Annotated in this window: 72 protein-coding genes and 1 tRNA gene (2 of these 73 running past the window's edge); 43 read left to right on the forward strand and 30 right to left on the reverse strand. The window is 65.5% G+C overall.

The window, feature by feature from the left end; translation table 11 throughout:
* Positions 1–234 carry the start of a M1 family metallopeptidase gene (locus tag ACQR50_RS10150; RefSeq protein WP_428968216.1) on the reverse strand. It extends 2352 nt beyond the left edge of the window, so 234 of the gene's 2586 nt are visible here — the first part of the coding sequence; it begins with the start codon at positions 232–234; its stop codon lies beyond the left edge, outside the window.
* Between the two features lie 135 nt (positions 235–369).
* On the opposite strand from ACQR50_RS10150, the gene ACQR50_RS10155 reads away from it, so the two are divergent.
* The gene (locus tag ACQR50_RS10155) at positions 370–1362 is read left to right on the forward strand and encodes an NAD(P)H-dependent flavin oxidoreductase (protein ID WP_428968217.1); all 993 of its coding nucleotides are present in this window, start codon (positions 370–372) and stop codon (positions 1360–1362) included.
* A gap of 108 nt (positions 1363–1470) precedes the next feature.
* On the opposite strand, the gene ACQR50_RS10160 is transcribed toward ACQR50_RS10155, so the two are convergent.
* Together ACQR50_RS10160 and ACQR50_RS10165 are read right to left on the reverse strand one after the other, a co-directional pair.
* Positions 1471–1932: a DUF1465 family protein gene (locus tag ACQR50_RS10160; protein WP_428968218.1), complete on the reverse strand. Its 462-nt coding sequence runs from the start codon at positions 1930–1932 to the stop codon at positions 1471–1473.
* A 90-nt stretch (positions 1933–2022) separates the two neighbouring features.
* Positions 2023–2220 (reverse strand): YdcH family protein, encoded by a 198-nt coding sequence (locus tag ACQR50_RS10165; RefSeq protein WP_056437698.1) that lies wholly within the window; start codon positions 2218–2220, stop codon positions 2023–2025.
* A gap of 205 nt (positions 2221–2425) precedes the next feature.
* Between ACQR50_RS10165 and ACQR50_RS10170 the strand changes: the two genes are divergently transcribed.
* The gene (locus ACQR50_RS10170; protein WP_076716590.1) at positions 2426–2581 is read left to right on the forward strand and encodes a YdcH family protein; all 156 of its coding nucleotides are present in this window, start codon (positions 2426–2428) and stop codon (positions 2579–2581) included.
* A gap of 91 nt (positions 2582–2672) precedes the next feature.
* Here ACQR50_RS10170 and ACQR50_RS10175 read toward each other — a convergent pair whose 3' ends face one another.
* From ACQR50_RS10175 to ACQR50_RS10195, 5 genes are all read right to left on the reverse strand, one after another.
* Positions 2673–3038: a PilZ domain-containing protein gene (locus ACQR50_RS10175; RefSeq protein WP_428968219.1), complete on the reverse strand. Its 366-nt coding sequence runs from the start codon at positions 3036–3038 to the stop codon at positions 2673–2675.
* Positions 3039–3274: 236 nt separating this feature from the next.
* A complete protein-coding gene (gene dksA, locus ACQR50_RS10180) occupies positions 3275–3736 on the reverse strand; it encodes an RNA polymerase-binding protein DksA (RefSeq protein ID WP_058744014.1) in 462 nt (153 codons plus the stop codon).
* Positions 3737–4490: 754 nt separating this feature from the next.
* The gene (locus tag ACQR50_RS10185; RefSeq protein WP_428968220.1) at positions 4491–5009 is read right to left on the reverse strand and encodes a hypothetical protein; all 519 of its coding nucleotides are present in this window, start codon (positions 5007–5009) and stop codon (positions 4491–4493) included.
* Positions 5010–5057: 48 nt separating this feature from the next.
* Complete coding sequence (locus tag ACQR50_RS10190; RefSeq protein ID WP_428968221.1) at positions 5058–5267, reverse strand: hypothetical protein; 210 nt, start codon at positions 5265–5267, stop codon at positions 5058–5060.
* Between the two features lie 37 nt (positions 5268–5304).
* On the reverse strand, positions 5305–5820 hold the full coding sequence (locus ACQR50_RS10195) for a host attachment family protein (protein ID WP_428968222.1): 516 nt from the start codon (positions 5818–5820) through the stop codon (positions 5305–5307).
* 89 nt (positions 5821–5909) lie between these two features.
* Between ACQR50_RS10195 and serS the strand changes: the two genes are divergently transcribed.
* The 5 genes from serS to tyrS all read left to right on the forward strand — a co-directional run bounded on the left by serS (position 5910) and on the right by tyrS (position 11007).
* Complete coding sequence (gene serS / locus ACQR50_RS10200; RefSeq protein ID WP_428968223.1) at positions 5910–7187, forward strand: serine--tRNA ligase; 1278 nt, start codon at positions 5910–5912, stop codon at positions 7185–7187.
* Entirely contained in the window at positions 7187–7951 is a 765-nt protein-coding gene (gene surE, locus ACQR50_RS10205) for a 5'/3'-nucleotidase SurE (protein WP_428968224.1), read from the forward strand. The genes serS and surE overlap by 1 nt, the downstream gene beginning before the upstream one ends.
* A gap of 121 nt (positions 7952–8072) precedes the next feature.
* On the forward strand, positions 8073–9215 hold the full coding sequence (locus tag ACQR50_RS10210; protein WP_428968225.1) for a peptidoglycan DD-metalloendopeptidase family protein: 1143 nt from the start codon (positions 8073–8075) through the stop codon (positions 9213–9215).
* Between the two features lie 110 nt (positions 9216–9325).
* On the forward strand, positions 9326–9724 hold the full coding sequence (locus ACQR50_RS10215; RefSeq protein WP_076716597.1) for a hypothetical protein: 399 nt from the start codon (positions 9326–9328) through the stop codon (positions 9722–9724).
* Positions 9725–9780: 56 nt separating this feature from the next.
* A complete protein-coding gene (gene tyrS / locus ACQR50_RS10220; protein WP_428968226.1) occupies positions 9781–11007 on the forward strand; it encodes a tyrosine--tRNA ligase in 1227 nt (408 codons plus the stop codon).
* 202 nt (positions 11008–11209) lie between these two features.
* Here tyrS and ACQR50_RS10225 read toward each other — a convergent pair whose 3' ends face one another.
* Positions 11210–11650, reverse strand: a complete 441-nt coding sequence (locus ACQR50_RS10225; protein ID WP_428968227.1) for a DMT family transporter — start codon at positions 11648–11650, stop codon at positions 11210–11212.
* Positions 11651–11680: 30 nt separating this feature from the next.
* Positions 11681–13735, reverse strand: coding sequence for an ATP-dependent DNA helicase RecG (gene recG / locus ACQR50_RS10230; protein WP_428968228.1), 2055 nt, complete (start codon positions 13733–13735; stop codon positions 11681–11683).
* 80 nt (positions 13736–13815) lie between these two features.
* Between recG and ACQR50_RS10235 the strand changes: the two genes are divergently transcribed.
* The gene (locus ACQR50_RS10235) at positions 13816–14082 is read left to right on the forward strand and encodes a succinate dehydrogenase assembly factor 2 (RefSeq protein ID WP_007404480.1); all 267 of its coding nucleotides are present in this window, start codon (positions 13816–13818) and stop codon (positions 14080–14082) included.
* A gap of 211 nt (positions 14083–14293) precedes the next feature.
* Complete coding sequence (gene mfd / locus ACQR50_RS10240) at positions 14294–17761, forward strand: transcription-repair coupling factor (RefSeq protein ID WP_428968229.1); 3468 nt, start codon at positions 14294–14296, stop codon at positions 17759–17761.
* A gap of 165 nt (positions 17762–17926) precedes the next feature.
* On the opposite strand, the gene ACQR50_RS10245 is transcribed toward mfd, so the two are convergent.
* A complete protein-coding gene (locus ACQR50_RS10245; protein ID WP_428968230.1) occupies positions 17927–18358 on the reverse strand; it encodes a YybH family protein in 432 nt (143 codons plus the stop codon).
* On the reverse strand, positions 18346–20055 hold the full coding sequence (locus ACQR50_RS10250; protein ID WP_428968231.1) for a putative bifunctional diguanylate cyclase/phosphodiesterase: 1710 nt from the start codon (positions 20053–20055) through the stop codon (positions 18346–18348). The genes ACQR50_RS10245 and ACQR50_RS10250 overlap by 13 nt, the downstream gene beginning before the upstream one ends.
* 83 nt (positions 20056–20138) lie before the next feature.
* Here ACQR50_RS10250 and moaA point away from each other — a divergent pair, with 83 nt between their 5' ends.
* The 5 genes from moaA (at position 20139) to ACQR50_RS10275 (ending at position 23416) form a co-directional block, all read left to right on the forward strand.
* Positions 20139–21194: a GTP 3',8-cyclase MoaA gene (moaA, locus tag ACQR50_RS10255; RefSeq protein WP_428970684.1), complete on the forward strand. Its 1056-nt coding sequence runs from the start codon at positions 20139–20141 to the stop codon at positions 21192–21194.
* Entirely contained in the window at positions 21191–21970 is a 780-nt protein-coding gene (locus ACQR50_RS10260; protein WP_058746045.1) for an NAD kinase, read from the forward strand. Before moaA ends, ACQR50_RS10260 begins: the two co-directional genes overlap by 4 nt.
* A gap of 274 nt (positions 21971–22244) precedes the next feature.
* A tRNA-Asn gene (locus ACQR50_RS10265) sits at positions 22245–22319 on the forward strand.
* Positions 22320–22470: 151 nt separating this feature from the next.
* On the forward strand, positions 22471–22989 hold the full coding sequence (locus ACQR50_RS10270; RefSeq protein WP_428968232.1) for a Panacea domain-containing protein: 519 nt from the start codon (positions 22471–22473) through the stop codon (positions 22987–22989).
* Positions 22967–23416: a hypothetical protein gene (locus tag ACQR50_RS10275; protein WP_428968233.1), complete on the forward strand. Its 450-nt coding sequence runs from the start codon at positions 22967–22969 to the stop codon at positions 23414–23416. The genes ACQR50_RS10270 and ACQR50_RS10275 overlap by 23 nt, the downstream gene beginning before the upstream one ends.
* On the opposite strand, the gene ACQR50_RS10280 is transcribed toward ACQR50_RS10275, so the two are convergent.
* The 17 genes from ACQR50_RS10280 to ACQR50_RS10360 form a co-directional block, all read right to left on the reverse strand.
* Positions 23417–24475: a hypothetical protein gene (locus tag ACQR50_RS10280; RefSeq protein ID WP_428968234.1), complete on the reverse strand. Its 1059-nt coding sequence runs from the start codon at positions 24473–24475 to the stop codon at positions 23417–23419.
* A gap of 145 nt (positions 24476–24620) precedes the next feature.
* On the reverse strand, positions 24621–24842 hold the full coding sequence (locus tag ACQR50_RS10285; RefSeq protein ID WP_428968235.1) for a hypothetical protein: 222 nt from the start codon (positions 24840–24842) through the stop codon (positions 24621–24623).
* A gap of 11 nt (positions 24843–24853) precedes the next feature.
* Positions 24854–25309: a hypothetical protein gene (locus tag ACQR50_RS10290; RefSeq protein WP_428968236.1), complete on the reverse strand. Its 456-nt coding sequence runs from the start codon at positions 25307–25309 to the stop codon at positions 24854–24856.
* A complete protein-coding gene (locus ACQR50_RS10295; RefSeq protein WP_428968237.1) occupies positions 25296–25700 on the reverse strand; it encodes a hypothetical protein in 405 nt (134 codons plus the stop codon). The genes ACQR50_RS10290 and ACQR50_RS10295 overlap by 14 nt, the downstream gene beginning before the upstream one ends.
* Entirely contained in the window at positions 25697–26200 is a 504-nt protein-coding gene (locus tag ACQR50_RS10300) for a DNA N-6-adenine-methyltransferase (RefSeq protein WP_428968238.1), read from the reverse strand. Before ACQR50_RS10300 ends, ACQR50_RS10295 begins: the two co-directional genes overlap by 4 nt.
* Positions 26197–27327 carry a hypothetical protein gene (locus tag ACQR50_RS10305; protein WP_428968239.1) on the reverse strand — a complete coding sequence of 377 codons (1131 nt, stop codon included), beginning with the start codon at positions 27325–27327 and terminating at the stop codon, positions 26197–26199. Before ACQR50_RS10305 ends, ACQR50_RS10300 begins: the two co-directional genes overlap by 4 nt.
* Positions 27324–28094, reverse strand: a complete 771-nt coding sequence (locus tag ACQR50_RS10310; RefSeq protein ID WP_428968240.1) for a hypothetical protein — start codon at positions 28092–28094, stop codon at positions 27324–27326. Before ACQR50_RS10310 ends, ACQR50_RS10305 begins: the two co-directional genes overlap by 4 nt.
* Positions 28091–28939 (reverse strand): hypothetical protein, encoded by an 849-nt coding sequence (locus tag ACQR50_RS10315; protein WP_428968241.1) that lies wholly within the window; start codon positions 28937–28939, stop codon positions 28091–28093. The genes ACQR50_RS10310 and ACQR50_RS10315 overlap by 4 nt, the downstream gene beginning before the upstream one ends.
* 176 nt (positions 28940–29115) lie before the next feature.
* Positions 29116–29379, reverse strand: coding sequence for a hypothetical protein (locus ACQR50_RS10320; protein WP_428968242.1), 264 nt, complete (start codon positions 29377–29379; stop codon positions 29116–29118).
* Positions 29376–29540 (reverse strand): hypothetical protein, encoded by a 165-nt coding sequence (locus ACQR50_RS10325; RefSeq protein WP_428968243.1) that lies wholly within the window; start codon positions 29538–29540, stop codon positions 29376–29378. Before ACQR50_RS10325 ends, ACQR50_RS10320 begins: the two co-directional genes overlap by 4 nt.
* Positions 29540–29779, reverse strand: a complete 240-nt coding sequence (locus tag ACQR50_RS10330; protein ID WP_428968244.1) for a hypothetical protein — start codon at positions 29777–29779, stop codon at positions 29540–29542. The genes ACQR50_RS10325 and ACQR50_RS10330 overlap by 1 nt, the downstream gene beginning before the upstream one ends.
* Entirely contained in the window at positions 29776–30261 is a 486-nt protein-coding gene (locus ACQR50_RS10335; protein ID WP_428968245.1) for a hypothetical protein, read from the reverse strand. Before ACQR50_RS10335 ends, ACQR50_RS10330 begins: the two co-directional genes overlap by 4 nt.
* Positions 30254–30706 (reverse strand): hypothetical protein, encoded by a 453-nt coding sequence (locus ACQR50_RS10340; RefSeq protein ID WP_428968246.1) that lies wholly within the window; start codon positions 30704–30706, stop codon positions 30254–30256. Before ACQR50_RS10340 ends, ACQR50_RS10335 begins: the two co-directional genes overlap by 8 nt.
* Complete coding sequence (locus ACQR50_RS10345; RefSeq protein WP_428968247.1) at positions 30703–31107, reverse strand: hypothetical protein; 405 nt, start codon at positions 31105–31107, stop codon at positions 30703–30705. Before ACQR50_RS10345 ends, ACQR50_RS10340 begins: the two co-directional genes overlap by 4 nt.
* Positions 31107–31280 carry a hypothetical protein gene (locus ACQR50_RS10350; protein ID WP_428968248.1) on the reverse strand — a complete coding sequence of 58 codons (174 nt, stop codon included), beginning with the start codon at positions 31278–31280 and terminating at the stop codon, positions 31107–31109. Before ACQR50_RS10350 ends, ACQR50_RS10345 begins: the two co-directional genes overlap by 1 nt.
* 251 nt (positions 31281–31531) lie before the next feature.
* Positions 31532–32338 carry a hypothetical protein gene (locus tag ACQR50_RS10355; protein ID WP_428968249.1) on the reverse strand — a complete coding sequence of 269 codons (807 nt, stop codon included), beginning with the start codon at positions 32336–32338 and terminating at the stop codon, positions 31532–31534.
* 63 nt (positions 32339–32401) lie between these two features.
* Positions 32402–33280, reverse strand: coding sequence for a S24 family peptidase (locus ACQR50_RS10360; protein ID WP_428968250.1), 879 nt, complete (start codon positions 33278–33280; stop codon positions 32402–32404).
* Between ACQR50_RS10360 and ACQR50_RS10365 the strand changes: the two genes are divergently transcribed.
* Positions 33260–33439 (forward strand): hypothetical protein, encoded by a 180-nt coding sequence (locus ACQR50_RS10365; RefSeq protein ID WP_428968251.1) that lies wholly within the window; start codon positions 33260–33262, stop codon positions 33437–33439. The genes ACQR50_RS10360 and ACQR50_RS10365 overlap by 21 nt on opposite strands.
* On the forward strand, positions 33439–33594 hold the full coding sequence (locus ACQR50_RS10370) for a hypothetical protein (protein ID WP_428968252.1): 156 nt from the start codon (positions 33439–33441) through the stop codon (positions 33592–33594). The genes ACQR50_RS10365 and ACQR50_RS10370 overlap by 1 nt, the downstream gene beginning before the upstream one ends.
* Here ACQR50_RS10370 and ACQR50_RS10375 read toward each other — a convergent pair.
* Entirely contained in the window at positions 33575–33802 is a 228-nt protein-coding gene (locus tag ACQR50_RS10375) for a hypothetical protein (protein ID WP_428968253.1), read from the reverse strand. The two genes, ACQR50_RS10370 and ACQR50_RS10375, sit on opposite strands and share 20 nt — an antisense overlap.
* Positions 33803–34117: 315 nt before the next feature.
* Here ACQR50_RS10375 and ACQR50_RS10380 point away from each other — a divergent pair, with 315 nt between their 5' ends.
* From ACQR50_RS10380 to ACQR50_RS10510, 27 genes are all read left to right on the forward strand, one after another.
* Positions 34118–34522, forward strand: coding sequence for a hypothetical protein (locus ACQR50_RS10380; protein WP_428968254.1), 405 nt, complete (start codon positions 34118–34120; stop codon positions 34520–34522).
* A gap of 172 nt (positions 34523–34694) precedes the next feature.
* The gene (locus tag ACQR50_RS10385; RefSeq protein WP_428968255.1) at positions 34695–34895 is read left to right on the forward strand and encodes a conjugal transfer protein TraR; all 201 of its coding nucleotides are present in this window, start codon (positions 34695–34697) and stop codon (positions 34893–34895) included.
* 35 nt (positions 34896–34930) lie between these two features.
* The gene (locus tag ACQR50_RS10390) at positions 34931–35248 is read left to right on the forward strand and encodes a hypothetical protein (protein WP_428968256.1); all 318 of its coding nucleotides are present in this window, start codon (positions 34931–34933) and stop codon (positions 35246–35248) included.
* Between the two features lie 13 nt (positions 35249–35261).
* A complete protein-coding gene (locus tag ACQR50_RS10395) occupies positions 35262–35519 on the forward strand; it encodes a DUF2312 domain-containing protein (RefSeq protein WP_428968257.1) in 258 nt (85 codons plus the stop codon).
* A complete protein-coding gene (locus ACQR50_RS10400; RefSeq protein WP_428968258.1) occupies positions 35519–35731 on the forward strand; it encodes a hypothetical protein in 213 nt (70 codons plus the stop codon). Before ACQR50_RS10395 ends, ACQR50_RS10400 begins: the two co-directional genes overlap by 1 nt.
* Positions 35728–36609 (forward strand): hypothetical protein, encoded by an 882-nt coding sequence (locus ACQR50_RS10405; protein ID WP_428968259.1) that lies wholly within the window; start codon positions 35728–35730, stop codon positions 36607–36609. The genes ACQR50_RS10400 and ACQR50_RS10405 overlap by 4 nt, the downstream gene beginning before the upstream one ends.
* A 22-nt stretch (positions 36610–36631) precedes the next feature.
* Positions 36632–37060 (forward strand): hypothetical protein, encoded by a 429-nt coding sequence (locus ACQR50_RS10410; RefSeq protein WP_428968260.1) that lies wholly within the window; start codon positions 36632–36634, stop codon positions 37058–37060.
* Positions 37057–38121, forward strand: a complete 1065-nt coding sequence (locus ACQR50_RS10415) for a DNA-methyltransferase (protein WP_428968261.1) — start codon at positions 37057–37059, stop codon at positions 38119–38121. The genes ACQR50_RS10410 and ACQR50_RS10415 overlap by 4 nt, the downstream gene beginning before the upstream one ends.
* A complete protein-coding gene (locus ACQR50_RS10420; protein WP_428968262.1) occupies positions 38081–38299 on the forward strand; it encodes a hypothetical protein in 219 nt (72 codons plus the stop codon). Before ACQR50_RS10415 ends, ACQR50_RS10420 begins: the two co-directional genes overlap by 41 nt.
* A gap of 64 nt (positions 38300–38363) precedes the next feature.
* The gene (gene nusG / locus ACQR50_RS10425; protein ID WP_428968263.1) at positions 38364–38927 is read left to right on the forward strand and encodes a transcription termination/antitermination protein NusG; all 564 of its coding nucleotides are present in this window, start codon (positions 38364–38366) and stop codon (positions 38925–38927) included.
* A gap of 167 nt (positions 38928–39094) precedes the next feature.
* Positions 39095–39385 carry a hypothetical protein gene (locus ACQR50_RS10430; RefSeq protein WP_428968264.1) on the forward strand — a complete coding sequence of 97 codons (291 nt, stop codon included), beginning with the start codon at positions 39095–39097 and terminating at the stop codon, positions 39383–39385.
* A gap of 188 nt (positions 39386–39573) precedes the next feature.
* The gene (locus ACQR50_RS10435) at positions 39574–40065 is read left to right on the forward strand and encodes a terminase (RefSeq protein WP_428968265.1); all 492 of its coding nucleotides are present in this window, start codon (positions 39574–39576) and stop codon (positions 40063–40065) included.
* Positions 40031–42046 (forward strand): phage terminase large subunit family protein, encoded by a 2016-nt coding sequence (locus ACQR50_RS10440; protein WP_428968266.1) that lies wholly within the window; start codon positions 40031–40033, stop codon positions 42044–42046. The genes ACQR50_RS10435 and ACQR50_RS10440 overlap by 35 nt, the downstream gene beginning before the upstream one ends.
* Positions 42046–42240 (forward strand): hypothetical protein, encoded by a 195-nt coding sequence (locus ACQR50_RS10445; RefSeq protein ID WP_428968267.1) that lies wholly within the window; start codon positions 42046–42048, stop codon positions 42238–42240. Before ACQR50_RS10440 ends, ACQR50_RS10445 begins: the two co-directional genes overlap by 1 nt.
* Positions 42240–42458 (forward strand): phage head-tail joining protein, encoded by a 219-nt coding sequence (locus ACQR50_RS10450; RefSeq protein WP_428968268.1) that lies wholly within the window; start codon positions 42240–42242, stop codon positions 42456–42458. The genes ACQR50_RS10445 and ACQR50_RS10450 overlap by 1 nt, the downstream gene beginning before the upstream one ends.
* Positions 42455–43951 (forward strand): phage portal protein, encoded by a 1497-nt coding sequence (locus ACQR50_RS10455; RefSeq protein ID WP_428968269.1) that lies wholly within the window; start codon positions 42455–42457, stop codon positions 43949–43951. Before ACQR50_RS10450 ends, ACQR50_RS10455 begins: the two co-directional genes overlap by 4 nt.
* Positions 43952–43963: 12 nt before the next feature.
* Positions 43964–46153, forward strand: a complete 2190-nt coding sequence (locus ACQR50_RS10460; RefSeq protein ID WP_428968270.1) for a prohead protease/major capsid protein fusion protein — start codon at positions 43964–43966, stop codon at positions 46151–46153.
* An 80-nt stretch (positions 46154–46233) separates the two neighbouring features.
* Positions 46234–46533 (forward strand): hypothetical protein, encoded by a 300-nt coding sequence (locus ACQR50_RS10465; RefSeq protein WP_428968271.1) that lies wholly within the window; start codon positions 46234–46236, stop codon positions 46531–46533.
* Positions 46534–46548: 15 nt separating this feature from the next.
* Complete coding sequence (locus ACQR50_RS10470; protein ID WP_428968272.1) at positions 46549–46875, forward strand: DUF2190 family protein; 327 nt, start codon at positions 46549–46551, stop codon at positions 46873–46875.
* Between the two features lie 108 nt (positions 46876–46983).
* The gene (locus ACQR50_RS10475; protein WP_428968273.1) at positions 46984–47280 is read left to right on the forward strand and encodes a head-tail joining protein; all 297 of its coding nucleotides are present in this window, start codon (positions 46984–46986) and stop codon (positions 47278–47280) included.
* 2 nt (positions 47281–47282) lie between these two features.
* Positions 47283–47705: an HK97-gp10 family putative phage morphogenesis protein gene (locus tag ACQR50_RS10480; protein WP_428968274.1), complete on the forward strand. Its 423-nt coding sequence runs from the start codon at positions 47283–47285 to the stop codon at positions 47703–47705.
* Entirely contained in the window at positions 47702–48109 is a 408-nt protein-coding gene (locus ACQR50_RS10485) for a hypothetical protein (RefSeq protein WP_428968275.1), read from the forward strand. Before ACQR50_RS10480 ends, ACQR50_RS10485 begins: the two co-directional genes overlap by 4 nt.
* Positions 48110–48120: 11 nt before the next feature.
* Positions 48121–48600, forward strand: coding sequence for a phage tail tube protein (locus ACQR50_RS10490; protein WP_428968276.1), 480 nt, complete (start codon positions 48121–48123; stop codon positions 48598–48600).
* Positions 48600–49058: a hypothetical protein gene (locus ACQR50_RS10495; RefSeq protein ID WP_428968277.1), complete on the forward strand. Its 459-nt coding sequence runs from the start codon at positions 48600–48602 to the stop codon at positions 49056–49058. Before ACQR50_RS10490 ends, ACQR50_RS10495 begins: the two co-directional genes overlap by 1 nt.
* An 83-nt stretch (positions 49059–49141) precedes the next feature.
* Positions 49142–49399, forward strand: a complete 258-nt coding sequence (locus tag ACQR50_RS10500) for a hypothetical protein (RefSeq protein ID WP_428968278.1) — start codon at positions 49142–49144, stop codon at positions 49397–49399.
* 25 nt (positions 49400–49424) lie between these two features.
* Positions 49425–52667 (forward strand): phage tail tape measure protein, encoded by a 3243-nt coding sequence (locus ACQR50_RS10505; protein WP_428968279.1) that lies wholly within the window; start codon positions 49425–49427, stop codon positions 52665–52667.
* Positions 52667–53115, forward strand: the 5' portion of a protein-coding gene (locus ACQR50_RS10510; RefSeq protein WP_428968280.1) for a hypothetical protein. 148 nt of this gene lie beyond the right edge of the window; the window shows 449 of its 597 coding nt (coding positions 1–449); the start codon lies at positions 52667–52669; its stop codon lies off the right edge, out of view. Before ACQR50_RS10505 ends, ACQR50_RS10510 begins: the two co-directional genes overlap by 1 nt.

A 53115-nucleotide genomic window follows, 5' to 3' on the forward strand; every position in this document is an offset into this window, starting at 1 on the left:
GCCGTCGAAAGTCGCGCGCGTCACGGTCAGCTCGGCGGCGTTCAGCACGATGGTGGCGGTGGCCTGTTTCACATCGACATCGACGGTTTCCTCGCCGCTGAAGGTCAGCGCTTTCGCATCGGGACGGACGGTGATGTCGTACAGGACCGGCGCGACGGTCTGGGGCAGCTGGCCCGCCGCCAGCGCCGGGGTGGAAACGGTCAGGGCCAACAGGACCGATAGGGCGGACTTCATCGCAATCAGGGCCTTTCAATGGGAATGCGCAAATCTCTACGCCCTGTCCGCCCCAAAGCAAATGACGGTCATGTAATAATGTTGCACAGGCCTTGCCCGGCTGGACAGCCCTTACGCTTACGTTATCGTAAAGCCATGAACCTGCCCCCTGCCCTGAGTCGCCTGACCCTGCCCGTGATCGGGTCGCCGCTGTTCATCATCTCCAACCCGGACCTGGTCATCGCCCAGTGCAAGGCGGGGATCGTCGGCTCGTTCCCGGCACTGAATGCACGGCCCGCCAGCCTGCTCGACGAATGGCTGCACCGGATCACCGAGGAACTGGCGGCGCATGACCGGGCAAATCCCGATCGGCCCGCCGCGCCCTTCGCGGTCAACCAGATCGTGCACCGGTCCAACGATCGGCTGGAGGCCGACCTGACGGTCTGCGCCAAGTGGAAGGTGCCGATCGTCATCACCTCGCTGGGCGCCCGGGAGGAGGTAAATGCGGGCGTTCATAGCTGGGGCGGGATCACGCTCCATGACGTGATCGACGACCGCTTCGCACGCAAGGCGGTGGAGAAGGGCGCGGACGGGCTGATCGCCGTGGCGACGGGGGCTGGCGGCCATGCGGGGCGGCTGTCGCCCTTTGCGCTGGTGCAGGAAATTCGTAACTGGTTCGATGGCCCGCTGGCGCTCGCTGGATCGATCGCGACCGGCGACGCGATCCTGGCGGCGCAGGCCATGGGAGCGGACTTCGCCTATATCGGCTCGCCCTTCATCGCCACGGCCGAGGCCAATGCGGCGGAGGCCTATAAGCAGGCGGTGGTCGAAGGGCGCGCGAGCGACATCGTCTATTCCAGCCTGTTTACCGGCGTGCACGGCAATTACCTGCGCGCCTCGATCGTCGCGGCAGGCCTGGACCCGGACAATCTGCCCGAAGGCGATGTGTCGACGATGAACTTCGGCGGCGGCCAGGCGGCCAAGGCCTGGCGCGACATCTGGGGCGCGGGACAAGGCATCGGCGCGGTCGACCGTATCGTACCGGCGTCCGAGCGGGTCGCAGAGCTTCACCGTCAATATGAGGCGGCACGGCAGAGATTGTCGCTTAACCCCTATTCCTCCCCTGCAAGGGCAGGCGTCGGGGCATAGCCCCGACGGAGGGGCATCACTCGTGGCGAAGGCGGAGTGTCCTGCCAGCGGTGACACCCCTCCAGCATGCCGCACACTCTTCCCCCTGTGGGGAGGAAGTATCCGCGGCTAAAACGCCTTACCCAGCCGGGCGTGCAAGGCTTGTACGGGACTGGCGGCCGGGGCGTCTTCCCCGGCCATGGCATCGAGACGCTCGACCCGGCGATGCAGGTCCAGGCTTGCCTGGGTCAGCCGCCGTGCCGGTTCGGGCAAGGCGGCAAGCTGCGGTTCGTCGGTATCCGGCGAGGCTCCCAGGCGCCGAACCGGTTGCCGCGCCTCGGCCCAGTCCATTTCCCCCGCCTCGACCGCGCGCTGGGTCAGCACCCATGCGATGACGTGCATCAGCCGCGTCGTCACCTTCAGCGACTCGCAGGAAAAGGCGACCCGCACCACCGGATCCAGCCCATCGCGCTCGTCACGGCCGATCCCGTCGAAATAGCCGCGCGCCGCCTCGGCCAGGGCCATGGCCTCGACATACAGGCCGTCGATCAGCTTGGCATGGAGGGGGGATTGGGACGCGGTGGAAGCCATGGCCTCTGGCTCGCACGACATTCGCACCCTGGACAAGCCAGCCCTCCGCGCGGGCTGTCCCGATACGAAGCGGTCCGGCCGCCGGAATCGTCAGGCGATGATGTCGGGGATCAGCCGGTCTTCCAGCTCGGCCAGTTCATCGCGCAGCCGCAATTTGCGCTTCTTCAGCCGCGCGATCTGCAACTGGTCGGGGGTCGTGGATTGCAGCAGCGCCGCGATCGCGTCGTCCAGGTCGCGATGCTCGGTTCGCAACATGTCGATCCGCGCGCGTGCCAGCGTGACGTCCATCCTGCTCCCCCTTTGCGACCAGCACGGAAGGAAGCCCGACACCGGTCCCGCTCCTCTAGCAAGCCCGAAGGCGCGCGGCGAGAGGCCGCAACACGTCATCGCGCCAAATACCTCATCCGGTCGATTCTGACGAAAATGGATGAGGACAGACGATGATTTTGGTGTTTTACTCAGTCCCCCAAGCAATGACAGGAGGTTGAAGCCCATGCATACGGCGCATCAAACGGCCCTGGAGACCAAGCACGCCACGCTCGACCGGCGAATCAGCGCCGAATCACAGCGTCCCGTGCCAGACGCGCTGATCCTGGCGGATCTCAAGAAGCAGAAGCTAAGACTGAAAGAAGAGATCCAAGGCCTATAGCCTGGACGCGGCCGCGCGGGTCAACCGACCCGCCGCGGCCCATGTCGGGGGCATGCACCGCCCGACACCCAACCCCGATATTCTTGCCCGATCAGTGATGAAACGGCTTGGTCTTCAAGCCCGTCGCGGGCTTGGCATATTCCGGCGTCGATGCGCCGCCGCCGACCGGCTTGCGGACGAGCGTCGGATCGATCTGGTGGTCGAAGGCGACACCCACCCGCCCCTGGGTGCACCAGGCAATCCGCCCCGACACTAGACCGACACCCCGCAGGTCGAGCGATACGGCCGTGCCGATTTCGACCGAAATGGGCAGTTCCGCCATCAGGCCACCCTCGGAAATATTGCGGACGCGCACGTCGCGGGGCGCGGCTTCGTCGCCCAGCGTCATCTGCGCCATCAGCAACAGGCTGTCGCGCCGTCCGGCCCGGTCGCTGCGTTCCAGTTCGTCTTCCGCCATTTCAGACCCATTTGCGGGAACGCGATTCGTCATGTCCATGATGTTCGCCCCCGCTTAACCGTTACCACTCGCGCGACCATGCGATACGCGTCGTCACGTTGCCAACCCCTTAATGAAAGCGGTTCCAGACATCTGTCGACGAACGGGACACGTCTTTTGCGTTCGCACCCGCATTGCGCATGCCGAAGCCCGTACCGGCGCCCCGCCTACATCGACCGGAGCACCGAGCCGATTCGTCAATCGTCGCGCGAGACTTTCTCGTTCCGCTCGTGACGCTCCTGCGCCTCGACCGTCATCGTCGCGATCGGCCGCGCCTCCAGCCGACCCAGGCTGATCGGTTCGCCGGTGACTTCGCAATAGCCATATTCGCCCTCCTCGATCCGACGCAGCGCGGCGTCGATCTTGGAGATCAGCTTGCGCTGGCGGTCACGGGTGCGAAGCTCGATCGACCAGTCGGTTTCGCTCGACGCGCGATCGGTCAGATCGGGTTCGCGCAGCGAGTCGATCTGAAGCTGGGACAGCGTACCCTGCGCCTCGCGCTGGATCGCTTCCTTCCAGGCGATCAGCTTGCGGCGGAAATAGGCCTGCTGCTTCAGGTTCATGAAAGGCTCGTCCGCCGAGGGACGATAATTCTCGTCGATATCGTTGGCCGCATCCGGGCCGGTGGATTCCGTCACGCGATTAAACACCGTCGCCATACCACTCTCCCAAAGGGCCCGTCGGTGCGACGTTCGGCACCGTGTCCTCGGGGCCGCCCCCTGATGGTCGAGAGGGCCTATAATCGGTGCCACCGTCTGCCGCAAGCGACCGGCGTTTCATCGTGTTGCCAATTTCTATAATAAAGTTGCGGCGTTAACCTGGCATGGACGAATTGGTGCCATTATGGTCAGTTTACAGACCCGATCATCGAATCCTGGCTGTCGCCGAGCCGTCCATGTCCCTAAAATATGCGCCGTGCAGGCTGGCGAATCCCAAAGCTAGACGCGGACTGCCAATAATGGGTTTGACCTTAAGCCTTTGTTGGTCACTGTGATGACAGAAGCGCTGAAAAGGTTGCGGATGGGCGGTCGGGGGGCGATGCCGGAACCATCACCCGGTTTGAAGCCTTGGTCCGGTCCCGTGTCGTTGCGGGCCTGAACCGTTTGAGGATGAGACGATGTCTGTGCGAATGGCCTTGGCAAAACTGACGGCCTGTGCCGCTGGCGGCGCTGTGATCGGCGGCGGGGCCGTCCACATGGTCGATCGTCCCGAGCGTCCGGCGCTGGTCAAGCAGACCAAGGTCAAGAAGCGCATCGTTCACCATCGTCCGCTGCCCGCGCGGCGGCATGCCGTCACGCGGACGACCACGACCACCACGACGCCCCCTCCGACGATCGTGACCGTCACGACGCAGGAACCGCCGGTTCCCGTCCCCCTGCCCGCCGTCGCACCATCGGTCGCGCCGGGCGGCGGCTATGTCCCTGCGGTCATCGGCGGCTGGGGTGGCGGTTTCGGCGGGGGCTGGGGCGGTGGCCTTGGCGGCGGGTTCGGGTTCGGCGGCGGCTTCGGCGGCGGTGGCGGATCGAGCGGCAGCATCGTGATCTCCTCGACCAGCAGCGGCGGATCGACCTCGTCGGCATCGGGCGGGTCCGGTGGATCGAGTGGTTCGTCCACCTCGTCGGCCTCCGGAGGCTCGGGCGGATCGTCCACCTCGACCGGCGGCGTCAGCAGCACCTCGTCCAGCGGCAACGTGTCCAGCACATCGTCTTCGGGTAACGTGTCGAGCACCTCCTCGACCGGCGGCTCTTCCACCTCTTCGGGGAACGTATCGTCGACATCGTCGACCGGCGGCTCGTCGACCGGCGGCTCGTCGACCTCGTCGGGCAACGTGTCGTCCACCTCGTCGACCGGCGGTTCCTCCACCTCGTCGGGCAATGTTTCGTCGACCAGTTCGTCCTCGGGCGACGTCAGCTCTTCGAGTGCATCCAGCACCTCTTCGGCGTCGTCGGCATCGTCCGCCTCCTCGGCTTCGTCGAGCGGCTATGCGTCGAGCAGCAGCGGCTGGTCGTCCAACGGTTCGTCGGCCAGCTCGGCCTCCAGCGCGTCGTCGGCGTCGAGCGCCTCCTCGGCGAGCAGCGCCTCCTCCTCGGGCGGTGACACGCCGCCCCCGACGCCGGTGCCCGCCCCGCCGATGGTGCTGCTGTTCGGCAGCGCGGCGGCAGCGCTGGTCATCCGGCGACGACTGGCCAAGCCCAAAACGGCCTGACCGGTCGCCGCCGGGCGGCATTCACGCCTTTTGCAGCGCGGCCTCGATCTCGGGCACCGGATGCCCGGTCAGATCCTTGGCCAGTTCGCCGACCAGACGATCCTCGACCGACTTGTGATAGTGTTTGCGCAACTCGCCCAGCGTCTTGGGCGGGGCAACCACGATCAGCGACTCGAACTCGTTGGCGAGTGCACGACGCTTGAGCATCGCGGCGGTCTCGGCGGCGAAGCGATCCTCTTCCTGCTGATGGAAGTCGGTCTCGCCCATCGTGCCGCGCGACGCGGCGAACTGCGCACCCTGGCCGCCGCCACCCGCCTGGTTCGATCCGCCCTGCGCGATCGGCGGCGCACCCGCGCCGCTTTGGGTAGAGGACGCCGCCCCGGCACTGTCCGTTTTCTGGTTGCGATCCGCCGGATTGGGATGTTCGACCGCGTGTTCTACGATCAGATTGGGATAGTCGGCATCCCCCTCGTTCCGAAAGAACAGGCTCTTGCGGCCATCGACGACCAGCACGAAGCTGTTATGCGGCACCTGCATCGCGTTTCTCCTTCTATGAGCCCGGGGATAACGCGGACGCTTCGCCACGGGTTGCGTGACGGCGGAGCGAACGCCATAGCCTCGGCCCCATGCACGACATTCGCCTGATCCGGGACGACCCCGCCGCCTTCGACGCCGCCCTCGCCAAGCGGGGCGCGGAACCCCAGGCCGATACGCTGATCGCGATCGACGAGCGCCGCCGCGCCGTTATTGCCGAGGCGCAAGACGCGCAGACCCGCCGCAACGACCTGTCCAAACAGATCGGCCAGGCCAAGGCGGCCAAGGACGAGGCACGCGCCCAAGCCCTGATGGACGAGGTCGCCGCGCTGAAGGCCAAGCTCCCGGAGCTGGAGGAGCAGGAGCGTGGCGTCGAGGCCGAGCTGAACACCGCACTCGCCGCCATTCCCAACCTGCCCGCCGCCGATGTGCCGCAGGGCGCGGACGAGAATGACAATGCGCTGGTCCACCAGAAGGGGAGCCCCGCGACCTTCGCCTTCGAGGCGCGCGAGCATGACGCGATCGCGCCTGCGCTGGGCATGGATTTCGAGACCGGCGTGGCGCTGTCGGGCGCGCGCTTCACGCTGCTGCGCGGCCCCATGGCGCGGCTGTCGCGCGCGCTCGGCCAGTTCATGCTCGACCGGATGACCGAGGAAAACGGCTTCGAGCTGGTTCAGCCGCCGCTGCTGGTTCGCGACGAAGCCGCGTTCGGCACCGGCCAGTTGCCCAAATTCGCCGAGGACCTGTTCCGCACCACCGATGGCCGCTGGCTGATCCCCACCGCAGAGGTCTCGCTGACCAATATCGTGCGCGAGGCGATCCTGAGCGAGGCGGAACTGCCGCTGCGCTTCACCGCCCTAACCCCCTGTTTCCGTTCGGAAGCGGGTGCGGCAGGGCGCGACACGCGCGGCCTGATTCGCCAGCACCAGTTCGACAAGGTCGAGATGGTGTCGATCACCACCCCAGACCAGTCGGATGCCGAGCATGAGCGGATGACCGCCTGTGCCGAGGGCGTGCTGGAGGCGCTGGGCCTTCCCTATCGCCGGATGCTGCTGTGCACCGGCGACATGGGTTTCTCGGCGGCGCGCACCTATGACCTGGAGGTCTGGCTGCCCGGACAGGCACGCTATCGCGAGATTTCGTCCTGTTCGACCTGCACCGATTTCCAGGCGCGGCGGATGATGGCGCGCTATCGCCCCACCGAGGGCAAGGGCACGCGCTTCGTCCATACGCTCAACGGCTCGGGACTGGCGGTCGGCCGTACGCTGGTCGCCGTCATCGAGAATTACCAGCAGGCCGACGGCTCGGTCGTCGTGCCGGAAGTGCTGCGCCCCTATCTGGGTGGGCAAGCGGTGCTGGAGCCGCGCTGATGCGCATCCTGCTCACCAATGACGATGGCTATCACGCGCCGGGGCTTGCCGCCCTGGAGCGGATCGCGGCGACGCTTTCGGACGATGTCTGGATCGTGGCGCCCGCCGAGGACCAGTCGGGGACCAGCCGTTCGCTGACCCTGACCCGGCCGATGCGGCTGCGGCAATTTGGTGAGCGGCGCTTTGCGGTGACGGGCACGCCGACCGACTCGGTGCTGATGGCGCTGGGCGAGGTGATGGCGGACCACAAGCCCGACCTGATCCTGTCGGGCGTCAATCGCGGCGCCAATCTGGGCGAGGACGTCTTTTATTCCGGCACGGTATCGGCCGCGATGGAAGGGGCGATGGCGGGCATCCGCTCGATCGCGCTCAGCCAGCGTTATCCGACGCAAGGAGTCGGCGACCAGGTCTCCTTCGCCACGGCCGAAGCCTGGGGGGAGCGGGTGCTGCGCCCGCTGCTCGACCTGGACTTCGCGGCGCGAACGCTGATCAACGTCAACTTTCCGCCGGTCGCGCCGGATGCGGTGAAGGGCATCCGTATCGCGCGTCAGGGCCTGCGCGACTATGGCCGGGCACGGTTCGAGAAGCGGGCCGATCCGCGCGGCTATGACTATTACTGGCTGGCGCTGGGCCGCCTGCCGCATCGGCCGGGCGCGGACAGCGATCTCGACGCCATCGCCGCTGATCACATCGCGGTAACGCCTTTGCAACTCGACCTGACGCATGACCCCTCATTCGTTATGCTTAACGAAGCCTATCGTTAAGCGGATCGCGAAACGGCTTTCTGGGGGGGACGTGGGGTTGGATCGGAAATCGGTTGCCATCGGGCGGATCTTGGGGCTGGGGCTGCTCGTATCGGGCTGCATTCCCAATATGGAGCCTCCCATGCGCGCCGCCGAGCCGGTCGCACCTCCTGCTCCGGTCGTCACCGCGCCGCCACAGGCCAGCCCCGTAACGCGACCCGTCCCCGTCACCCCTGCCTCCCGGCCCGGTTCGACGCGCCCGGCCATCCGTCGCTCGGTCCCCGTCACCACGCCGCGCCCGCCGGTTGCGACCCCCATGGTCCAGCGACCGGCACCCGTTTCGATACCGACCGCGCCCGTATCCTCGCTGCCCGCCCCGCGCCCCTCCTGGGAAGTGCGCCCCGTCGCGCCCGACGCGCGCGAAATCGCGGAGAGCGTCTATGTCGTGAAGCCCGGCGACACGCTGCGTGCCGTGGCGGATCGCGCAGGGGCCGGTTCGGAAGTCATCGCGCGCGCCAACGGGCTGACCCCGCCCTTCATGATCCGTGCGGGCCAGCGCCTGACCATTCCCGGCGGCCGCTATCACCTGGTCCGCCCGGGCGAGAGCGGCATCGCCATCGCGCGGGCTTATGGCGTTTCATGGTCGCGGATCGTCGATGCCAATGCGCTCAGCGAACCCTATGTCCTGCGCGCCGGACAGCGGATCCTGATCCCCGGCACGGCTCCCGGCGCCACCCCGCTCAGCAGCGCCGCCGAGCGCGCCGCCGCCTTCAAGCTCGACGTGGACGACATCCTGACCGGCGGCGAGCCCGCGCTCGCCAGCAACCAGGAACCGGCCAAGCCCAGCGCGACGCCGCGCCGCGTCCTGCCGCCGACCGCCGTGGTCGCGGCCCCCGCGCGGCTGCGCTCGGGCTTTGCCTGGCCGGTCGACGGCCGCGTCGTGAAGCGGTTCGGCGCGGGCTCCAGCGGCGAGCGCAACGACGGCATCAAGATCGCCGCGCCGGTCGGCACGCCGATCAAGGCGACGGCGGACGGCGTGGTCGCCTATGTCGGTGACGGGATCGCCGCGCTGGGCGGGCTGGTGATCGTCAAGCACGGCGATGGCTGGACCAGCGTCTATGGCCATGCCTCCAAACTGATGGTCCAGCGCGGCCAGAGCGTGAAGCGCGGCCAGACGCTGGCGCTGTCCGGCCAGACCGGCTTTGCCGACCGCCCCGAGCTGCATTTCGAGCTGCGCCGGGGCCGCACCCCCGTCGACCCGCTCAGCCAGTTGCCCAGGCCATGACCCATGGCTGCTTCATGAACGCTGTCTAACGGGTGGTTCAGGATTCGGAACGCCACGACCTGTCATAGGTTGAAAACGAACACGGGGCCGTTGCCCCTGGGAGTTGGCGTATGAAGAAGATGTTCCATGTTCTCGCGGCGATCGGCCTGTCCGTGACGGGCGTCGCGGCCACGACGGTCCTGCCGGTGGCGAGTGCCGAGGCGCAATCCTGGCGCGGTGATGATGGGCCCCGCTATGATCGGGATCGGCGCGATCGTCGCGACTGGCGCGAGGATCGCCGCGATTGGCGGGGCGAACGGCGCGGCTGGCGTGACGATCGGGGCTGGCGTAGCAACGACTGGCGCGCGCGCCGCGAAGCCCGCGTCGCGCGCGAATATGACCGGGCGCGCCGCACCCCCGGCTATGTCGATCCGCGCTCGCAGGGCGACTATACCAACTATACCGGCCGGGGCTCGGGTTATCGCCCCTGCAACTATGTCGAGCGTAACGGACGGACCGTCTGTCGCTGATCCCCTGATGCCTTTGGGGTGACGAAAGCGGATCGGCGGTGTAACGGCCAGTCATCATGGCATACACTTCCGATCTGCTTCGCACCCTGGATGAACGGGGTTACGTCCACCAGATGACCGACGGCGCCGCACTGGACCGTCTGGCCGCAGGCGGCGTGGTGCCGGGATATATCGGCTTCGACCCGACCGCGCCGTCGCTGCATGTCGGCAGCCTGGTGCAGATCATGCTCCTTCGCCGGATGCAGCAGACGGGCCACAAGCCGATCGTCCTGATGGGTGGCGGCACCGGCAAGATCGGCGACCCCAGCTTCAAGGACGAGGCGCGCAAGCTGCTCGGCGAGGACGGGATCAAGGCCAATGTGGCCTCGATCAAGCGCATCTTCGAACGCTTCCTGACCTTCGGTGACGGCCCGACCGACGCGGTGATGGTCGACAATGCCGACTGGCTCGACAAGCTGGAATATATCCCCTTCCTACGCGAAGTGGGTCAGCATTTCTCGGTCAACCGGATGCTGTCCTTCGACTCGGTGAAGCTGCGCCTCGACCGCGAACAGTCGCTCAGCTTCCTCGAATTCAACTACATGATCCTCCAAGCCTATGACTTCCGCGAACTGGCGCAGCGTCATGGCTGCCGGTTGCAGATGGGCGGGTCGGACCAGTGGGGCAATATCGTCAACGGCATCGAGCTGGCCCGCCGCATGGACGGGACGGAAGTGTTCGGCGTAACCACTCCCCTGATCACCACGGCGGACGGCGGCAAGATGGGCAAGACCATGTCCGGTGCGGTCTGGCTGCACGAGGACCAGCTGCCGCATTTCGATTACTGGCAGTTCTGGCGCAACACCGACGACCGTGACGTCGGCCGCTTCCTGCGCCTGTTCACCGACCTGCCCCTCGACGAAATCGTGCGGCTGGAGGCACTGGAAGGCGCGGAAATCAACGAGGCCAAGAAGATCCTCGCCAACGAAGCCACCGCCATGTGCCGTGGTCGCGCGGCGGCGGACGAAGCAGCGGAGACGGCGCGGCGGACCTTCGAGGAAGGTGCGGCGGGTGCGGCGTTGCCAAGCTTCGCGGTCGAGGGCGGGTCGGTTTCCATCATCGACGCGCTGATCGGGCTGGGCTTTGCCAAGTCCAAGGGCGAGGCACGGCGCCTGATCGCGGGGGGCGGCGCGCGTGTCGATGGCGAGAAGGTGGCGGACGAGAATGCCGTCATCGCCGTTGGCGGCGAGCCGGTGAAGGTTTCGTCGGGCAAGAAGAATCACGGATTGCTGACGGCGGGGTAATTCCTGTGGCCTTCGCCTTTGCTCAGGCTGAACGGCGGTTGAGGGCTACTTCCTCTTTATAAGGGCTGTTCCCCGGCGAAGGCCGGGGCCCAGTTTCTCCCAAGTCGACGAAGCGGGATAGCGGTGCGTGGGGGGCATCTTCGCCGACCAATCAGCCGCAAGGCAACTGGACCCCGGCCTTCGCCGGGGTACGAGCCGCGCCTCACCCCCGCTTCACCACCAACGCGCCCGCAATGACCAGCGCCACCCCCACGACCTTCCCCAACGTCACCGGCTCGACCCGCACCCCGAACAGCCCGAAATGGTCGACGATCAGCGCCGCCACCAACTGGCTGGCGATCGCCGCCGTCAGCGCCACCGAAATGCCCAGCCGCGGCGCCGCATAGGCCAGCACGGCCACGAACCCGGCTCCGTAAAAGCCGCCCAACCACGCCCAGCCCGGCGCGCCCTTCAGCGCCGTCGGGCTCGTCCGGTCCATCGCCGCCCAGGCGACCGCCAGGACGATCGTCCCGATCAGGAACGAGGTCAGCGCCGCCAAGACCACCGATCCCGACGCCTTGGCGAGTGCCGCATTGGTCGGCGGCTGGATCGCCAGACCAAGACCGGCGATCAGGACGAGGATGAGCGGAAAGACAGCAGCCATCCGCGCCCAACGCCACGAACGCCGCTTCGTTCAGCCCGAACGCAAGAGCGCGACGCCTGCATCCCGCTCGAACAGATAGAGCGCCGTCCGCGCCGCCTGCCCGCGCGGTGCTTCCAGCCCGCCGTCACGATCGATCAGCAGCCGCGCGTCATCCTGCGCGCACTGCATCAGGTCGGCCATGTTTTCGGGCGTGGCGAGCCGGAACGCCATCTCCCCCGATTGCCGCGTGCCGAGCAGTTCGCCAGCCCCGCGCAACCGCAGATCCTCTTCGGCGATGCGGAAGCCGTCATTCGTCTCGCGCATCAGGGCAAGCCGCGCCCGCGACGTTTCCGACAGATGCGAGCCCCGCAGCAACAGGCAGCGTGACAGCCCCCCGCCCCGCCCGACGCGGCCGCGCAACTGGTGCAGCTGCGCCAGGCCGAAGCGGTCGGCATGTTCGATCACGATCAGCGTGGCATTGGGCACATCGACCCCCACCTCGATCACCGTCGTCGCAACCAGCACGCCCAGCCGTCCGCCCGCGAACGCCTCCATCACCGCGTCCTTCTCGGCAGGCTTCATCTTGCCATGGACGAGGCCGACCCGTTCGCCGAACCGCGCGCGCAGGGTCTCGGCGCGCATCTCGGCAGCGGCAAGGTCGGACTTTTCGCTCTCCTCGACCAGCGGACAGACCCAGTAAGCCTGCCCCCCATCCGACAGATGCCGTCCGAGCGCGTTGACCACTTCGTCCAGCCGGTCCTCCGACACCACCCGCGTCTCGATCGGCTGGCGGCCCGGCGGCATCTCGTCCAACCGGCTGACATCCATCTCGCCGTAATTGGCCAGCGTCAGGGTGCGCGGGATCGGCGTCGCAGTCATCGCCAGCAGGTGCGGCGGGGCCTTGCCCTTGGCGGACAGCATCATCCGCTGGGCCACGCCGAAGCGATGCTGTTCGTCGACCACGACCAACGCCAGGTCGCGATAGGTCACGGTCTCCTGGAAGATCGCATGGGTGCCGACAAGAATGTCGATCTCGCCCGCCGCCAGCGCCATCAGCGTGGCCTCCCGCGCCTTGCCCTTGTCGCGGCCGGTGAGCACCGCGATCTCGAGTGGCAGCCCCGCGAGCGTCTTGCGCAGCGTCTCATAATGTTGGCGCGCCAGGATTTCGGTCGGGGCCAGCATCGCCGCCTGCGCGCCCGCCTCGACCGCGATCAGCATCGCCATCGCCGCCACCAACGTCTTGCCCGCCCCCACGTCGCCCTGGAGTAGACGGAGCATCGGCGCGTCCTGCGCCAGATCGCCCTCGATCTCGCGCACCGTCCGGCTCTGCGCGCCGGTCAGCGTGTAGGGCAGCTTGAGCATGTCCCTCAAGCGCCCGTCGCCGTTCAACGCCCGCCCCCGCCGCTTGCGGGTATCGGCGCGGACCAGCGTCATCGCCAGCTGGTTGGCGAACACTTCGTCATAGCCCAGCCGCTCGCGCGCCTTCGCATCCGCCGGATCGGCATGGATACGGGCCAGCGCGTCCTTCCAGTCGGGCCAGCCGCGCTGCGCCTTCAGTCCTGACTCGATCCATTCGGGCAGTTCGGGCGACCGTTCCACCGCCTGCGCCGCCAGCGCGCCCAGCCGCCGCGAGGTGATCCCTTCCGACAGCGGGTAGATGGCCTCGCGCTCGCGGAAGCCTTCGGCGCTGTCGCCCAGATCGGGATGGACGATCTGCAGATCCTGGCCATAGAGGTCCAGGCGCCCCGACACGACCTTCGTCTCGCCGATCGGCAGCAGCTTCTTCACCCAGCCCGAATTGCCGCCGAAATAGACCAGCGCGACGCTGTTGCCCGCCGCATCCTCGGCCCGCACCCGCGTCGGGCCGCGCGGCGAGGACGAGACGCGATGCTCTTTCACGGTCAGAGGGATGGCGATGACCCTCCCCGCATCCGACACCATCAGTTCGTCGCGTGGGAAACGGTCGATATGGCCGGTCGGCAGATGAAAGGCGACATCGACCACGCGCGCGATGCGCAGGCGCTCCAAAGGCTTGGCAAGACCGGGCCCGACGCCTTTCAGCGAAGTGACCTCGGCGAACAGCGGATTGAGGATATCGGGACGCATGACTAGATGGGTGCGTATAGCCTCAAGCCCCCGCACGCCGCCAGAGCATGCGGGCGTTAATCTCGTCGGATCGGAACCCCATGGACCACGAAACCCGTATCAAGCGCCTCCGCTTCCGCGCATGGCATCGCGGCACCAAGGAAGCTGACCTGATGATCGGCGGCTTTTTCGACGCGCATCACGAGACTTTGAGCCTTGAGGAACTCGACTGGTTCGAGGCGCTGCTGGAGGAGCAGGATGTCGATATCATGGCCTGGGCGATCGGGACGCAGCCCTGTCCGCCGCAATGGGACGGCCCGGTGATGCAGCGGATGCGCGCGCTGAATTTCGTGCCGATCGCCCGGTAACTTATAGGCCTGCGGACGTTCAGACCCTTGATGCAGGATTACAAAGCTTTGATTCAGGCCTAGCCCCTCCCCTTCAGGGGAGGGGTTGGGGTGGGGCTTCGCCACAGGCGTGGCGTTTGTGGAAGCCCCCCACCCCCGGCCCCTCCCCTGAAGGGGAGGGGTGGATCGAGCTGACGACATCAAGCCCCAACACCCCCAGCTTCGGAACCCCATGCCCGATATCAAGACGATCCTGACCGCCAAGAGCCCGCTGACCCTGTCGGGCGTTCCGGCGGGGTTCCTGCCGGTGCTGCTCGCCGATCTGGCGCGGGCCGCGACCACCCGCGCGGTGTTCATCTGCGCCGACGAAGCGCAGATGCGCGAACTGGCCTCGACCGCGACCTATTTCGCGCCGGAGCTGGAAATCCTGCAGATCCCCGCCTGGGACTGCCTGCCCTATGACCGAGCCTCGCCCACCTTGCGCGTCATGGCGGAACGGATCGCGGGGCTCCACCGGCTCCAGGCCAAGCCCAAGACGCCACAGCTGGTCCTGACTACCGCCAATGCCGCGACCCAGCGCGTGCTGACCCCTTTCCGCATCCGCCAGTTGGTCGCCCGCCTCGCGCCGGGCGAGCGGATCGGACTGGAGAAGCTGTCCGCGCTGCTCCAGGCGAACGGCTATGTCCGCACCGAGACGGTGCACGACCAGGGCGAGTTCGCGGTGCGCGGCGGCCTGGTCGACCTGTTCCCCAGCGGCGAGGAGCAGGCGTTGCGTCTCGACTTCTTCGGCGACGAGATCGAGAGTGTCCGCACCTTCGACCCCGCCGACCAGCGGACGACGGGCCGGGTCGAGGGCTTCACGCTGCTCCCCGCCTCCGAGGCGCTGCTCGACGAGGAATCGATCAAGCGCTTCCGTACCCGCTACCGCGAAACCTTCGGCGCGACCGCGACCGGCGATCCGCTATATCAGGCGGTGTCCGAGGGGCGGCGCATGGCGGGCATGGAGCATTGGCTGCCGCTGTTCGAGGAGAAGCTGTCGACGCTGTTCGACCATCTCGGCGAGGCTGCGGTGGTGGTGCGCGACAGCGGCGTGACCGCGGCGGCGACCGCGCGGTTCGAGGCGGTGGCGGACTATTATGAGAACCGCAAACGCGCCGAGGCCGCGCAGCCGGGCAGCTTCCGCCCCCTGCCCGCCAAGGCGCTGTACCTGACGGACAAGGAATGGGGCGAAGGGCTGGAGGCCGCGACCGCGCATCTCGTCTCGCCCTTCCACGAGCCGGAAAGCGCCACCGTCCTCGACTTCGAGGTCGACAGCGCCCGCGATTTCGCGCCCGAACGCGCGGCGCACGCCAATATCTACGAGGCGGTGGTCGACCATGTCGAGGCACTGCGCAAGGAAGGCCGCAAGCCTGTCCTCGCCAGCTATTCGGTCGGCGCGCGCGAGCGGCTCGGCAGCCTGCTGAAGGATCACGGGCTGAAGGGGGCCAAGGCGGCCGAGACCTGGCAGGAAGCGCTGGGCATCGCCGATACCTCCAAGAGCTTCGGCGTCGCTTTGGTCGTCCTGCCGCTCGACCATGGCTTCACCGCACCGGGCATCGCGGTGCTCACCGAGCAGGACATGCTGGGCGACCGGCTGATCCGGCGGCAGAAGCGGCGCAAGTCGGCGGACGCCTTCCTGGCCGAACTGGCGACGCTCTCGCCCGGCGATCTGGTGGTACACTCCGACCACGGTATCGGCCGTTATGAGGGGCTGACCTCGATCCCCGTGGGCAAGAGCCCGCATGACTGCGTGGCGCTCTCCTATGCGGGCGGCGACAAGCTGTATGTGCCGGTCGAGAATCTCGAAGTCCTGACCCGCTACGGCTCGGGCGAGGACGGGGCGACGCTCGACCGTCTGGGCGGCGAAGCGTGGCAGCGGCGCAAGGCCAGGATGAAGGAGCGCATCCGCGAGATCGCGGGTGAGTTGATCGCGGTGGCCGCCGAACGCGCGCTTCGCCCCGGCGAGGTGGCCGAGCCCGACAGCGCGGGCTATCCGGCGTTCGTCGACCGTTTCCCCTATGAGGAAACCGACGATCAGGACCGGGCGATCGACGATGTGCTGGGCGACCTGACGGCGGGCAAGCCGATGGACCGGCTGATCGTCGGCGATGTCGGCTTCGGCAAGACCGAGGTGGCGCTACGCGCCGCCTTTGTCGCGGCGATGGCGGGAATGCAGGTGGCCGTGGTCTGCCCCACCACGCTGCTCGCGCGCCAGCATTACAACAATTTCGTCGCCCGTTTCGAAGGCTTTCCGATCAAGATCGGCCGCCTTTCCCGCCTCGTTACCGCGACCGAAGCCAAGCGGACCAAGGACGGCGCGGCGAGCGGCGATATCGACATCGTCGTCGGCACCCATGCGCTGCTCGCCAAGAATGTCGAGTTCAAGCGGCTGGGCCTCGTCATCGTCGATGAGGAACAGCGGTTCGGCGTCACTCACAAGGAACGGCTGAAGGCGCTGAAGGCCGACGTCCATATGCTGACGCTGACGGCGACGCCGATCCCGCGCACGCTGCAAATGGCGATGTCGGGCCTGCGTGAGCTGTCGGTCATTCAGACGCCGCCGGTCGATCGCCTCGCGGTGCGCACCTATGTCATGCCCTGGGATCCAGTCGTGCTGCGCGAGGCCTTGCTGCGCGAACATTATCGCGGCGGACAGAGCTTCCTCGTCACCCCACGCGTCGCCGACCTGCCGGATATCGAGGAATATCTGCGCAAGGAGGTGCCGGAGGTCCGCTATGTCGTCGCCCACGGCCAGATGTCGGCGACCGAGGTCGAGGAGCGCATGTCCGCCTTCTATGACCGCAAGTTCGAGGTGCTGGTCTCGACCACGATTATCGAGAGCGGCATCGACATTCCGTCCGCCAACACGATGATCGTCAACCGCGCCGACCGCTTCGGCCTGGCCCAGCTCTATCAGTTGCGCGGCCGCGTCGGCCGGTCGAAGACGCGCGCCTATGCCTATATGGTCACGCCGCCGGAGCGGATGATGACCGAGGCGGCGGAGAAGCGGCTGAAGGTGCTGTCCGACCTCGATTCACTGGGCGCGGGCTTCCAGCTGGCCAGCCATGACCTGGATATTCGCGGCGCGGGCAATCTGCTCGGCGACGAACAGTCGGGGCATATCAAGGAGGTCGGCTACGAACTTTACCAGTCGATGCTGGAAGAGGCGATCCTGGAGGCCAAGGCGGGCGGCGCGTTCGAAAAGAAGCGCGACTTCTCGCCCCAGATCACCGTCGACGCGCCGATCCTGATCCCGGACGATTACGTCCCCGATCTCGACCTGCGGATGGGGCTTTATCGTCGCCTGAACGACTTGGAAAAGCATCAGGAGGTGGAGGAATTCGCCGCCGAGATGATCGACCGCTTCGGCCCGCTGCCCGAGGCGACCGACAATCTGATCCAGGTCATCAAGATCAAGCTGAACGCCAAGAAGGCCTGCATCGCCAAGATGGATGTCGGCCCGCGCGGCGTGCTGGTCGCGTTCCACGACAACCGCCCGCCCAATGTCGACGGGCTGTTCGCCTATGTCGAGCGGCTGGGCGAACTGGCCAAGCTGCGCCCGGACGGCAAGCTGGTCCTCAACCGCGCCTGGCCTGACGCCAAGGCGCGGCTGCATGGCGCGCTGCAATTGTCGAAGGGATTGGCAAAGGCGGCGGGGTGATCGCCCCAGTCCTCCCCAAGCTATGCGTGGGGAGGGGGACCGCCGCGAAGCGGTGGTGGAGGGGCGAGGCCCGGACTGGCTTTCTGACAGGGGCACCGGCCCCTCCACCACCCGGCTGGGCCGGGCGGTCCCCCTCCCCAAGCATAGCTTGGGGAGGAATGGGGATCAGCTGCTATGATCGGAGATGATCTTCCAGCCATCGGCGCGGCGTTCGAAGACCAGGGAGGTCATCCCGCTCTCGGCCTTCGCCCCGCCCGACAGGTTCCAGCGGGCGATGAGGATACGGCGGTCGCCGATCCGCTTCAGATGGAGAAAGTCGAAGCGAAGCTGGCCGCGGTTATTCGCACCACCAGCGAAGCTCTTGCGATAACTGTCGGCAATGGCAGGCTTTCCCCGGATCAACCCCTTGCTGCCGACAAACACCGCATCGGGCGCATAGATGGCCATGAAGCGGTCGAGATCGCCGCCATTCCATCCTTGCGCACTCTCCAGCATCACCGACCGCATCGCGGCTTCGGCCGGATCGGTGACTGGAGCGGCGGCATGAACCGCCATGGGCGACAGCGCAAAGGCCGCCGCGATCGTCAGGCCGCGCATTCCATTTCTCCCTCGACCATCGCCTGCAACGTCTTTTCGTCCAACGGCGCGGCGCACAGGAAACCCTGATAGGTGTCGCAGCCCAGTCGCCCGAGCAACTGGGCCTGCCCTTCGGTCTCCACCCCCTCGGCGATGATCCTCATGCCGAGTTGCGCCGCGATGCGGATGATCCCGCGCACGACCACCCGGTCGCGCCGCGTTCCATCGACCTCGGTCACCAGTGCACGGTCGATCTTCAGATAATCGATGGGCAGGCTGGTGAGATAGGCCAGGCTGGAATAGCCGGTGCCGAAATCGTCGATCGCTACCCGCACGCCTTCCGCCCGCAGCGTGTCGAGCACCTGCGCGGCACGGTCCAGTTCGCGGATCAGGCCGGTCTCGGTGATCTCGACGGTCAGCCGCTCGATCGGAAAGCCGCTGGCCGCCACGCGGTCGAGGAAAATGCGGGCGAAACCGGCCCGCCCGACATCGGCGGCGGTCACGTTGATCGACAGGCGCAGATGCGACAGTCGCGCGGGCCAGCGCGCCGCGCGTTGCAGGGCGACCTGCTGGATATGGTCGGACAGCGCCAGGCCCAGATCGGCGCGCTCGGCCGCGGCGAAGAGCGGGTCGGCGCCCAGCGGCCCCAAGGTCGGATGCCGCCAGCGCGCCAGCGCCTCGACCCCCGTGATCCGCCCGGTGCGGATGGCGACCTGCGGCTGGAAGACGATATCGATCTCGCCGCGCTCGATGGCGTGGTGGAGGTCCGCCGCCAGCACGTCCAGCGGCGCCACATCGCCGGGATGGGCGAAGCGCAGCATCGCGCCGTCGCTCGCCTGCGCCTGGGCCAGCGCCTCCCCCGCACGGGCGAGCAGGCTGGCGGGATCCTCATGGGCGCGCGCCTCGGACAGACCGAGCCGGACGCCCAGACGGATCGGCACCGCGCCCGCCTGTACGGGCTGGGCGAGCAGCGTCTCCAGCGTTTCGGCAATGGTCCGCGCCTGTCGGCCATCGGCAACGCCCGCCATGACGAACTCCGCACCGCCCGACCGTGCGACGATCGCCCGGTCGCCGAACGCCTCTGCCGCGACCGCCTGCATCCGCGCCTCGACCCCGCGCAGCAGCATATTGCCCGCCGGTCGACCGTGCGCGGCATTAATCAGGTCCAGCCGCGACAGCGACACGACGATCGCGACGCAGGGCTCGCCCCGATCGAGAATATCGGCGACCCAGCGATGGATCTCGCCCACCTCGCCGTCCGCATGGGTCCGGCGGCGACGCACGTCCAGCGTCCGGCGGGCATGGCGCTCGGCCAGTTTGAGCGCAGCATGCACCATGGGTTCGCCCGCATCGGGCGCCAGGATATGCGTCGCCCCCGCCGCAAGGAACGCTTCCAGCGTATCGGGGTCCGAATCGGGCACCGAAACCAGCATGGCCGCCCCCGTCGCCGCAATCACCGCACCCAATGCCTGCGCGGCACGAAGTCCGGCATCGCCCTCCCCCCGCGCATCGATCAGGGCGACCCGCGCTTCGCTCGCCAGAAAGGCACTGACCAGCATGTCGCCCGGCGGATGCTCGCCGTCGCGCGGCGCCATCGACCAGATCGCCCAGCCGCCACGGATGATCGCTTCGTCCAGCATCGCAGGATGGCGGAACGAAAGCGCGAAGATCGCCGTTCCCCTGCGGTGGGCGTTAAAACCGAATTCATCCTGCGTCATGGGCGCACCCTATCCACCGCTACTGGGATCACCAACGGCAATCGATCTTGTTCGCGTCCCGCCTTGGGGCTACCGTCATGACGATGGGACGTGCCAATAATTCGTCCGATACTGCGGATGCCGTCGGTGGGACGGACCGGCGCCCGGCCGACGGGTCGCTGATCGACCGCCATGGCCGCACGATCCGCTATTTGCGCATCTCGGTCACCGACCGCTGTGACCTGCGCTGCCGCTATTGCATGGCCGAGCAGATGACCTTCCTGCCGCGTGCCAAGCTGCTCAGCTTGGACGAGATCGCGATCATCGCCGAGCGGTTTATCGCGCGCGGCGTGACGCGTATCCGCCTGTCGGGGGGCGAGCCGCTGGTCCGCCGCGATGTCGTCGATCTGGTCAAGCGGCTGGGCGGCCATGTCGGCCATGGCCTGGACGAGCTGACCATGACCACCAACGGCACCCGTCTGGCCGAACATGCGGGCGCGCTGGTCGATGCAGGCGTGAAGCGCATCAATGTCAGCCTGGACAGCCGCGATCCCGAACGCTTTCGCTATGTCACCCGGCACGGCGATGTCGGTCAGGTGATTCATGGCATCCTCTCCGCGCGTGACGCGGGACTTGCGATCAAGATCAACATGGTCGCGCTCAAGGGGATGAACGAAGACGAGATTGCTTCGATGCTATCGTGGTGCGTTTCGGAGCGATTGGACCTGTCCCTTATCGAGACGATGCCGCTGGGCGCGATCGACGAGGACCGGGTCGACCGTTTCCTGCCGCTGACCGCCGTGTTCGACCGGCTGGCGGCGGAATTCCCGCTGGTCCGCGCCGGACATCGCACGGGCGGCCCCGCCCGCTACTGGCAGGTGGAGGGCAGCGAGACCCGGTTGGGCCTGATCTCCCCCCTCACCGCGAATTTTTGCGATGGCTGCAACCGCGTGAGGCTGACGACCGAGGGCAAGCTGTATATGTGCCTGGGTCATGAGGATCAGGTGGATTTGAAGGCCGCGCTGCGGAACGGGGGCATCGAGGCGCTGGACACGGCGATCGATCTGGGGCTGGCGGCCAAGCCCGCCCGGCATGATTTCCGTATCGAGGCGGGATCGGCCCCGGCCGTGTCGCGTCATATGAGCGTGACCGGCGGATGACCCTTCCCGTCCGGCGGGCGCTCGTCGCCTCGCCCACCGCGCCCGCCCAGACCGCGGCGGCCGACCTGCTGCAAAGCGCCGACTGGGTCGATTTCGACGAGGCGGATTATGTCATCGCGCTGGGCGGTGACGGCTTCATGCTCCAGACGTTGCATCGGATGCTGGAGCGGCGGCGCGGCGCCGTGCCGGTGTTCGGCATGAACCTGGGCACGGTCGGTTTCCTGATGAACGAATGGCGCGGCTATGGGCTGGAGGATCGGCTGGCCCGCGCCAAGCCGTTCCGCGTCACCCCGCTGAAGATGACCGCCACCGGCATCGATGGCCGCGTCCATACCCTGCCCGCGATCAACGAGGTCTCGCTGCTGCGCGAAACCCGCCAGACCGCCAAGCTGGAGGTCATGGTCAACGAACGAATCGTCCTGCCCGAACTGGCCTGCGACGGCATCCTGGCCGCCACGCCGGCCGGATCGACCGCCTATAATTTCTCGGCGCAGGGGCCCATCCTGCCGCTCGGCTCGGCGCTGATCGCGCTGACCCCGATCAGCCCGTTCCGCCCCCGGCGCTGGCGCGGCGCGATCCTGCCCGACAAGGCCCGCATCTCGATCAAGGTCCTCGACCCCGGCAAGCGCCCGGTCTCGGCCGTGGCCGACCAGCGCGAGGTCCGCGACGTGGCGCAGGTGGATATCTGCATGGACCGCTCGCGCGAGCTGACGCTGATGTTCGATCCCGAACATGCGCTCGACGACCGCATCACGATGGAACAGTTCGTCTCCTAACGGAGGCCACCGCATAACCTCTTATTCCTCCCCTGCAAGGGGAGGGGGACCATCCGGAGGATGGTGGAGGGGAGTCACCCCTATCGAGCGCAGGACCCCCCTCCGTCAGGCCTTCGGCCTGCCACCTCCCCTTGCAGGGGAGGAATGGAAGCCAACGAAGGCCCGACCCGCATTTATCCACAGCTTTGGCGACAAGACTTACGCAAAACCGTCAAAAAAGGGGTTGCGGCTTTTTCCGAGCCCTTTATAGGACCCCTCCACAGCGCCGGAACATTCCCTGATAGCTCAGCGGTAGAGCTCTCGACTGTTAATCGAGCGGCCGTAGGTTCGAATCCTACTCAGGGAGCCACCGGCGCTGTAGGTTTTCCGCCATTTTTCGCTTGAGCGCCCTGCTCGCGGTCGCGGCCATTATGACAGACATTATTACAAGCGTTATGACATTCTTGCTATGTTCGCATCGCGTACGTATATGGTCTGTAGGTTAGAAAGGAGCGGCATCGATGGCATATCGCTCTCTCGAAATTGCGAATGAATTCCTTCGGCAGCCTGGCGCCCAAGGTAATTTAACGCAGATGCAGCTGCAGAAGCTCGCCTATCTGGCGAACGGCTGGAATTGGGCTATCAACGGCGAGCAGCTGATCTCTGACCCCGTCGAGGCATGGGACTATGGCCCAGTCTATCGAGAGCTCTACGACCATACGCGCTTTTTTGGTAAGGAGCCGCTAACTCGGTTAATCACCGAGGAAGATAGTGAAGCGGCGCGGGTGTTCGGGTTCCGCTCACCTGACGCGAAGCCCTATCACGCTGCTCTTACCGAGCGCGAGCGCGAGGTTATTCGCAACGTATGGAAGCGGTACGGCTCGCTTTCTGGGGCACGCCTTTCGGCACTCACGCACCAGCGCGGCACGCCGTGGTTCTCGACGTATACGACGAAGGGTAAAAGCGCGGTCATCGATCAGAACCTGATCCATAGCCACTACGACCATCTCGCAGATCGTGTCCAGCAAGCCGCATCGTGATCCTGCGCTAATAAGCGAGGCGCCGCTTGACGCCGAAAGGGATGACGAAGCATTCGCAGCCCTTGAAGCCCTGTCCAGTACACTCGCCGCGCAGCTTGAATCTGCAAATGCCGAACTTGCCGCCTTAAAAGGCAAAAAGACTGTTGATGACGTAAGGGCGGAAATGCTGGCCGAGTTCTCGACCAACACTTTTCTCTTTGTAGTTTTCTATTGTATTTCTGTCGGGCTTATTTTGCTTTTGGCGGGATGGAAAGAGACTACGAAGTTTCAGTTGTCGGATACGATACTTTCGATCATTGCAGGCAGCACGGCAGTTTCGGTTATCGGCTTAATAGGGATGGTGGTCAGCGGTCTTTTTGGTCGCCCCCACAAGGTCGCAGCGACAAAAAAGGCTAAGACGAAATCAAAAAATAAGCCGACAAAGTGATCATTTTTGGTCAGCTTTGCCTGACGTGAGCATGATGTGCTCTAAACGCTTACTAGCGATCCTCTTAGCCTTTTCCTGATTGGCCTTGTTGTAGATTCGTGTGACCTCCAGCGTCGTATGACCGGAGACCGCGCGCACGTCGTCGGTACCGCTGTCGCCGATCTCCGTGATGCCGCCATGGCGGAAGCTGGTGAACTTGAGGTCCGTCGGCAGTCCCGCCTTATCGCGGATGCGCCGGTGGAGCTTGTTCATATAATCCTTCGTGTACGCCTGGCCGGTCCGCTCATCGAGGATGATCAGGTCGGCGGCGTCACGGCGGTCGATCCGGCGGATTTCGGCCTCCAGCTCGGGGTATAGGTCGAGCCGCTCGCCGTCGATCATATCGACCAGCGGAATGTCGACCACGTTGCCGGTCTTCGACTGGATAAGGCCGATCCGCTCGCCGGGGACATATCCGCCCCAGCGAACGCCGCGGCTGACCCGGCCGTCGGGGTCCTCGAACCCGAAGGCATCATAGACACGCTGGCAAGCCTCGAAACAGATTGCGGCGGCGGTCGCCATGCTCTGCTTGCCCATCTCGCGCGCGGCGGCGCGATAGGCGTCGTACTCGGCGCGCGTCGCGGCCCGGTTGCCCCGCCCCGCTCCGCTGCTCGACTTGATGCCCATGCCCGCGAACGGGTTCTCCTTGACGCCCGTGGCCTTCCCGTGGCGCGCCGCCTGGTTCCAGACGAGGCGGCAGACCTGCATCGCATAGGAGCCTTGGCGTTCGCCGTGCTTCTCGCGCAGCTTTTTGTACAGCGTGTCGGCGGCGGTCGCGTCGATCGCGCTCGCCTTCCGCTGGCCGAAGGTCCCCGCCTTCATGGCGATGTCCTCGATCTGGTTCATGCAGACCTGATACCCGGCGCGGGTGTTGTGGCGGAGGGCGGTGAACCGCTCCATCTTCCGGTACCAGCCGAACAACCAGGCGACGGAGCCGGGAACCACCTTCGACAGCGCACCCTCGCGCCATTCCTTGAAAGCCTTATTCAGCGCCTCGGCGTGCGTGATGGCCTTCGCCACGTCGGTCCCCAGCGGCGATGACGAGACAGGGCAGGTCTTTCCGTGGCGCTCGGTCGGCGGTGATGCCCACTTCGGCCGGACCCAGTAATAGGCCTTCCCGCCATCGGCTCGGCGGTGAATCTGGACATAGGAAGGCAGGCGTACATTAGGCAAAGCCGAGATCCTCAGCGAGATCGGAGTTGAAGAGGTCGGCCAGGGCCGTATCGAGATCAGACCGAAGCGCGAGCATGGCGCCCTTCGGGCCGCGGGGCCGAAAGTTGACCTTGCCGGTCTTTTCCCATTCGCGCAGCTGCGCCTCGCCGATGCCGGTATAGGCCAGCGCGGTTTCGCGGTTCATGCCCGCAGGCCAGTCGGGCAGGTCGGCCAAAGCCAGTCCCATTATCGCCTCCCGAGAAGCATGACGCGCGGCGCGCCGGTCCGGTATTCATCGGCGATAGGGGCGGCGATCCGCTCATAGACGGTGGCACCATCGGCCATCACGACATTGGGCAGGAAGGCCTGCTCGAAGGTCTCGACGCCGCTCTCGACACTCTCGAGCTTCGCCTTGATGACCAGCAGCAGCGCGCGCGCCTTCTGCCGGTGGGCCTGTTCCATTCGGGCCGTCCGCTGCTTGGCCGACAGGGCCGCACCCCGGCCGTCCCGCACCGGCATCTCCGCGAGCTGCGGCAAGCCGACCTGGAAGCGGACATGCCGGTCAGCGATGGCGAATTGGATCTGAAAGCGCTCCGGCTCCTCGAATTGCGCCACGCGGTCCGCACCGGCGGCCTTTACCAGCGCGACGATTTCGGCAATCGACTTGCTGACCGCGACACTGGTCTTTTCAGCGTACGCCATTGCGCTCGCCCTCCTCAGGAACATATCGCCGCCAGAGCGCCCTAAGAGCGTCGAGCCATGCGGTGGCATCTGCGCGCTTCGCCTGCGTCTCGCCTTTGCGCGCGAAGAATTGGTGGTGGTCGGCCTCGGCGCGGATCCAGCACTGCGCGAACGGCGGCGGCGGATCGCCATGGGCATCCAATCGCGGCTCCAGCCGGCTATGCACCGCGTCGGACCGTTCGGGCGTCCAGTCGTCGCTCGACCGGTGCCGCTCGATTGACAGGCGGCACAGCAGGATCATGCACCACGCGCCGAATGACGGCCCCCGGCCCTCGGCCCGCAGCAGCTGAACCGCAGGCTGCATCTGCCAGCTGTAGGCGCTCTCGCTCATCGCGAAACCGGAGGCGGTCATGCGGCGATACCCCTGAGCGGCTGACCTAAGATACCCAGGCCAGCGGATGCGGCGCGTTCCAGTGCGACCACAGCGCGATCCCCAGCTGCCCACAGACATGTGCCGTTCGATGGTGCGACGCCTTCCGTGCCGTCTGGCCGGAGAAACCGGATCTTGCGAGTGAACAGCACCCGATCGGCTTTGCCCCACGCATCCCAAAACCAAGGGGCTGACGTGCGATCGGGCGTCAGCGCAATGCCGTGCCCATGGTCGAAGAACCGTGACAGCCACGGCGCCAATGCTCCGCGTCCACCGAATGGCGGGTTCATCCAGACGAAGCCCGACCAATCATGACCTAGACCGCCCACACCGTCGCTGGTCAGCCAGCGCGCGGCGGGGACGCAACAGGTCGCATCGCCAGGGTGCGCAACATCGAGGTCGAACCGCTCACCCAGCGCGTCGAACACAAAGGCTGGCGTGTACCACTCGTCGGACGCACCTGGCGTTTCCCAATGGCTCACTTCCGCCCCTCCCCGTGCGAGAGGGCGGCGAGATCGGCTGCGACTTCACGGCAATAAGCCATGTGTTCGTCGCTGACCGGGTCATCGTAAAACGCAGATGCGAGGAATTTAGCCACCTCCCCCGCCGGGACCGCATCGACAGCGGGATCTGCGGCTAAGGGCGTTGCGGAGTATTGGCGGATGTACCCCTTTGACTTCATGGATTCGCGGCTGGCCCACGCAGCATTTTCATCAGGGACGTGAAACGGATGCTTCGCAGCCATGAACCCGAGTTGATAGCCGTCGCTGAAGGACTCGCGCTCCCCCGCCGCAATTGCGGTGGACGTGCTTTGCGCATCGACAGCGGCCTCGTCAGCGATTACGCCCCTGCCAGTCCCGCCCTGGATGAGGTCGGCATATACAGCCGCTGCGTCGGCCATCGACATATAAGGACCGCCGGGCCATTCCGTGGTCCCTGCTCGACCTAGGCCGCGCGAGGCGTCGCGGAACCGCTGGCGGAGATCGTCGCCCGTGGCGGGCTTATCATTCGCGAGAGCGCCGCGTGCAATTTCGTTGATTTGCGGCACCAGCGAGTCGGTCCAGCGTTCGCTCAAGTCGGCTACTCGCTCCATCGCGTGGCGTATCGATCCGCTTGCAGCCCCCGTGCCAAACGGGACTACTCGCCAAGCGCCATCATCGTCGCGGTGGACCGCCTCGGCATCCTTGCGCCGGTGATAGCGGGTCGCCTGTTCGCGATCCTCAGTCCACGCGGGCGATCCATTCTCCCACGCCCGCCACCGCACACCATCTGCATCACTGACGATCCAGCCGCCGCTCGCATCGACAGCGGGCGCGGGGGTGGCGGCAAGCATCAAAAACCATGTGTCTCGGCGCTGCTGTTCTGTGTTGTCGAGGTTGAAGGCATTGTCGACCATCGCCTGTGTCGGCTCGACCGGAACCAGCTTCCACCCCTCCCCCGCATCGCCCGCGCGGCTGTCGAGGGCGGCGAATGCCAGCATGGCTTCAATGACCCAAGAGGCGGGCACTGCGCTGGATTTGCCCGGCCCGAAATGCTTGACCATTAGGTCGCGGGCAATCTCCAACGCCACCTCCTCGCGCACAGCATCCGGCGTCTGTCGGGTGGTCATGCTGCCATGTCCTGTTCCGCAAAATGGCAAAGGAAGTCGCAGGCGGGCGCGATCGGATCATTCGTCGGCTGGTCGCGCGGAATCTCGTCAATGAACCCACGAATGTTGCGGGTTTTGCCGTTTTCATCCTTCTCGCGGCGGACGATCACCAGCCGACACCCCAGCTCGCGGGATAAGCCTGCAATGCGATAGAACTCGCGTGGAAAATGCTTGCGCACCAACGCCCAATAGGCCGGGCTAGTGGACTTCACGCAGCCGATGCAATTGTTGTTGTGGAAGCCGAGCTTGTACATTTCGGGAAGCTCAATCCCGGCCGCTTCGACCAGCGCCAGAACGTTCGCCTTCCGCAACTCACGGTCGATCAGCGGCGTGGCCTGCTTCAGTTCCGGATATACCTCCCGCATCCGGTCGGCGCGCTTCCGCTCGTCCGCGGTGTAGCCCCAGATGTGGGTATCGCTAGGCAGTTGGAAATCGAGGCGTGGCGCAAACTTGAGCGCCCCAGTGCAAGGCGCGCCCCCCGGTCCCGACATGTATCGACGATCCAGCCACACCGCGAACGGGTCTTCGTATTCATCGCTGCGGATGCGGGTAATCGGCATGCCGAACCACCGCTCGCAATCGGCAAGGAAGCGCTCATTGTCGGGGTGTTCCGCGCCGACCTCAATGTAGACTACTGGCCCGGCATCAGCGCCGTGCTCGCGGATATCGAGCATCGTTGCGACTGCGCTGGCGGCGCCGCAAGAAAACCATCTTATGCGGCGGCTCATGCCTTCCCCCCATCGCTGGCGTGAGAGGCGGGGGTGGCGAGAGCAGAGGCGAGCGAATAGGCGCTGCCATCTTTCTGGCCACCATTATCCGGCCCTATGCCTGGGCGCATGTCTGTCCGCCCGCTGATCTGCGCGTGCCAGTTCGCGAGCGCGGCGGCCGTGCTGATCGTGTGATGCAGCGCCTTGTCCATGTCGCCAGCCACCTGAGAGGATGCAGCTTTTTGCGCGAGATATCCGATCAGCCAGAACCAATCGAACGGGGTCTTGCCGCCATCGTGCGACACTCCCCAGCGCTCCCGCTGATGCGCAGCCTCTAACGGCACCCCGGCCATAAAATCGGCGGTTTCGGGGGTGTTGATGATCTCGCTACGGATCTCGTCGCGTAGGCTCCCCTCCCCCTGGCGGATCGCGTCTGCAGAGAGGGTGGAGAGGATGGCGTCGGCTCGTGCAGCATTGCGGCGCTCGGCAATCACGAGGTGCGCATCATCAATGCTGTCGAACTCGGCAGGCCCGTGCCCGGACATGGTCAGGGTGTATGTTGCGACGCCGTCGACCAACCGCGTCCTGTCGCAGCTATAGCCGAATGCGGCGTCAGCATCGCCGATAGCCTTTGCCACCGCCTCCCGATCCATCGCGGGCGGGGCGATCCATTTATCGATAGCCGCTTTTCGCTCGTCCTCAGTCAGCGGCTTCGCGACGCAGGTCACACCTTCCGCTATCGGCGCGAGCGGGGCGGCGCGGGTGTTCCAGGCGGCGATGGCGTCGTCGCGCGACTCCATAGCAGGCCCGTGGAAATCGCATCCACAGATGACTGCCACGCTGCCGTCACGCTTGACGAAAGGCATCGGCGGCATGGAGCTATCGCACCACGGGTTCGGGCACGGCAGCAGCTTCGCGCTATCGGGTATTTGGTCAGCCACGGGCGGACTCCCCCAGGGCATAGGAGAAAAGCTCGATCGCGAGGTAAAAACCCATCACGATCGCGGTGATGAAGGCGAGCGCCGATAGGGCGCGGCGAGGCTTACGCATTGGCGTTCTCCTGGGATTTTTCGCGGCGCGCCGCATGGCGTCGGAGATCGGCGCGAGCGAGGCCAATGGCGTCCGCAAGATATTTCGCGGAAGCGGTCGCGGTCAGCGGGCCAGTGGTGACGGTGGCCGCCAGCGATCCATCCGGCATGTCGATCGACGGACCGTGCGCAGCGACAGCGACGACAACAGCCGCTTCCCCATCGTCGCGAAGGCTCGCCAGCATGACGCCGATCGCGTTGATCTCGGCGGGGTTCATACGATCGGAGCCTCATTCCAGAGGGAGGCTTTCACGTCGAAGGGCGGGCGGTGGCGCGCTTCGACGCGGACGAAGCCGGGGCGGTCGGTCTGCTTGGGCAGCTTGCGGACGCGCAGGGTGTGACCGGGGGCGACGGTGACGGAGCGATATTCCGAGGCCATCAGCGCGGCTCCTCGGCCTGCCGGTCGGACGATGCCGTGCCAGTGACAGGGAAAAGCACCGCGACCGCGTGCCAGCGCTCTGCGATACGGTCGACTATGGCGCACCACACCTCGGCGATGCGGCCCCGATGAGTCGTAATATCGCGGTACAGCGACGCCAAGGCGCAGGTCCCCGCAGCGGCGAAGATGCAGACGCACAGGACGCCGAGCGCCTGGGCGACGTGATCGGAAAAGGTCATCGTATTGCCTTCCGAGTGGTGGAGAAGATCGGGCGGGAGCCGGAGCCGCCAGCGCCGAGGATTCGGGTCTGCGAGAAGCCGTCTTCGGGCTGCGAGGGGCGCCGTATCGGGTGGTGGCCCCAGCCGTTCGCAAAGACGATCTTCGGCTGGCCGTCAGGCGCTATGACCTTCACCTTGCCGCTCGCCATCCGCTGGATGATGGGGCAATCGAAGGCGAAGACGGCGGGCAGATTCCCGACAGGTATCCAGATCTCGGCGTTGACCGCCTGGCGCCGGACTTCCATCGCCTCGCAGGTCAGCGGGTCCAGACCACGCTGGAGGATCGCGGCGGCCTGCTGGGTGGTCCAGCGCTCGCCACCGACCTGGATGCCGTCAACATTCCGGTAGCCGACCACATTGCCGTACCAGGGCGTCCGCACCGAGGGGCTAACCTGTCGCACGGACGGCTGCCGCCCGACCGGCGGGAGATTGGGATCAGCCATGGGCCACCTCCGCGCGCGAAGCGTCGAGATACTGGACGCCGTCGCGGGCCTCGTTCACCGCCTCCGCGGCGGCCTTCATGGCGACCTCGGCGATAGCGTAATCGGCCTGAGCCTGAAGGCTGCGGCGCTTCATCGCCTCCAGCACGGTCGACGTCTGACGGCGCAGATGGTCGAGCGGAATTCGGCGGCGCGTCTTCGCGCGGTAGTCGTTGGACAGCTCGACCATCAACCGCAGCGTGCCCGGCCGCATATGCAGCTGCTTTGCCCGGCCCGAGATGGCGTCGAGCAACCCGGCCCGCACCGACATGACATGCTCGAATTGCTTCGAATGCTGCCGGATCGTCGGCAGGATCATCTGCTCTTCGAACTGGGGTAGGCGCTCGACCACCATGCGCAGCTCGTCCAGCGCGCGGACTAGATCGGGGTCGACGATGGGCCCGCTCACAGCGCACCCCGCATCGCGCCAGCCTGCTCCGCCAAGTCGCGCTCCCAGGCAGCCCGGCCCGGCCACTGCTGCCAAAATGCGGTGGCCACCACCGTGGCATCCTGCATGGGCAGCTTCTTCTCAAAGGTGGGCCAGCCGTCCCGGTGCTGCTCCTGATGGCAACGGTCGCACAGCGGGATGCAATGGCGATCGGCGACCTTCGTCCCCGTCCCCTTCCCGCCCGCATGGTCGACATGGGCCGCGACGATGGGATTGGTGCGGTCGCCGAGCGTATGGCATGCCACGCACGGCAATCGGCGCAGCCAGCGCTTATACTCCTCGGCGCACTTCCACGCCGGGCGACCGGCGCGGGGCGGCTTGCGGGTCTGAAACGCCGAGGGAGGCAGGCGAAGGGCGCGCATCAGAACGCCACCCGAAAATGCGTGATCGCGGTCACCTCGACCTTCTCCAGCCAGTCCCAGCTGCGCGCCCGGCGCGGCATCTGAGCTTCGTCGAAGTCCTTTTCGAACAGGCAGCGGACCTGGACCAGCGTCTTCCCGTCGACCGGGCACGCGTCACCAAGGACGCGCTTCACCCACCCTCGGGCCGCTGCTTCAATCTCTGACGCTGTGAGAGGCGCGGACGCCATAGCGATCTCCTCGACCGCTTCGCTCGCATCAGGCGGCGATCAGCGGTGAGGACCGTGTACGCTTCTAGTGTACGATCGTCAACAGGTTGAACACACAAGGTGTACGTTTTTTGTGTGTGCGTTCGCAAAAAAGCCCCGACAAAGGGGCGGCAAACCATTTGGCCATCTCCGATGGGTCGCGGACAGAGGTCAGGCCCTCAGTCGTCTTCTTCGTCTGGTATTTCTTCTGACCCATGGAACCCGATTATGCGATAACTCACTACGCGACCGGCAACCCGTGACACCTTCACGTCCACAAAGTATATCCGCTTGTATGGGTTGTCATGCCCAGCGAGCATCTCGGATTTAAGTCCGGCGAACTCGTCTTCGAAGAATACGGGTCGGTGCTTAGGGTCTATCTCTTCAATGATGGCTTTGTCCGGGCTCCGGGCTCCAGCTGTCCGGGCGGCATCCGCATCCATGCCGTACAGAATCATTGGCGTCCTCTGAACCACTTCGAGCGCCTCAGCTTCGAGCAATGCCTTCATCTCTAACGCGTTAGCTTGAATAATCTTTGCATCTTCCTGCGTCACGTGCACCACTGGCTGGTAGACAGGCGCATTGTATATATGGATTGTCTGAGTCCCACCGCTCTGCGCGGAAGGCGCAACGATATTAGCAACGTCAGAGCAATCTTTTATAGTAATGCCAACCGGCTCAGGTTTCTTTTTGAACTTATCAATTAAGCCCTTAAGGGCCGTAGCAAATTTCAGAACCGGCGCTGAGTAGACCATAACCGGGGCAACAAGGGTGCCGAGCGTGGAAAGGTCAGGAAGCAGGCCGATATCAATCGAACCAGGTTTCACGCTAGAGACAAGCAGCTTAGCGTCTTTCGCCGACGTCAGCCCCTCGGCGGTTGCAAAAACCTCGAATTGGTGGCCAATCGCGCCGAGGCATCGTAGCATGACGCCAAGCTCGATTGGTGTCTCTGGCTCAAGATGAAGCTGGAATGGCGGATGGTCCATGACATCCTGACTGTACCCCATCCGAACCCCCGCTTGATCCAACAAATTGAATAGGCTGCAAACTCAATGCCGCTTGATCGACCCCACGACCCGCCCGTGGATGATAATGTCGGCCCGGTTCACGATTTGATTTTCCACGTCGGGGTTGTCGCTGATGACCAGCACCTTCTCGGTATCGATCGCGCGCAAGCGCTTCACCGCACCCAAGCCAAATAGCCAGATTGCCCAGATGCGATCCTGCGCATTCAAGCTCGCCTGGTTCACGTCGACGAAAAGCAGGTCGCGATCATGAAGCGTCGGCTGCATGCTATCGCCGATACCATCTACGATGCGCAGGCGATCAGGAGGCGTCACCGTCATGCTGCGAAGAAAGCCCAAGTCGAACTCGAAGGCCTCGCTTTCAATATAGCTATCGTCGAGATCCCTCCCCGGCCCCATTGAATATGACAGGTCGAGCCGGGCTACAGGGGCGGTTTCTCCACCATCAACCGAGCGTACTGATGGCTGATCCGGCGCTTTATCAATACGTGTGGCCCGCTGCTCGGCGCCCCTGCCTTCAAACGAGATACCTGTCAGGGCGATAACTTCGTCACGCGTGATCGGCGGGTCCCCCTTCCCGACCAGCGCCGACGCCAGCCGATCCGCGACTTCCACCGGTAGCCGCTTATCATACGCGGGATCGAGGTAGCGCTGCACACCTGACCCATGGTTGTACCCTGCTGCAACAGCAAGATCACGGACAGAGAGGCCGGATCGCAAGCGCAGGCGCGCTACAGCCGCCCCAGTAGATTCGTTATTTGCCACAGCTTCATTATCTAGCGACGTACGTACACAATCCACGTTGACGGGTGTACGCTCATGGTGTACGCCACACTTATGAGCATCCGGTCTGTCATCACTCGCTTCGGCGGCATTCGGCCAATGGCCGATAAGCTGGGTCATCGCTCGCATACCACCGTACAAGGCTGGTGGGATCGGGATGTCATCCCGGCGCAGCGCCAGCGCGAGGTCCTGGACGAGGCGAAGCGGCGTAAGATCAAGGTCAGCGCCGAGGATTTGATCGCGACGCCCCCCGCCGCCGTGTCGCAGGTAGCAGCATAATGGCCTGCCACCCAGAACAGCCGTTCACGGCGGCGCAGAAAGAATGCATCCGCCAGATGATCGTCGAGGGCATCAGCGAGGCGACGCGCCAGCGTAACCGGGAAGCCGGTGAGCGGATGCGTCGCGAAGTCGAGGCTATGCGCCGTGAACCTTGAAATTGCTCGATACCCAACCGCGCAGGTGTTCGCCGCCGTCGATCGACGGGCTGACGACGTCCACGTACTGGACCATGAAATCGCCGATGCGATTGATCGCGGCGGGCTCGATAGCCCCGGCCTTCTGCAGTTCGTGGCAAAGCCCGAGCAGTCCATGCAGGGCGGTGCGCGCAACGGCTTCGTCGAATGTGATCGGGTAATCGGCCAAGGCCTCATCCTTTCATCGGTGTGTGGTAACCCGATGATAGCCGAAGCCGGGGGCGGGTACACCGCCTCCGGTGGAGGGCTGGCGCGATGACCGCTGACATTCACTTCCTCTCCCTTACGGCTGCCCCCGTACTCCCCACCGCGGGCAGCTGTGACCCCACCGGCGGCGCGTCGCTTCCCTGCGCCGCCGGTGAGCTGGTCGACCAGCGCGCGAGCGATCCCGATGCGGACGGCGCGCGGTGCGGTGGAGAGATCTCTGTTCATACCCATTCCACTATCGAAACGGAGCGTCGGAATAATGTCTGATCATGCCGCAATGCAGCGGGATGTCGCCGCTCGCCAGATCGCGATGTTCTCCAGCTTCGTGGGCCGTGGCCTGCACACGACCCGCGCGGCCCTGTCGGCTGCGTCCGGCATTCCGGAGAGCACGCTGCGCGAGTGGGCGGGCGGTGCCACACTGCCGCTGAGCGCGGTATTCACGCTGCGCCGTCACCTCCCCGCCCAAGCGATCGCGATGATCTGCGAGCCCGGCGACGTCCGTCTGGTCGACATCGAGACCAGCGAGACGAACTGGGACGAGATCGCATCGGAGACCGCCGGTCTGACCTACGAAATCTGCGAGGCGCGCCGCGACGGTCACATCGACCACGTCGAGCGGGCCAAGCTGCAGCACCGGGCCCGCGCGCTGGGCGCCGCGCTCGCCGACATCATCGAACACTGAGGACCAATCGGCCGGTCTGACCCGGCTCTGGAGTGACGACAATGACGATTGCCAATGACGACGCGGGAGCGGCTTGGGCCGTTTTCGCGAACGAAAAGCTGCGTCTTCTCCCCGTGCCCGTTCAGGGCCTGAAGGGCTGGAATGCGCGTATCGCTCGCAAGGCGGCAGCGTAATGGCCGACGCGATCGATCAGGCCAATGAGCTTGCCGCCGCTGAGGCCGAGCACGGCGTCGCTGTCGCGCGCGCTGCTGAGCATCCCGTCGGCATCGCTGGCGAATGCGATGGCTGCGGCGACCACTTCGCCCGGCTGGTGCTGGATCACCTGGGATACCGCTGCGGCTATTGCCGTGACGGTCGGCGGAAGCCGCGCTGATGGGACGCGGATGCAGCGATAGCTCCTGGGCGCTGATGCAGGCGCTCGTGCAGGAGCACACGCCGGGGACGGTGTTGGTACTGATGCAGCGGAGCGTGTCGGGCGATGTGCCCAGCTTCAACGCGATCAAGCAGGCGCGCACGGACTTCCTCCAGTCGCAACCCCAGCGTGCCCGCCGTCGCGAGCCGCAGGGCACGATGCCGGTGCCGGTGCGCAAGCCGCCCCGCCCGCCCCTGTCCTTCGAAGAAAAGATGGCCCGCGTCGCCGCAGGGGCCGCCCTCATCACCGTGCGGCCGCTCCGCAAGCCCGCGCCTGATTTCACCCTAGGCGGCGTCGCCAGCGCCAGCCTCTGACAGGAGAACGACCATGGCAGATTACGATGAGACCACCGGCAACGTCACCGCCGACGAGCTCCGCCTCCTGATCGAGCGCGCCGAGCGCCTGGAGGAAGAGAAGAAAGGCATCAGCGACGACATCAAGGATGTGTTCGCCGAGGCCAAGGCGCGCGGGTACGACCCGAAGGCGATCCGCAAGCTGCTCCAGATCCGCAAGATGAAGCGCGAGGAGTTCCAGGAAGGCGAAGCGATCCTGGAGGTCTACATGAAGGCCTTGGGGATGATCTGATGCTCGGGTCGCTGTTCTCCATCTTCCGCCCCGATGCCGTTGACCGCCTCGCCCCGCTGCGCGCCGACCTCGACGCGGCGCTTACGGAACGTCGGATGCAGCGGCCCACTTCCCCCCGCTTGGAGACGCGTCGGTTCGAACTGGCGCGTCCCAAGGTCGAAGAACTGCGGCGCTTGCTCGCCGATCAGCAACAGGGGCACCAGCCCGCGTGAGCAATCACCTCATCTCGACGGCATACAAACGCGACCTGCGAACACCAATGCGCAAGTCCGTCATGGCGCTGCTCGCCGACAAGGCCAGCGACGACGGCTCGGGCATCTACGCGTCCAAGCAGACTATGGCCGACGAGCTCTGCTGTTCGAAGCAGGCGATCCTGAACACCATCGACGCCTTCCTCGCGGAGGGGCTGCTGGTCGCCATCGGCCGTCGCGGGAACGCCAATGGCTACACGGTCGAATACGGGATCATCGTCTCCGCTTTGGAGGCCCTGCCCTTGGTCAAGTGCCATGCGGAGCGCGTCGCCCGCCAGTCAACGAAATCGACCGGTCAACCTCATGGACCGGTAAAGCAGAACGACCGGTCAACCTCACAGGCCGCACCAGTCAACCACGTTGACCCAAACCCTTCTGAACCATCCTCTTCGGAGGCTTCGCCTCCTTCGAGGAAGCGCGCCCGCAAATCGGACGATGCTCGGTATCACCGTTTGCCTGCTGACTGGAAACCAGTCCGCTTCGCTGACGACACCGTCGCTCGGGAGATTGTCGACCGCCGTGGCCGTGACTGGGCCCGTGCCGCCCTCGAATCCTTCCGCCTCTGGGCGGCCAACGCAGATGACCGCCGCGGCATCGGCCGGAAGGTCGACTGGCAAGCCGCATGGGCAGGATGGATTATCAGACAGGACAAGCAGGATGGAAATCGGAACGAAATTCGGCGCGATAATCGACCAGCTGCACCAGCCGGTGACGGGTTCACCGCAGCGCTTCGCGCAGCCCGTGATCGCCAAGCCGACCTCCGACGCCCAGTGCAACGCCCTGCGTCGGTGGGCGGAGAGCTGCCCGCCCTCACCTCCCGTTTCAGCAACGGAGGATGACCTGATCTATTATATCGAGATCATGGCATCGGTGCTGCCGTCGAAGAACGTCGACATGGAAGCAGGTACCCGCCGCGTCGTTGCCTATGCCGCGCTGCTCGGCACATACAGCGCCGAAGCCTTGGCGTTCATGGCAACCGAGGCCTGTCGCCGACTGCGGTGGTTCCCGACGCCCCGCGACTGTCTCGACATCCTCGCCGAGTACCGGCCGCCGGTGTCGGATCAGGAAACCGCCCTGCGCCTATGCCAGGATTACACGACCGAACGGTTCGACCGGTGGTTCACCAATGTCAGGGCGGGCGAGCCGATCGGCGACGTGCCCGAGCAGTGGCGGCGGATCGCGGTAGAGCGCGGCGTCCTGCGGCGGCTGCCCGGCGGCGCCTTCGTAATCCGGTCGAAATATCACGGGCCGTTCAAGCCCTATCAGGCGGCGGAGGCCAAGGCAGCATGACGGTTCGCATTCTTGAAGGCGACTGCCGCGTTGTGCTCGCCTCGATTGCAGACGCCAGCGTCAACTGCTGTGTCACTTCGCCACCCTACTTCGGGCTGCGTGATTACGGTGTCGACGGCCAGATGGGGCTGGAGGCGTCGCCGGACGAGTTCATCGCTGGCATGGTCGAGGTGTTCCGGGAAGTCCGGCGGGTGCTGCGCGATGACGGCACGCTGTGGTTGAACATCGGCGATAGCTATGCGGGTAGTTGGGGTGCGCAAGGGCATGGCCCCAGCCCGTCATCGGCGATGAGCCGTCATCAGATGGCGAACCATCCGCAGAAATCTACCCGGACGGGGGCGCTGCGCGGCGACGGGATCAAAGCAAAGGACTTGATTGGGATCCCGTGGATGCTGGCCTTCGCGTTGCGGGCTGATGGATGGCATCTGCGCCAAGATATCATCTGGTCCAAGCCAAACCCCATGCCCGAGAGCGTGCAAGATCGGTGCACGAAGGCCCACGAATATCTCTTCTTGCTGAGCAAGGGGCCTCGCTACCATTTCGATCAGGACGCGATCGCTGAACCGATCAGCGCTGCGAGCGTGGCGCGGCTGTCGCAGAACGTCGAAGCCCAGGCCGGTTCTGAGCGCGTGCCAGGCAAAACCAACGGCACGATGAAGGCAGTCGGGCGCGGCGGCCGGAACGCCTTTCGTGGGCAAGGTGCCGAGCGAGGTGGAGACAGCGGTCCTGCTAATCGCGACGGCCGCGACATGCGCGGCGTGGGCACGGGGCCGACGCGAAACAAGCGCTCGGTCTGGGATGTCGCCACTCAACCGTTCAAGGAGGCGCATTTTGCGACCTTCCCTCCAGCGCTGGTCGAACCGTGCATCTTGGCGGGCTGTCCGGCGGGCGGCGTCGTGATCGATCCTTTCTTTGGCGCGGGCACCACCGGCCTAGTGGCTGATCGGTTGCAGCGCGATTGCATCGGCATCGAGTTGAACCCAGCCTATTCCGAAATTGCCCGCCGCAGGATCGGCGCTGATGGCGGAATGTTCGCCGAGCTTTCGGACCGGGCGGCATGAGTTGCCCAAGAACAGCGGCACCCCGCCACCGTTTGAAACGGTCGACATATGCTTCCGTAACGGTGTCGTCGTGCGGGGCATCTCGCCGAAGCGGTACCGGTGGACGCTGGCGGATCGGGCTTATCCACCATCCTACGACTTCGACATCATCGAGTGGCAGCTGACCGCAAAGGGGTGAGCGATCCACGGTGTTTATGGTATGTTCTCAACAGATTGGCAGGGCGGATTTTATGGGGCGGAATGTGCGCGACGGTAGCGAGTGGTGCATCCTGACGACGGCTGGTGTGCGGACGATTCCGCTGGCCCGGTCGCTGGCGGCCAGCGGCATCGAGGCTTGGACGCCGACGCGGACGATGCGGCGCCAGGGGCGCGGAAAGCAGCGGAAGCAGGTGGTCGAAGTCGAGCTGTCGATCACGCCGACGTTCGTCTTCGTGCGCGCCAGCGCCATGCCCGACATCTTCCGCATCCTCCGCTTGCCCACTTCACCGCATCCATCGTTCCGCATCATGCGCCACGGTGATCGCATTCCTGAGGTTCGTGATAGCGGGCTCAGTTCGCTGCGCGCGGCTGAGGATCGGTTCCGGCAGTCGGCGCTCAAATCGGTGCGCCGCCACGTCGAGCCTGGGACGCAGATCAAACTCAAGAAGGGCGCGTTCGCGGGCATGACTGGCATCGTTGAGGCGAGCACCGGCAAGGAGGCGAAGGTCAACTTCGGTGGTGGGTTCACCGTGTCGATTGCCTCTTACCTTATCGGAACAGACGTGGTACAGCACGGTTCTCAGCCCATTGCGGGCATCGCCGCATGAGCGGCCATCGACGGGTTAGCGCCACGGTTTCGACCGCCTCCGTCAGCACCGGACCAGCCGCGATAGGCTTGGTGTGGTTGTGCTGCGCAATGAGACTTAATTAGATTGCACCCTATGAGCTGCTTGATCAGCTTGCTAATGCTCCATTGCCAATATGGAGCATCATTATGACGATGATACTGAAGAACTTCACCATATCTTCGCGCGTGGCGATCACCCAAGAAACCAACGGCGCACAGACCAGCGAGACGGTATATTCAAACCCAGGGGTGAGCGCTGAAATCCTGCTTTATCCCAATCATGAGTGGAAAACTCGGGCCAAGCCAGACATCGGGCACATGTCTGTTAGCATTGAGATTGAGCAGCCACCGAATCTCACGCCGAGCGAATTTCGGGTCTGGTTGCGCGATACCCTCATCGACATGCTACAGGACAAACCCGAAGCGAGCAAAGACTGATTGGGTCTGCTGGGATGGGCCTTTGGGTCCTTCCCGGCCCCATCTGTATACGGGGGGCAAAGGCGCAACTTCGGTCTAGCCACAAGAAAACCGCATAGTTCTTCCTCCCTCTTGGCGCTGAAACCCCCGGAAAACCGCCATTTCTTGGCATTTTTACAGGGAAGTATGACCCCCTTGGGAGGGAAGTGGTGGAAATCGACCTCGAAGAACCAACTCGGCCCCAGATCGCGGCCATCCTTGGCGTCTCCAGCCGCTGGATCGGCGAGCTTAGATCGAAGGGTGACCTGCCGCCCGACGGATCGACCCTGCTCGAACACCTGGAAGCATGGGCCGCCAGCAAATACGGGATCGAAGGCGCACAGGATGCGCTGGACCTCGATGCCGAAAGCGCCCGGCTCAAGAAGGAGCAGGCCGACAGCAAAGCGATGGATAATGCGGAGCGTCGCCGGGAACTGGCGTCGCTGCCCGACATGTCCGGTGCCGTCGTCTCGGTGATCGCCCTGGCTGTCACCCGGTTGCAGCAGGTCGGGCTGGAGGTGGCGAACGGCGACCACAAGCTGCGCGCCAAAATCGACACCGCCATCAACGATGCCCTGGAAGAATTGACCGTGGCGCGCGTCGAGGAGGCAAGAGGCGGGGGCCTGAATGAGGAAGAGCCCTCGGACGAAGAAGAGGGCTGAACCCTCGGCCATTCAGGTTGTCGGCGCGGAGATCGCGGCGGCGGCCCGCGAATGGCTCAGCATCTTCAAGCCTCGGATCAAGCCCAAGCTGTCCGAATTCATGCGCGATCATGGCCGGACGGACGATGGGCGGCGCATCCGACCGTTCCCGTTCCAGTCAGATATGGCGGACGCCTTCACCGACCCGGAGACCGAGCAGGTCTCGGTTCGGAAGAGCAGCCGCATCGGCTACTCGACCATTCTGCAATGCTTCGTCGCGTATCGCATCCGGTACGACCCGGCGCGCTCGCTGATCTACCAGCCGACTATCGACGACGCCGAGAAGTTCAGCCGCGACGACCTCGACCCGGTCCTGCAATGGAAGATCGTCCGCGAGGTCGCGACGTTCAAGCCACGGCACGCCGATAACCAGATCCGGGCTAAGCGTTACAAAGGCGGCTGGATCCAGATTAAGGGCGCGAACAGCCCAAAGGAATTTCGGCGCGTCACCTCGGATGACGTATTCCTGGAAGAATGTGACGGATACCCGTGGGCCGCCAAGGAGGAAGGTGACCCGGCCCGACTGGCCTTCAAGCGCAACCTTACATCGCCGCGCCGTTTCCGCGCTGCCGGTTCGACCCCCAAGGTCAAAGGCTTCAGCCGGATTGACGCGCTGTTTGAGCAGGGCAGCCAGGAATATCGGTACGTTCCCTGCCCCGATTGCGGGCACATGCAGAAGCTGGTGTTCGGCGATGGTACCGGCGCTGGCATCCGGTGGGAGCCGCGTCACGCACCGACCCGCGCTTGGTACCAGTGCGAAAACGGCTGCGAAATCGACGAAGAGCACAAACCGTGGATGGACGAGCAGGGCGAATGGCGGGCCGACAATCCTGCCGCCTACCCCCGGCACCGATCCTTTCATATCTGGGCCGCTTATAGTCAGCATCCCGGCGCCGCCTGGCTCGAGATCGCCCGCGAGTTTCTGGAGGTCCGGCACGATCCGAACCTCTTGCGAACCTTCGTCAATCAGACGCTCGGCGAGGCATGGGCCGAAAAGGGCGAGGCCCCGGAGTGGCAGCGCCTTTACGATCGCCGGGAGAAGGCGATGCAGATTGGCACACCGCCATCCTGGACAGGCATCCTGGTCGGATCAGCCGACGTCCAGCGCGGCGGCGGCGGTCGCATAGACCTCGACATATGGGCGTTCGGGCCGCGACGTCAGCGCGCCTTCGTCGAGCGGATCGAGATCGACGGCGCGATTGCGGACGCCGCGACATGGGAGAAGCTGGACCGCGAGGTCGCGCGCGAATGGGTGACAACTGACGGGCGGAGGCTCCGGCTGTCCCGCTGTGGTGTCGATTCCGGCGACGGCGAAAACACCATGACCGTCTATGCCTGGGCGCGCCGGCATCCGGGCTTCGCCATGGCGCTGAAAGGCCGCCATTCGCTTGCCGCCGCCCAGGCCATCGCCGGTCCGTCGTGGATGGACATGTCGATCGGCGGCAAGAAGCTGAAACGGGGCGTGCGGCTCTGGACCGTCGGCACCTCTATGCTGAAGCTGGAGCTATACGGCGACATCCAGTTGGAAAAGCCGGTTGACGGCGGCGAATATCCCGACGGCTTCGTCTTCCTGCCCGATGGCATGTCGGACGAGCTGGTCAAGCAGCTGGTCGCCGAGCAGCTGAAGATGATCAAGATGCGCAACGGCATGGTCCGGCGCGAATGGGAAAAGCTGCGGGACCGCAACGAGGCGCTCGACAACGCGGTCTATGCCCGCGCGATCGCGATCAGCCTCGGCGTGGACCGCTGGACGCCGCGGCAATGGGATCAGGTCATCAAGGCGACGATCGTCGCCGACCCCGATCCGCCGCCGCAATCGAAAAGCGCTGCTGCGGTGAAGAAGAAGCCGCCGCCCGCTGCCAAGCCACCGACCAAACCGGCGCGGATCGGAGCCAAGTTCGGCTCTCGCAAGGGGGCGGGTTGGATGAAAAGGAGGTCGTGATGGACGATCCGTTCGTGATGACCCGGGCCGAGGCGGACGTCGTCAACGCCCTCGCACTGGCGTGGAACGCCTATTTGGAACTGCCGATCGAGCACACCGACGATCAGCCGGAGTTCCGGGCGCTGGTCCACGCCGCGCAGGACAAGGTGCTTGCGCGCGTCGGCCGCCGCCAGATCAATTCGGGGAAGCGCTGATGGCGTTCACGCAATCTGACGTCGACGCGATGCAGGCCGCGATCGGTAGTGGTGTCCGCAAGGTCACCTTCGCCGATGGGCGCAGCACCGAATATCAGAACCTCGACGCCATGCTGTCCGCGCTGAACATCATGCGTGGGGATGTGGCGAAGGCGGCCAATGCCGCGACGCGCAATAGCCGCCGCCTGATCATCGGGCGTGTGGGGCGTTGCCGGTGAATATCGTCGATCGCCTCGTCGGCTGGGCCAGCCCGGAGAAAGGTTTGCGGCGTCAGCATGCGCGCAAGCTGCTCGACCGTTCGGCGCCGCCCAAGCGCAGCAAGCGGTTCGCCGGCAGCGGCGGCAGCACCTGGGGCGTAAACACCGGCAAGCCCAATGACGCCCGCCCTGGGCGCTTCGTCAGCCGCCAGGAGGTCCTGACCCTCGTCGCCGAAAATCCATTCGCGCGGAAGGCGATGAATGCGCTGCTCAACAGCTTCATTGGCTGGGGCATCAAGGGCATCCCGAGCGGGTCGCGCAACCTGAAGAAGGCGTGGGCGGACTGGATCAAGGTGTGCGACTTCAATGGTCGCCTCGACCTGTATGGCCTGCAAGAGCTTTGGGCCCGGCACATGTTCCGCGACGGGCGCGTGTTCATCGTCCGCCGCCTGGTCAAGGGTGTGGGGCTCAGCGCGGTCCGCTTGCAGACCTTCGACCGCGGCATGCTCGCCACAGGCAAGATCGGCGACCGGATCGAGGGCGGCGTTGAATATGACGAGGATGCCCGCCCCGTCCGTTACCATTTCAACCGGACCCGCCCCGGCAATCGCTGGTGGACCGGTGAGACCATTTCCTTTCCCGCAGAGGACGTGATCGACCTCTATCACGCCGAATATGTCGGCCAGACGGATGGCATCTCGATTTACGAAAGCGTGGTGAAGCGCCTGGGCGATGTCGACGAGGGCATCGAGGCCGAGGTGGTGAAGGCCAATATCTCGGCGTGCATGGTCGGTTTTCGCTATCGCTCGAATGAGGGAGTCGGGCCGGAATCGACGATCGGTATCCCGACCGAGAGCGACCCCGATCGGCCGCCGGTTGAAGAATTCGTCCCCGGTATGATTGAGCAGCTTGAGGACGGCGAGCAGATCACCTTTTCCAACCCGCCCAAGACGGGCGGTATCGCCGACCTGGCTCGGCTTGCGCTGCTCGCCTCCGCGGCTGGCGTCGGCACCACCTATGAGCAGATGACCGGCGATCTCTCGAATGTGAACTTTTCCAGCTACAAGGCTGGTCGCCTCGAGTTCAACCGCATGATCGGCCGCGTGCAGTTCCTGACCTTCATCCCGATCGCGCTCGACCGCGTCTGGAGCTGGTTCCACGGTTTCGGCATCGAGATCGGCCGCTTCCCCGACCGCGAGGTCGCCATGCAGTGGACACCGCCGCCCATCGAGTCGATCGACCGTATCGGCGATGCCGAGGCCGACATCCTCGAGATGGAAGCAGGCCTTGAAAGCCGGCCGAACCTGCTGGCGGGTCGCGGTTACGACGAAGACGAGATCATCGACCAGACGGCCAAGAGCCGGGAGAAGGCCAAGGCCAAGGGCCTGACCTTCAAGGGTGACCTTCCCGCTGATGGCGAGGCGATCAGCAATGTCGCCGGCGGCCGATCGCCAGAACTGATCCTTGGCCGCGCCATGATGCGGCTCCTCCGGCGCGCCCGCGTCGACGACTGACCTGGAGGTCTTATGAACAAGCCGACCCCAGCGCCTTCCGGCGCTGCCGATGCGCCGCGCCAAGTCGGCGACACGGTGAACGCTCCCCTGCCGCCTGCCCGCAAGGGCCGCGCCAAGGCCGCGCTGATCGCCGGGGCCTGTCTGCTGGGCGCCGCTGGCATGCTGACGCGCGAGCCGCCCAGCCAGGCCGATCATCAGCGCGGCGCCCCGCCGCCCGCGCGTGGCAGCCGCGCCGCTACCTTCAACGCCTCGTCCTATAATGCCGAGGCGCGCACCGTCGACGCGGTCTTCTCATCGGGTGCGGAGGTTCGCCGCTATTTCGGCAGCGAGTTCCTGACGATCTCCGAAGAGGCGATCGACCTCAACCGCGTCGCCTCCAACCTCTGCCCGTTCCTCAATTCCCACAACCAATGGGACATCGGCGCGGTCCTCGGCCGTGTCGTATCGGCGCGGATCGAGAACGACCAGCTGGTCGGCACGCTCGCCTTTGCCGACACCGATGCGGGCCGCTCGGCCGAGGGCATGGTGTCGCGCGGTGAACTGACCGGAATTTCCATCGGGTACGCGGTGCGTACCTGGACGCTCACCGAATCCACCGATGATCGCGACACCTGGACCGCGACCCGGTGGGAATTGCTCGAAGTGAGCCTTGTCCCTGTTCCTGCCGATCCGAACGCCGGGGTGCGGTCGGCAGCGCCCCATCAAGCCCCGGCTGGCGCACCCGCCACCAACGAGGAAGACGATATGAACCGGAGTTTGCCGGGCGGCGGTGTCGCCCATCCCAACGCCAACCGTGGCGCTGCGCCGTCGGCGGCCGATGCCACCGTCGTGGTCGAGCCGAACGGTGACACCCGCACCGAGCCCAACGGCAGTGCTCCGGCTCAGCGTGCCGCACCGACGATTGCCGCCAGCCGCATTCTTGAGCTTTGCGGTCGCAGCGAGGAATTGGGCAGCACCTTCGCCGGTGAACTGATCCGTGACGCCGAGGCGGGCACCCTCACCGAGGCGTCGATGCAGCAGCGCATCGCCGATCGGCTGATCGAGGCTCGCGCCCGTCCGTCGATCGATGCCCGCGCGGCGCAGCATGGCACCGACGAGGATAGCTACCGCCAGGCGCTCGCCGACGCGGTGACGCTGCGGGCGACGCCGAATGATCGCCTGGACGACGATGCCAGCCGCCCCTCTGCCCAGCGCCTCGCTGCGGCTCGCGACTTCCGCGGCATGACCATGATGGAGATGGCGCGTTTCCATCTCGGTCGCACCGGCACCGACATGCGCGGTATGGGTCGCCTCCAGATCGCAGGCGAAGCCCTCGGCCTGATGCGTGGCGGCGCGCTGACCACCAGCGATTTCGCCAACGCGCTGTCGTTCGCCGCCAACCGCCGGGTGCGCGCCGCCTTCGCGGCGGCACCGCAGACCTTCCGCCAGTGGGTCGGCACCGACACGCTGCCTGACTTCAAGCCTGCGCAGATCGTCGGCCTGGGTGATGCCCCCGCTCTCCTGCTGGTGCCGGAAAACGGCGAGTTCCAGCGCGGCGCGATCGCCGACACCGGCCTGACCTATCGCCTCCAGACCTATGGTCGCATCATCCCGATCACGCGGCAGGCGATCGTCAATGACGACAAGCAGCTCTTCGGCCGGATCCCCACCATGTTCGGGCGCAAGGCGGCCGACCTGGAATCGGACCTCGTCTATGGCACGCTGCTGTCGAACCCGAACATGGGTGACGGTCAGCCGCTGTTCTCGACCACGGCGGGCAATCTGGCTGCTTCCGGTTCGGCGATCACCGTCGCCTCGGTGGCGGCGGGCGAGACCGCCATGCTCCAGCAGAAAAATGACGAAGGCGGCGCGATGACGATCCGCCCGGAATTCCTGATCGTCGGCCCGCTCCAGAAGGTGTCCGCGCAGGCGTTCCTGACGGCGGTCGCGGCGGCCAAGACCTCGGACGTCAACCCGTATCCGGGCAACCTTCAGCTGGTCGTCGAGCCGCGCATCACCGGGTACCAGTGGTTCCTCTCGGCATCGCCGGACGCCTTCGACACCATCGTCCTGGCGCATCTGGACGGGCAGGAAGAGCTCTTCACCGAGACCCGTGTCGGCTTCGACGTAGACGGCGTCGAAGAGAAGGCCCGTCTCGATGTCGGCGCTGCTGCCGTCGATCGCCGCGGCCTGTACCGCAACCCCGGCGCCGCCCCGGCCTGAGCCCAATGATCGGTCGGGCTTCGGCCCGACCTTTCCCCTGTCCGGATAGCTGACGGCGACCGTCAGCATGGAGATCAACCATGAGACTGATTCAGATTGTCGCCGTCGCCGTCGTGGCCGGCGCTGTTCGCCATGCGATCGAGGGACCGATCCCCGTGCGCGATGATGAAGAGGCCGCGCGCCTCGTCGAACTGGGGCTCGCCGAGTTCGCCGACGAGGTGGCGGACGGTGATGAAGGCGACGACGAAGACCTCGTCGCCATGCAGGTCCCCTACCTGAAGAAGCTGGCGGAAGACGAGGGCGTGGACCTCGGCTCGGCCACCAAGAAGGCGGACATCATTGCCGCCATCAATGCGCACCGCGCTGCTGCGGGCCAGTAAGGAGCAAATCAGACCATGAAGAACTTCCTTCAGCCCGGTCATAACGTACCGGGCGTCGCGCCCTATCCGCTGGCAAGCGGCAACGGCTATCTCGACGGCGCCGAGTTCGCCATCGCTTCGAACGATGCGGCAGCGGGCGCGTCGGTCGTCGGCGTCACCAACGGCGTGTTCTCGCTGCCCAAGGCGGCGGTCGCGATCACCCGCAAGACGGTGGCCTATTGGGACAACACCAACCGCAATGTCACCAACTCGGCCAGCGGCAACACCAAGATCGGCCTGTTCCGGGATGGCGCGCTCGCTGGCGACGCCACGGTTGCTGTCAAGCTGATCCCGTCGATCTAACATGGTCGACCCGTTCGTCGCAGCGCTGGATGCGCAATTCCACGCACCCGGCTCTGCGGCGGCGGTCTATGATGACGGGGACCGGCCGTGACCCATTGGGACGCAGCCATGGCAGCGATCGATGCGGCCTTCGCCGATCCTGAACCGCTAATATATCTGGTCGCTGGTGCTTCCGTATCGCTCGCGCCGTTTCAGGCTATACGCACGGACGGCGAGGCGACATTCGGCGGCGGGGTATCATCCCCCCGCACATCATACGAAATCAACCCAACCTATGTCGCGCAGCCGAAGCGCGGCGACAATTTCGAGCATCGCGGACGGCGCTGGAAGGTGGAGGAGGCCAACTGGCTTCCCGCCATCAATCGCTGGGACGTCCGCGTGTCTGATGCAGGTCCGCTGGCCTGACCATGTTCGGGTTCACCGTCGAGGGTTTCCGCGATCTTGACCGTCAACTGGAGCGCCTCGAGCGGACCATGGATGAGGATCGGCTGCGCGCCGCCCTCCGCCAAGGTGCCCAGCCGATCGTTGATGAGGCCAAGCGTCTCGTGCGCGTCGACACGGGTCGGCTGCGCGACAGCATCATGGCCGTCGATGACCGCGATGGTCGCCTGTACGGCAAGCTTAATGGCGGTGACGGCGTGTCCGTCTATGTCGGGCCGGTCGGGTCCGATGAGAATGGCGACGTCTATTATGCCAGGTTCCAGGAATTCGGCACCGTCATCATGCGGGCCAATCCCTTCATGCGCCCGGCCATCGCCGCCAAGCGGCCAGAGGCTGAGGCGCTTGTGCAGTCGATCCTGACGCAAGCCGCCATGGAGGTGCTGCGATGACGCTGGAAGACGCCATCGAGACACGGCTGCTGGCCTCCGACGATCTGACCGCGCAGATTGCTGATCGCGTCGGTTGGACTCGCCGCCTGGCTGGCATCCCGGCAATCACGCTGCAGGTCATATCCGATCCGCGTCCCCAGCATTTCAAGGGCTTCCAGCCAACCCGACCATCGCTGGTGCAGCTCGATGTCTGGAGCGCCGACCCGCGAGAGGCCGCGGCAATCCGGGATGTGTGTATCGCCATCCTCGCACCGGCTGACACCGTCGAGAACGTCCGGTTCCAACGCGCGATGATCACCAGCATTCGCTCGGGCGCCGAGCCTGATCGCAGTGGCGACAACCAATCCTACGCGGGCGAGCTGCACCGCGAGAGCATTGACTTTTCCTTCCTTCACAACGCCTGAAAGGGACAATCATGGACGCCAACGGCAATAGCGAGGCCCAGTCCGGCTGGGGCTCGGGCTTTTTCATGGGGCTGACCGCCTCGACGATGATCGAGATCTCCGAAGTCACCAAGATCCCGTTCGCCGAGGAGAAGGCTGGCACCTTCGAAAAGACGCATTTCAAGTCGCCCAATCGCCGCAAGGAATATGGTGCCGCGCTGATCGAGCCGGGCGAGGACACGCTGGAGATCAATTACATCCCCGGCTCGCCGACCGACCTGCTGCTGACGGCGGCTCATAACAGCGGTGCGCCGTATATCTATGAGACCTACCTGCCCGCGCCTGGCAACAAGTGGTGGAAGGTCAGCGGCTATCTGATCGTCCAGTCGCGTGGCCGCTCGGTGCCGATCGACAACGGCATGAAGCAGATGGTCAGCGTGCGGTTCACCGGGGCCTCGTCTGAAGCGGGCGCGACCGCACAGCGGACCGTCTCGGCCGGGTCGGGCTCGTAATGCGCGGCGGGATCGTGTTCGACGCCGGGGGGCAGCGGTACACGCTGTTCCTCGGCAATGCCGCGCAGTGCGCCGTCGAAGAGCAGTATGATCGCGGCTTCTTCGCCGTCGTCGCCGATGCGATGCCCGGTATCGATCCGCAGGTCGCCATGGCGGTCGCGCGGGCGATGCAGACGGGGGCCGAGCTGTCTCCGGCTTTGGCGGCCAAAGCCCAGGAAGGCCTGCGCAGCATTCGGCTTAGCGTGCTGCGCGATCTCGCATGGCATGGCCTGCGCGAGCATCATCCCGACATCACGCTGCCTCAGGTCAGCACGATCGCCGATGAACTGGGCCGTGACGCGTTCAGCGAGATCATCGGCCGGGCGCTGCGCGCGGCGCAGGGTGAAGCCGAGGAGTCGGGTCCCGCTCCCGCCCTGGGAAAGCCCAAGCCGCCGAGGTCCCGCAAGACCCGCGGCTGAGGACTGAATGGGGAAAGCTGGAGCGCCAATGGGCGCGCTTCGGCCTACCTCCTGAAATTTTCTGGAAAATTACGCCCGCTATCATGCGGTCGACGATCCTTGGTCGCATCGATGCTCGGCGGGATGATTACGAACTGGCCAAATACGCAGGCTGGAAAGCGATCTGGTTCCACCGCCAGGAGCGGTTGGAGCCATTCGGGGCCTATGCGGTGAAAGAGCAGCCAGAAGCCGATGGCGAGCGCCAGCGGCCAGAAGAGATGCTGGCCTCTCTCGTCAGCCGGGCAGGCAGCGGTGCCCCGATCAATGTCGAACTAGTCGACAGACCCCGCCCGCGGGGCTGAACCCCGTCAACGTCAGGAGGTGGCGATGGAAGCAATGCTCGCTAACCTCACCTTTGGGATGAACGTGCGCGACGCCGCCTTCCGGTCTGCGCTCGCGACAGATCGTGCCGAGTTGCAGCGCACCGAGAGCCAGTTTCGCCAGTCCGGCAATGGCATGTCGGCGGCGATGCAGGACGCCGCGCGGGAGATCAACCGCGCGGCGCTGGCGATGATCGACAGCCTGTCGCGCGCGGCTGACAAGGTGCGCAACGCCGGACTGATCATGACGGCCGCGCTCACCGTGCCGCTCGCGGCGGCCGGGAAGACCGCCAAGGACACCGCGTCCGATTTTCAGGTCGCGATGAACAAGGTACAGGCCGCCATGCTCGACGCTTCGCCCGAGCAGCTGAACAAGTTGCGCGATGCAGCCCTCGAGCTTGGCCCCGCCTATGGTAAGAGCGCGATCGAGGCGGCGGGCGCGATCGAGAATCTCGCCAAAAACGGCATGGACGCTGCGTCGATCCTGGGCGGCGGCCTAGCTGGGGCGCTGGCGCTTGGCGTCGTCGGGCAGACCAACCTTGGCGACGCGGCCGACGCGACGACCGATATCCTTCAGCAGTTTCATATCTCGGCAGGACAGCTGCCGACCATCGTGGACAAGGTCAGCGGCGCGCTCGACGCGTCAAAGCTGTCCTTCGACGGATACAAGGATGCGATCGGCCAGGTTGGCGGCATCGCTGGCGGCCTTGGCTATCAGTTCGAAGACATGAACACTGCTTTGGCTGCCGTCGTCCCGCTGATGACGGGCGGTGCCGATGCCGGGACCTCGTTCAAGACCTTCCTCCTCGCGCTGGTGCCGCAGTCGAAGGACGCGGCCGACGTGATGGATAAGCTTGGCCTGTCGTTCTTCAACGCGAACGGCAGCGCCAAGTCGTTGAGCGAAGTCGCGACGCAGCTGAATGAGAAGCTGACCCCGCTGACGGACAAGTCTCGCCAGACCGCGCTGACCAAGATGTTCGGTACGGATGGCATGCGGGTGGCCATCGCGCTGATGCAGGCCGGCGCCAAGGGTATCGCCGACGTCCAGGCACAGATCGATAAGGCGTCCGCCAACCAAAAGATGGCGGCGCTGCTCGACGGCGAAGCGGCAGCGACTCAGCGTGTCGCCAGCGCCTGGGAGAAGCTGAAGATCGTCGTCGGCGAGGCAGGGATCATCCAGGCGTTCACGATGGTGAAGGAGGCGACCGCCTCTGTTCTGTCGGTGCTCGCCAGCGGGCCGCCTTGGTTCTACAAAATCATGGTCGCGGTCGGACTGTTCGCGGCATCGCTGGGTCCGCTTACGCTGGCGCTGTTGCAGGTCGCGAAGATCGGCTTGCCACTGCTGCTTCTCCGGCTGGGCCCCGTCGCGCTCGGCATCGCTGCGATCATCAATCCAATGGGCGTGCTGATCCGGCTGCTCGGACAGCTGGCACTTCAGGCCGGAGCATCCGCGATCCTTGCACGCCTGGGCACCGCAATGATCGGCTTCGCTGGCCCGATTGGCTTGGTCGTCACCGCGCTGACCGTTCTCGTACCGCTGCTATTCCGCAAGCGGGAGGCTTCTCTCGCCGCCCAGGCCGCAGTGGACGCCGCGCGCGAGGCGGATCGCCGGTCGACCCAGACCGCACTGGAACTGGCGAGCGCCACCGATAAAGCGCGTGCCGCCATCCTGGAAAAGGCCAAGGCAGACCGCGTTGCCGCACTTGATGCCGTTGCCAAGGCAAAGGCTGACATGGCTGCCGCACGCGCCTCCTATACCCGTGCCAAGGCAGATGCTGATCGTGCGGCGCAGCTGGGCCCGACGGATAGCGAGGGCGGGATTGGCGTCGCCCAGACAGCCGCCACGACCCGGTTCATGCAGGCCTCGGCCAACTTTCAGGCGAGCATCGACGCACTGGGCGGGCAGGTCCGCGCGCTGGACACGCTGAACAAGGCAATCGGATCGGCCAGCGCGGCCCCGACCGACCGGATCGATATGTCGTTCGACGACGAGAAGAAGAAAAAGGAGAAGAAGGGTCGCGACGCCGCGCAGGACGAGGCCAATTACCTCGACGAGCTCGGCCGCGCCCGCGTCGAACTTTTGCGCGCTCAGGCCGACATGACCGAGGATGGGCGCACCCGCCACCGCGCGGATCTCGCCGCGCTGGAAGAAGATCGCGCATCCTACGCCCGCCAGCTTGAGCTCGATAAGGGGCTGACCGACGCCAAGCGCCAGACACTCCTCGCCAAGCGGGACGAGGTGGTGGAGATTCAGCGCGGTGTCATCGACCAGACGCTGTTCCGTGCCGAGACGCAGAAGGCCTATGATCTGGCCAAGGCGGAGAACGACGCTCAGCAGGATCACCTGCGCGCGCAGATCGACCTGGTTGACAGCATGGAGGGGCGTCGCGACCTCGAACTGAGGCTGCTCGACCTCCAGCGTCAGCAGGAAGAAGCCGACCTCGAACTGATCCTGGCTACCAAGGCGACATCCTCGGCCGAATGGGACAATGCGCGCATGCGCAAGGACCAGCTCGACAAAATCTATGCAGATCGCCGCGCGTCGGTCGAGCGGCAGACGGAGGGTCCCGGTGCGGCGTATCTGCGCGAGATCAACGGCTCCGCGTCCGCGATTAACGAGCGTATTCAGGACGGTGCGGTCGGCGCGCTGCGCAATCTCAACACCGAACTGACCGATGCGATCATGGGCACGAAGTCGCTGTCCGACGCCTTTGCCAATATGGGCAAGCGCATCGTCGCGACGCTGATAGACATCGCCGTCCAGCAGAGGATCATTCGCCCGCTCGCCGAAAAGCTGCTGGGCGATGGGTCATCTGGGTCAACCGGCCTCGTCGGCAGCCTGGGGTCGATCTTCGGCTCGACCACTCAGTCGAGCAGCGCAGGAATCGTGGAGGGCGATCAAACGACGAAGGACAGCCAGTCGTGGCTGAAATCGCTGGGCGGATTCTTCCGCCTGTTTGGCGGCGGGCGCGCGACAGGCGGCCCGGTTGATGGCTCCCAGTGGTATCTCGTCGGGGAGCGCGGGCCCGAGCTTTTCGCCCCAGGGGTCAATGGGACAGTGATCCCGAACGGCGGCCTGCGCCCGGCAGGTGGAGCGTCGGTGGAGGTGCGTCCCTCGCCCTATTTCGACGCAGTCGTCGACGGTCGCGCGGCGCGGGTTGCGCAGCCGATCGCAACCGACATGACCTCGGCTGGCCTGCGTACCGCAGGGCGGGCACAGAGCTGGCGCGCGCGCCAGACGGTGCGCTGATGGCCGTGGTCGAACTACCTAACTGGGCTGTACCGAACAGTGCGTCACCCGCCTTCATGGACTTCGGAGGGGTTCTGCGTCCGTCTACCGGTGCCGCTCTACTTCGCGTCGATCGGCTCGGGTCGCGCTATAAGCTGACGCTCGGCTTCCCGCCGTTCGACGATCCCGATCAGGGCCGCGTCATCGTGTCGCGCCTCATTCGCGCCAAGCGCATGGGGCTCCGCGTCGAGGTGCCGCTGCTCGCACCCCAGGTGATTGAGGACGCGATCGTCGACGGGGCGGGGCAGGCAGGCACGACGCTTCGCCTGCGTGGCCTGTTTCCCCGCCGCGTCGTGCGCGAGGGATATTGGCTGTCGGTCGAGAAGGCAGACGGTCAGCATTTCCTGCACAATGTTGCGGGTGAGAGCATCGCCGATGCAGCGGGCAAGGTCGGGCTGCCCCTGTCGGA

Origin of the sequence: Sphingomonas sp. Xoc002 (genome assembly GCF_050408055.1) — a bacterium.
GTDB classification, from domain to species: domain Bacteria; phylum Pseudomonadota; class Alphaproteobacteria; order Sphingomonadales; family Sphingomonadaceae; genus Sphingomonas; species Sphingomonas yabuuchiae.

Bases quoted from the DNA above. Each gene is read 5' to 3' on its own strand.
- ACQR50_RS10210 (WP_428968225.1), top strand. From the start codon at position 8,073: ATGCGCGCCGCCGAGCCGGTCGCACCTCCTGCTCCGGTCGTCACCGCG.
- ACQR50_RS10170 (WP_076716590.1), top strand. From the start codon at position 2,426: ATGCATACGGCGCATCAAACGGCCCTGGAGACCAAGCACGCCACGCTC.
- ACQR50_RS10445 (WP_428968267.1), top strand. From the start codon at position 42,046: ATGGACGATCCGTTCGTGATGACCCGGGCCGAGGCGGACGTCGTCAAC.
- ACQR50_RS10480 (WP_428968274.1), top strand. From the start codon at position 47,283: ATGTTCGGGTTCACCGTCGAGGGTTTCCGCGATCTTGACCGTCAACTG.
- recG (WP_428968228.1), bottom strand. From the start codon at position 13,735: ATGCGTCCCGATATCCTCAATCCGCTGTTCGCCGAGGTCACTTCGCTG.
- ACQR50_RS10335 (WP_428968245.1), bottom strand. From the start codon at position 30,261: ATGGCTGATCCCAATCTCCCGCCGGTCGGGCGGCAGCCGTCCGTGCGA.
- ACQR50_RS10290 (WP_428968236.1), bottom strand. From the start codon at position 25,309: ATGGCGTACGCTGAAAAGACCAGTGTCGCGGTCAGCAAGTCGATTGCC.
- ACQR50_RS10495 (WP_428968277.1), top strand. From the start codon at position 48,600: ATGCGCGGCGGGATCGTGTTCGACGCCGGGGGGCAGCGGTACACGCTG.
- ACQR50_RS10470 (WP_428968272.1), top strand. From the start codon at position 46,549: ATGAAGAACTTCCTTCAGCCCGGTCATAACGTACCGGGCGTCGCGCCC.
- dksA (WP_058744014.1), bottom strand. From the start codon at position 3,736: ATGGCGACGGTGTTTAATCGCGTGACGGAATCCACCGGCCCGGATGCG.
- ACQR50_RS10360 (WP_428968250.1), bottom strand. From the start codon at position 33,280: ATGACCCAGCTTATCGGCCATTGGCCGAATGCCGCCGAAGCGAGTGAT.
- ACQR50_RS10415 (WP_428968261.1), top strand. From the start codon at position 37,057: ATGACGGTTCGCATTCTTGAAGGCGACTGCCGCGTTGTGCTCGCCTCG.
- ACQR50_RS10320 (WP_428968242.1), bottom strand. From the start codon at position 29,379: ATGAACCCCGCCGAGATCAACGCGATCGGCGTCATGCTGGCGAGCCTT.
- ACQR50_RS10250 (WP_428968231.1), bottom strand. From the start codon at position 20,055: ATGACGCAGGATGAATTCGGTTTTAACGCCCACCGCAGGGGAACGGCG.
- serS (WP_428968223.1), top strand. From the start codon at position 5,910: ATGCACGACATTCGCCTGATCCGGGACGACCCCGCCGCCTTCGACGCC.
- ACQR50_RS10215 (WP_076716597.1), top strand. From the start codon at position 9,326: ATGAAGAAGATGTTCCATGTTCTCGCGGCGATCGGCCTGTCCGTGACG.
- ACQR50_RS10295 (WP_428968237.1), bottom strand. From the start codon at position 25,700: ATGACCGCCTCCGGTTTCGCGATGAGCGAGAGCGCCTACAGCTGGCAG.
- ACQR50_RS10420 (WP_428968262.1), top strand. From the start codon at position 38,081: ATGGCGGAATGTTCGCCGAGCTTTCGGACCGGGCGGCATGAGTTGCCC.
- ACQR50_RS10440 (WP_428968266.1), top strand. From the start codon at position 40,031: ATGAGGAAGAGCCCTCGGACGAAGAAGAGGGCTGAACCCTCGGCCATT.
- ACQR50_RS10490 (WP_428968276.1), top strand. From the start codon at position 48,121: ATGGACGCCAACGGCAATAGCGAGGCCCAGTCCGGCTGGGGCTCGGGC.
- ACQR50_RS10345 (WP_428968247.1), bottom strand. From the start codon at position 31,107: ATGCGCGCCCTTCGCCTGCCTCCCTCGGCGTTTCAGACCCGCAAGCCG.
- ACQR50_RS10380 (WP_428968254.1), top strand. From the start codon at position 34,118: ATGCAGCGGGATGTCGCCGCTCGCCAGATCGCGATGTTCTCCAGCTTC.
- ACQR50_RS10330 (WP_428968244.1), bottom strand. From the start codon at position 29,779: ATGACCTTTTCCGATCACGTCGCCCAGGCGCTCGGCGTCCTGTGCGTC.
- ACQR50_RS10305 (WP_428968239.1), bottom strand. From the start codon at position 27,327: ATGACCACCCGACAGACGCCGGATGCTGTGCGCGAGGAGGTGGCGTTG.
- ACQR50_RS10505 (WP_428968279.1), top strand. From the start codon at position 49,425: ATGGAAGCAATGCTCGCTAACCTCACCTTTGGGATGAACGTGCGCGAC.
- ACQR50_RS10310 (WP_428968240.1), bottom strand. From the start codon at position 28,094: ATGAGCCGCCGCATAAGATGGTTTTCTTGCGGCGCCGCCAGCGCAGTC.
- ACQR50_RS10160 (WP_428968218.1), bottom strand. From the start codon at position 1,932: ATGGCTTCCACCGCGTCCCAATCCCCCCTCCATGCCAAGCTGATCGAC.
- ACQR50_RS10155 (WP_428968217.1), top strand. From the start codon at position 370: ATGAACCTGCCCCCTGCCCTGAGTCGCCTGACCCTGCCCGTGATCGGG.
- ACQR50_RS10450 (WP_428968268.1), top strand. From the start codon at position 42,240: ATGGCGTTCACGCAATCTGACGTCGACGCGATGCAGGCCGCGATCGGT.
- ACQR50_RS10195 (WP_428968222.1), bottom strand. From the start codon at position 5,820: ATGCAGGTGCCGCATAACAGCTTCGTGCTGGTCGTCGATGGCCGCAAG.
- mfd (WP_428968229.1), top strand. From the start codon at position 14,294: ATGCCCGATATCAAGACGATCCTGACCGCCAAGAGCCCGCTGACCCTG.
- moaA (WP_428970684.1), top strand. From the start codon at position 20,139: ATGGGACGTGCCAATAATTCGTCCGATACTGCGGATGCCGTCGGTGGG.
- ACQR50_RS10365 (WP_428968251.1), top strand. From the start codon at position 33,260: ATGGCCGATAAGCTGGGTCATCGCTCGCATACCACCGTACAAGGCTGG.
- ACQR50_RS10395 (WP_428968257.1), top strand. From the start codon at position 35,262: ATGGCAGATTACGATGAGACCACCGGCAACGTCACCGCCGACGAGCTC.
- ACQR50_RS10410 (WP_428968260.1), top strand. From the start codon at position 36,632: ATGGCATCGGTGCTGCCGTCGAAGAACGTCGACATGGAAGCAGGTACC.
- surE (WP_428968224.1), top strand. From the start codon at position 7,187: ATGCGCATCCTGCTCACCAATGACGATGGCTATCACGCGCCGGGGCTT.
- ACQR50_RS10165 (WP_056437698.1), bottom strand. From the start codon at position 2,220: ATGGACGTCACGCTGGCACGCGCGCGGATCGACATGTTGCGAACCGAG.
- ACQR50_RS10430 (WP_428968264.1), top strand. From the start codon at position 39,095: ATGACGATGATACTGAAGAACTTCACCATATCTTCGCGCGTGGCGATC.
- ACQR50_RS10260 (WP_058746045.1), top strand. From the start codon at position 21,191: ATGACCCTTCCCGTCCGGCGGGCGCTCGTCGCCTCGCCCACCGCGCCC.
- ACQR50_RS10175 (WP_428968219.1), bottom strand. From the start codon at position 3,038: ATGGCGGAAGACGAACTGGAACGCAGCGACCGGGCCGGACGGCGCGAC.
- ACQR50_RS10270 (WP_428968232.1), top strand. From the start codon at position 22,471: ATGGCATATCGCTCTCTCGAAATTGCGAATGAATTCCTTCGGCAGCCT.
- ACQR50_RS10485 (WP_428968275.1), top strand. From the start codon at position 47,702: ATGACGCTGGAAGACGCCATCGAGACACGGCTGCTGGCCTCCGACGAT.
- ACQR50_RS10370 (WP_428968252.1), top strand. From the start codon at position 33,439: ATGGCCTGCCACCCAGAACAGCCGTTCACGGCGGCGCAGAAAGAATGC.
- ACQR50_RS10235 (WP_007404480.1), top strand. From the start codon at position 13,816: ATGGACCACGAAACCCGTATCAAGCGCCTCCGCTTCCGCGCATGGCAT.
- ACQR50_RS10355 (WP_428968249.1), bottom strand. From the start codon at position 32,338: ATGGACCATCCGCCATTCCAGCTTCATCTTGAGCCAGAGACACCAATC.
- ACQR50_RS10475 (WP_428968273.1), top strand. From the start codon at position 46,984: ATGGCAGCGATCGATGCGGCCTTCGCCGATCCTGAACCGCTAATATAT.
- ACQR50_RS10225 (WP_428968227.1), bottom strand. From the start codon at position 11,650: ATGGCTGCTGTCTTTCCGCTCATCCTCGTCCTGATCGCCGGTCTTGGT.
- ACQR50_RS10245 (WP_428968230.1), bottom strand. From the start codon at position 18,358: ATGCGCGGCCTGACGATCGCGGCGGCCTTTGCGCTGTCGCCCATGGCG.
- ACQR50_RS10315 (WP_428968241.1), bottom strand. From the start codon at position 28,939: ATGCCTTTCGTCAAGCGTGACGGCAGCGTGGCAGTCATCTGTGGATGC.
- ACQR50_RS10400 (WP_428968258.1), top strand. From the start codon at position 35,519: ATGCTCGGGTCGCTGTTCTCCATCTTCCGCCCCGATGCCGTTGACCGC.
- ACQR50_RS10500 (WP_428968278.1), top strand. From the start codon at position 49,142: ATGCGGTCGACGATCCTTGGTCGCATCGATGCTCGGCGGGATGATTAC.
- ACQR50_RS10385 (WP_428968255.1), top strand. From the start codon at position 34,695: ATGGCCGACGCGATCGATCAGGCCAATGAGCTTGCCGCCGCTGAGGCC.
- tyrS (WP_428968226.1), top strand. From the start codon at position 9,781: ATGGCATACACTTCCGATCTGCTTCGCACCCTGGATGAACGGGGTTAC.
- ACQR50_RS10390 (WP_428968256.1), top strand. From the start codon at position 34,931: ATGCAGGCGCTCGTGCAGGAGCACACGCCGGGGACGGTGTTGGTACTG.
- ACQR50_RS10460 (WP_428968270.1), top strand. From the start codon at position 43,964: ATGAACAAGCCGACCCCAGCGCCTTCCGGCGCTGCCGATGCGCCGCGC.
- ACQR50_RS10465 (WP_428968271.1), top strand. From the start codon at position 46,234: ATGAGACTGATTCAGATTGTCGCCGTCGCCGTCGTGGCCGGCGCTGTT.
- ACQR50_RS10325 (WP_428968243.1), bottom strand. From the start codon at position 29,540: ATGGCCTCGGAATATCGCTCCGTCACCGTCGCCCCCGGTCACACCCTG.